This is a genomic window from Thaumasiovibrio clandestinus, from assembly GCF_047250365.1.
Lineage (GTDB): Bacteria > Pseudomonadota > Gammaproteobacteria > Enterobacterales > Vibrionaceae > Thaumasiovibrio.
In genome coordinates this window covers 57,672-115,342 of record NZ_JBLBVL010000005.1, presented here as the reverse complement: position 1 = coordinate 115,342, position 57,671 = coordinate 57,672, and the positions used below count along the sequence as shown (strand labels likewise).

At 44.0% G+C, this 57,671-nt stretch carries 49 protein-coding genes, 5 tRNA genes and 2 pseudogenes (2 of these 56 cut by a window edge); 23 read left to right on the top strand and 33 right to left on the bottom strand.

Going from position 1 to position 57,671, the window contains the following annotated elements:
* On the bottom strand, positions 1-1,137 hold the 5' end (the start) of the coding sequence (locus ACKLNH_RS09415) for a multidrug efflux RND transporter permease subunit (RefSeq protein ID WP_413111999.1). The gene continues 1,977 nt to the left of window position 1, outside the view; 1,137 of the gene's 3,114 nt are visible here — the first part of the coding sequence; the start codon lies at positions 1,135-1,137; the stop codon falls past the left edge of the window.
* 2 nt (positions 1,138-1,139) lie between these two features.
* Positions 1,140-2,225: an efflux RND transporter periplasmic adaptor subunit gene (locus tag ACKLNH_RS09410; RefSeq protein WP_413111998.1), complete on the bottom strand. Its 1,086-nt coding sequence runs from the start codon at positions 2,223-2,225 to the stop codon at positions 1,140-1,142.
* 316 nt (positions 2,226-2,541) lie between these two features.
* Here ACKLNH_RS09410 and ACKLNH_RS09405 point away from each other — a divergent pair.
* The 6 genes from ACKLNH_RS09405 to xthA all read left to right on the top strand — a co-directional run bounded on the left by ACKLNH_RS09405 (position 2,542) and on the right by xthA (position 4,230).
* A tRNA-Tyr gene (locus ACKLNH_RS09405) sits at positions 2,542-2,626 on the top strand.
* Between the two features lie 70 nt (positions 2,627-2,696).
* Positions 2,697-2,781: transfer RNA gene (locus ACKLNH_RS09400), tRNA-Tyr, on the top strand.
* 70 nt (positions 2,782-2,851) lie between these two features.
* Positions 2,852-2,936: transfer RNA gene (locus ACKLNH_RS09395), tRNA-Tyr, on the top strand.
* A gap of 69 nt (positions 2,937-3,005) precedes the next feature.
* Positions 3,006-3,090: transfer RNA gene (locus ACKLNH_RS09390), tRNA-Tyr, on the top strand.
* Between the two features lie 69 nt (positions 3,091-3,159).
* Positions 3,160-3,244: transfer RNA gene (locus tag ACKLNH_RS09385), tRNA-Tyr, on the top strand.
* 179 nt (positions 3,245-3,423) lie between these two features.
* The gene (gene xthA, locus ACKLNH_RS09380; protein WP_413111997.1) at positions 3,424-4,230 is read left to right on the top strand and encodes an exodeoxyribonuclease III; all 807 of its coding nucleotides are present in this window, start codon (positions 3,424-3,426) and stop codon (positions 4,228-4,230) included.
* Positions 4,231-4,288: 58 nt separating this feature from the next.
* Here xthA and ACKLNH_RS09375 read toward each other — a convergent pair whose 3' ends face one another.
* The 6 genes from ACKLNH_RS09375 to fabB all read right to left on the bottom strand — a co-directional run bounded on the left by ACKLNH_RS09375 (position 4,289) and on the right by fabB (position 13,157).
* A complete protein-coding gene (locus tag ACKLNH_RS09375; protein WP_413111996.1) occupies positions 4,289-8,206 on the bottom strand; it encodes a FimV/HubP family polar landmark protein in 3,918 nt (1,305 codons plus the stop codon).
* Between the two features lie 209 nt (positions 8,207-8,415).
* Positions 8,416-8,676, bottom strand: coding sequence for a hypothetical protein (locus tag ACKLNH_RS09370; protein WP_413111995.1), 261 nt, complete (start codon positions 8,674-8,676; stop codon positions 8,416-8,418).
* Positions 8,673-9,131: a DUF2778 domain-containing protein gene (locus ACKLNH_RS09365; protein ID WP_413111994.1), complete on the bottom strand. Its 459-nt coding sequence runs from the start codon at positions 9,129-9,131 to the stop codon at positions 8,673-8,675. Before ACKLNH_RS09365 ends, ACKLNH_RS09370 begins: the two co-directional genes overlap by 4 nt.
* A 298-nt stretch (positions 9,132-9,429) precedes the next feature.
* A complete protein-coding gene (locus tag ACKLNH_RS09360; protein WP_413111993.1) occupies positions 9,430-10,443 on the bottom strand; it encodes an aspartate-semialdehyde dehydrogenase in 1,014 nt (337 codons plus the stop codon).
* Positions 10,427-11,593 (bottom strand): 4-phosphoerythronate dehydrogenase, encoded by a 1,167-nt coding sequence (locus ACKLNH_RS09355; protein WP_413111992.1) that lies wholly within the window; start codon positions 11,591-11,593, stop codon positions 10,427-10,429. The genes ACKLNH_RS09360 and ACKLNH_RS09355 overlap by 17 nt, the downstream gene beginning before the upstream one ends.
* Before the next feature lie 349 nt (positions 11,594-11,942).
* A complete protein-coding gene (fabB, locus tag ACKLNH_RS09350) occupies positions 11,943-13,157 on the bottom strand; it encodes a beta-ketoacyl-ACP synthase I (RefSeq protein WP_413111991.1) in 1,215 nt (404 codons plus the stop codon).
* 175 nt (positions 13,158-13,332) lie between these two features.
* Here fabB and mnmC point away from each other — a divergent pair, with 175 nt between their 5' ends.
* Both mnmC and ACKLNH_RS09340 read left to right on the top strand, forming a co-directional pair.
* Positions 13,333-15,387 (top strand): bifunctional tRNA (5-methylaminomethyl-2-thiouridine)(34)-methyltransferase MnmC2/FAD-dependent 5-carboxymethylaminomethyl-2-thiouridine(34) oxidoreductase MnmC1, encoded by a 2,055-nt coding sequence (gene mnmC, locus ACKLNH_RS09345; RefSeq protein ID WP_413111990.1) that lies wholly within the window; start codon positions 13,333-13,335, stop codon positions 15,385-15,387.
* Between the two features lie 166 nt (positions 15,388-15,553).
* On the top strand, positions 15,554-15,901 hold the full coding sequence (locus ACKLNH_RS09340; RefSeq protein WP_413111989.1) for a RidA family protein: 348 nt from the start codon (positions 15,554-15,556) through the stop codon (positions 15,899-15,901).
* 121 nt (positions 15,902-16,022) lie between these two features.
* Here the strand turns inward: ACKLNH_RS09340 and galE are convergent, their stop codons facing one another.
* Positions 16,023-17,039, bottom strand: a complete 1,017-nt coding sequence (galE, locus tag ACKLNH_RS09335) for a UDP-glucose 4-epimerase GalE (RefSeq protein WP_413111988.1) — start codon at positions 17,037-17,039, stop codon at positions 16,023-16,025.
* A gap of 97 nt (positions 17,040-17,136) precedes the next feature.
* Complete coding sequence (locus ACKLNH_RS09330) at positions 17,137-18,498, bottom strand: MBL fold metallo-hydrolase (RefSeq protein WP_413111987.1); 1,362 nt, start codon at positions 18,496-18,498, stop codon at positions 17,137-17,139.
* A gap of 591 nt (positions 18,499-19,089) precedes the next feature.
* On the opposite strand from ACKLNH_RS09330, the gene ACKLNH_RS09325 reads away from it, so the two are divergent.
* Positions 19,090-19,245, top strand: a complete 156-nt coding sequence (locus tag ACKLNH_RS09325) for a hypothetical protein (RefSeq protein WP_413111986.1) — start codon at positions 19,090-19,092, stop codon at positions 19,243-19,245.
* Positions 19,246-19,308: 63 nt separating this feature from the next.
* On the opposite strand, the gene ACKLNH_RS09320 is transcribed toward ACKLNH_RS09325, so the two are convergent.
* The 3 genes from ACKLNH_RS09320 to ACKLNH_RS09310 all read right to left on the bottom strand — a co-directional run bounded on the left by ACKLNH_RS09320 (position 19,309) and on the right by ACKLNH_RS09310 (position 22,127).
* The gene (locus ACKLNH_RS09320) at positions 19,309-20,475 is read right to left on the bottom strand and encodes a nucleotide sugar dehydrogenase (protein ID WP_413111985.1); all 1,167 of its coding nucleotides are present in this window, start codon (positions 20,473-20,475) and stop codon (positions 19,309-19,311) included.
* 77 nt (positions 20,476-20,552) lie between these two features.
* Entirely contained in the window at positions 20,553-21,107 is a 555-nt protein-coding gene (locus ACKLNH_RS09315) for a sugar transferase (protein ID WP_413111984.1), read from the bottom strand.
* Positions 21,108-21,206: 99 nt separating this feature from the next.
* Complete coding sequence (locus ACKLNH_RS09310; RefSeq protein ID WP_413111983.1) at positions 21,207-22,127, bottom strand: NAD-dependent epimerase/dehydratase family protein; 921 nt, start codon at positions 22,125-22,127, stop codon at positions 21,207-21,209.
* Between the two features lie 131 nt (positions 22,128-22,258).
* Between ACKLNH_RS09310 and ACKLNH_RS09305 the strand changes: the two genes are divergently transcribed.
* Positions 22,259-24,130 carry a polysaccharide biosynthesis protein gene (locus ACKLNH_RS09305; RefSeq protein ID WP_413111982.1) on the top strand — a complete coding sequence of 624 codons (1,872 nt, stop codon included), beginning with the start codon at positions 22,259-22,261 and terminating at the stop codon, positions 24,128-24,130.
* Positions 24,131-24,240: 110 nt separating this feature from the next.
* Here the strand turns inward: ACKLNH_RS09305 and ACKLNH_RS09300 are convergent, their stop codons facing one another.
* From ACKLNH_RS09300 to ACKLNH_RS09245, 12 genes are all read right to left on the bottom strand, one after another.
* Positions 24,241-25,506: a glycosyltransferase gene (locus ACKLNH_RS09300; protein WP_413111981.1), complete on the bottom strand. Its 1,266-nt coding sequence runs from the start codon at positions 25,504-25,506 to the stop codon at positions 24,241-24,243.
* Entirely contained in the window at positions 25,487-27,688 is a 2,202-nt protein-coding gene (locus tag ACKLNH_RS09295) for a bifunctional glycosyltransferase/CDP-glycerol:glycerophosphate glycerophosphotransferase (RefSeq protein WP_413111980.1), read from the bottom strand. The genes ACKLNH_RS09300 and ACKLNH_RS09295 overlap by 20 nt, the downstream gene beginning before the upstream one ends.
* A 7-nt stretch (positions 27,689-27,695) precedes the next feature.
* On the bottom strand, positions 27,696-28,643 hold the full coding sequence (locus ACKLNH_RS09290; RefSeq protein WP_413111979.1) for a glycosyltransferase family 2 protein: 948 nt from the start codon (positions 28,641-28,643) through the stop codon (positions 27,696-27,698).
* A gap of 5 nt (positions 28,644-28,648) precedes the next feature.
* On the bottom strand, positions 28,649-29,392 hold the full coding sequence (locus tag ACKLNH_RS09285) for an ABC transporter ATP-binding protein (protein WP_413111978.1): 744 nt from the start codon (positions 29,390-29,392) through the stop codon (positions 28,649-28,651).
* Positions 29,389-30,159, bottom strand: a complete 771-nt coding sequence (locus ACKLNH_RS09280) for an ABC transporter permease (RefSeq protein WP_413111977.1) — start codon at positions 30,157-30,159, stop codon at positions 29,389-29,391. The genes ACKLNH_RS09285 and ACKLNH_RS09280 overlap by 4 nt, the downstream gene beginning before the upstream one ends.
* 8 nt (positions 30,160-30,167) lie before the next feature.
* Positions 30,168-30,563 carry an FAD synthase family protein gene (locus ACKLNH_RS09275; protein ID WP_413111976.1) on the bottom strand — a complete coding sequence of 132 codons (396 nt, stop codon included), beginning with the start codon at positions 30,561-30,563 and terminating at the stop codon, positions 30,168-30,170.
* A 3-nt stretch (positions 30,564-30,566) separates the two neighbouring features.
* On the bottom strand, positions 30,567-31,691 hold the full coding sequence (locus tag ACKLNH_RS09270; RefSeq protein ID WP_413111975.1) for a glycosyltransferase family 4 protein: 1,125 nt from the start codon (positions 31,689-31,691) through the stop codon (positions 30,567-30,569).
* Positions 31,688-32,746 carry a CDP-glycerol glycerophosphotransferase family protein gene (locus ACKLNH_RS09265; protein WP_413111974.1) on the bottom strand — a complete coding sequence of 353 codons (1,059 nt, stop codon included), beginning with the start codon at positions 32,744-32,746 and terminating at the stop codon, positions 31,688-31,690. Before ACKLNH_RS09265 ends, ACKLNH_RS09270 begins: the two co-directional genes overlap by 4 nt.
* 365 nt (positions 32,747-33,111) lie before the next feature.
* Entirely contained in the window at positions 33,112-34,008 is an 897-nt protein-coding gene (gene galU / locus ACKLNH_RS09260) for a UTP--glucose-1-phosphate uridylyltransferase GalU (RefSeq protein ID WP_413111973.1), read from the bottom strand.
* Positions 34,009-34,563: 555 nt separating this feature from the next.
* Positions 34,564-34,887 (bottom strand): nucleotidyltransferase family protein, encoded by a 324-nt coding sequence (locus ACKLNH_RS09255; RefSeq protein WP_413111972.1) that lies wholly within the window; start codon positions 34,885-34,887, stop codon positions 34,564-34,566.
* Complete coding sequence (locus ACKLNH_RS09250; protein WP_413111971.1) at positions 34,877-35,287, bottom strand: HI0074 family nucleotidyltransferase substrate-binding subunit; 411 nt, start codon at positions 35,285-35,287, stop codon at positions 34,877-34,879. The genes ACKLNH_RS09255 and ACKLNH_RS09250 overlap by 11 nt, the downstream gene beginning before the upstream one ends.
* 144 nt (positions 35,288-35,431) lie before the next feature.
* A complete protein-coding gene (locus tag ACKLNH_RS09245; protein WP_413111970.1) occupies positions 35,432-35,629 on the bottom strand; it encodes a hypothetical protein in 198 nt (65 codons plus the stop codon).
* 138 nt (positions 35,630-35,767) lie between these two features.
* Here ACKLNH_RS09245 and ACKLNH_RS09240 point away from each other — a divergent pair, with 138 nt between their 5' ends.
* The 3 genes from ACKLNH_RS09240 (at position 35,768) to ACKLNH_RS09230 (ending at position 38,505) form a co-directional block, all read left to right on the top strand.
* On the top strand, positions 35,768-35,953 hold the full coding sequence (locus ACKLNH_RS09240; protein ID WP_413111969.1) for a hypothetical protein: 186 nt from the start codon (positions 35,768-35,770) through the stop codon (positions 35,951-35,953).
* A 498-nt stretch (positions 35,954-36,451) separates the two neighbouring features.
* The gene (gene wecA / locus ACKLNH_RS09235) at positions 36,452-37,543 is read left to right on the top strand and encodes a UDP-N-acetylglucosamine--undecaprenyl-phosphate N-acetylglucosaminephosphotransferase (protein WP_413111968.1); all 1,092 of its coding nucleotides are present in this window, start codon (positions 36,452-36,454) and stop codon (positions 37,541-37,543) included.
* A 758-nt stretch (positions 37,544-38,301) separates the two neighbouring features.
* Complete coding sequence (locus ACKLNH_RS09230) at positions 38,302-38,505, top strand: hypothetical protein (RefSeq protein WP_413111967.1); 204 nt, start codon at positions 38,302-38,304, stop codon at positions 38,503-38,505.
* 207 nt (positions 38,506-38,712) lie between these two features.
* On the opposite strand, the gene ACKLNH_RS09225 is transcribed toward ACKLNH_RS09230, so the two are convergent.
* Positions 38,713-39,945: a hypothetical protein gene (locus ACKLNH_RS09225; protein ID WP_413111966.1), complete on the bottom strand. Its 1,233-nt coding sequence runs from the start codon at positions 39,943-39,945 to the stop codon at positions 38,713-38,715.
* Positions 39,946-40,155: 210 nt separating this feature from the next.
* Here ACKLNH_RS09225 and ACKLNH_RS09220 point away from each other — a divergent pair, with 210 nt between their 5' ends.
* Positions 40,156-40,380 carry a damage-inducible protein J gene (locus ACKLNH_RS09220; RefSeq protein ID WP_413111965.1) on the top strand — a complete coding sequence of 75 codons (225 nt, stop codon included), beginning with the start codon at positions 40,156-40,158 and terminating at the stop codon, positions 40,378-40,380.
* A pseudogene (locus ACKLNH_RS09215) lies at positions 40,377-40,500 on the top strand (type II toxin-antitoxin system RelE/ParE family toxin); the annotation flags it as partial. The gene ACKLNH_RS09220 and the pseudogene ACKLNH_RS09215, both read left to right, overlap by 4 nt.
* Before the next feature lie 40 nt (positions 40,501-40,540).
* Here ACKLNH_RS09215 and ACKLNH_RS09210 read toward each other — a convergent pair.
* From ACKLNH_RS09210 to ACKLNH_RS09200, 3 genes and pseudogenes are all read right to left on the bottom strand, one after another.
* Entirely contained in the window at positions 40,541-41,776 is a 1,236-nt protein-coding gene (locus ACKLNH_RS09210) for a type II toxin-antitoxin system HipA family toxin (RefSeq protein ID WP_413111964.1), read from the bottom strand.
* Positions 41,769-42,044, bottom strand: coding sequence for a helix-turn-helix domain-containing protein (locus ACKLNH_RS09205; protein ID WP_413111963.1), 276 nt, complete (start codon positions 42,042-42,044; stop codon positions 41,769-41,771). The genes ACKLNH_RS09210 and ACKLNH_RS09205 overlap by 8 nt, the downstream gene beginning before the upstream one ends.
* 260 nt (positions 42,045-42,304) lie before the next feature.
* Positions 42,305-42,613, bottom strand: a pseudogene (locus ACKLNH_RS09200) (transposase); the annotation flags it as partial.
* Positions 42,614-43,681: 1,068 nt separating this feature from the next.
* Here ACKLNH_RS09200 and ACKLNH_RS09195 point away from each other — a divergent pair.
* Together ACKLNH_RS09195 and ACKLNH_RS09190 are read left to right on the top strand one after the other, a co-directional pair.
* Positions 43,682-43,990 (top strand): transcriptional regulator, encoded by a 309-nt coding sequence (locus ACKLNH_RS09195; RefSeq protein WP_413111962.1) that lies wholly within the window; start codon positions 43,682-43,684, stop codon positions 43,988-43,990.
* 7 nt (positions 43,991-43,997) lie between these two features.
* Positions 43,998-45,239: a type II toxin-antitoxin system HipA family toxin gene (locus tag ACKLNH_RS09190; RefSeq protein WP_413111961.1), complete on the top strand. Its 1,242-nt coding sequence runs from the start codon at positions 43,998-44,000 to the stop codon at positions 45,237-45,239.
* A gap of 24 nt (positions 45,240-45,263) precedes the next feature.
* Here the strand turns inward: ACKLNH_RS09190 and ACKLNH_RS09185 are convergent, their stop codons facing one another.
* Positions 45,264-45,689 (bottom strand): hypothetical protein, encoded by a 426-nt coding sequence (locus ACKLNH_RS09185; protein ID WP_413111960.1) that lies wholly within the window; start codon positions 45,687-45,689, stop codon positions 45,264-45,266.
* Positions 45,690-46,002: 313 nt separating this feature from the next.
* On the opposite strand from ACKLNH_RS09185, the gene ACKLNH_RS09180 reads away from it, so the two are divergent.
* The 6 genes from ACKLNH_RS09180 (at position 46,003) to ACKLNH_RS09155 (ending at position 54,781) form a co-directional block, all read left to right on the top strand.
* A complete protein-coding gene (locus ACKLNH_RS09180) occupies positions 46,003-46,131 on the top strand; it encodes a hypothetical protein (RefSeq protein WP_413111959.1) in 129 nt (42 codons plus the stop codon).
* Positions 46,132-46,824: 693 nt separating this feature from the next.
* The gene (locus ACKLNH_RS09175) at positions 46,825-48,282 is read left to right on the top strand and encodes a hypothetical protein (RefSeq protein WP_413111958.1); all 1,458 of its coding nucleotides are present in this window, start codon (positions 46,825-46,827) and stop codon (positions 48,280-48,282) included.
* Complete coding sequence (locus ACKLNH_RS09170; protein WP_413111957.1) at positions 48,272-51,346, top strand: hypothetical protein; 3,075 nt, start codon at positions 48,272-48,274, stop codon at positions 51,344-51,346. The genes ACKLNH_RS09175 and ACKLNH_RS09170 overlap by 11 nt, the downstream gene beginning before the upstream one ends.
* 68 nt (positions 51,347-51,414) lie before the next feature.
* Positions 51,415-52,755 carry a hypothetical protein gene (locus tag ACKLNH_RS09165; protein WP_413111956.1) on the top strand — a complete coding sequence of 447 codons (1,341 nt, stop codon included), beginning with the start codon at positions 51,415-51,417 and terminating at the stop codon, positions 52,753-52,755.
* A 264-nt stretch (positions 52,756-53,019) separates the two neighbouring features.
* Positions 53,020-54,183: a tyrosine-type recombinase/integrase gene (locus ACKLNH_RS09160; protein WP_413111955.1), complete on the top strand. Its 1,164-nt coding sequence runs from the start codon at positions 53,020-53,022 to the stop codon at positions 54,181-54,183.
* The gene (locus ACKLNH_RS09155; protein ID WP_413111954.1) at positions 54,173-54,781 is read left to right on the top strand and encodes a hypothetical protein; all 609 of its coding nucleotides are present in this window, start codon (positions 54,173-54,175) and stop codon (positions 54,779-54,781) included. The genes ACKLNH_RS09160 and ACKLNH_RS09155 overlap by 11 nt, the downstream gene beginning before the upstream one ends.
* Before the next feature lie 178 nt (positions 54,782-54,959).
* Here ACKLNH_RS09155 and ACKLNH_RS09150 read toward each other — a convergent pair whose 3' ends face one another.
* The 3 genes from ACKLNH_RS09150 to wecA (ACKLNH_RS09140) all read right to left on the bottom strand — a co-directional run.
* The gene (locus ACKLNH_RS09150; RefSeq protein WP_413111953.1) at positions 54,960-55,754 is read right to left on the bottom strand and encodes a hypothetical protein; all 795 of its coding nucleotides are present in this window, start codon (positions 55,752-55,754) and stop codon (positions 54,960-54,962) included.
* A gap of 7 nt (positions 55,755-55,761) precedes the next feature.
* Entirely contained in the window at positions 55,762-56,559 is a 798-nt protein-coding gene (locus ACKLNH_RS09145) for a hypothetical protein (RefSeq protein WP_413111952.1), read from the bottom strand.
* Positions 56,560-56,707: 148 nt separating this feature from the next.
* A protein-coding gene (gene wecA / locus ACKLNH_RS09140) for a UDP-N-acetylglucosamine--undecaprenyl-phosphate N-acetylglucosaminephosphotransferase (RefSeq protein WP_413111951.1) crosses the window boundary here: on the bottom strand, positions 56,708-57,671 show its 3' portion. It continues 128 nt past the right edge of the window; the window shows 964 of its 1,092 coding nt (coding positions 129-1,092); the start codon falls outside the window, past its right edge — the gene reads right to left on this strand; its stop codon occupies positions 56,708-56,710.

The following is a 57,671-nucleotide window of genomic DNA, read 5'->3' as shown; positions in this document are numbered from 1 at the left end:
GCTGTAAGCCGCAATAAAGGCAGAGATCAACGAAACCGGCACCGTTACTGCAGGAATTAGCGTGGCACGCGCTTGGCCAATAAAGACATACAGCACCAAAACAACCAATCCACCCGTTATCATTAAGGTATTAAACACCTCGTCGATCGAGCGTTCAATATAGAGCGTGGCATCATAATCTACGTAAAGGTCTGTTCCTTCTGGCAAAAAGGGTTGCAGGTTTTCAACCTCTTGACGCACTAATGTTGACACCTCAAGCGGGTTCGCGTCACTTTGTGCGATAATACCAAGGCTTAAGTTAGAGATGCCGTTACTTTTAAACGTCGAATTCTCATTCTCTGCGCCAATGAAAACGCTAGCCACATCTTTCAAATAAATCGGTGAACCATCGTCAGCAAAACGAATAACTAAGTACTCGAAATCTTCTACCGTTGCATATAAACGCGCAGTCCGTACCGACATAACGGTTGTATCATTACGCACCTGTCCACCTGGCATCTCCAAGTTTTCGTTACGTAAAGCCGTAATAATGTCATTCGCGGTAACACGTCGACCCGCCATCAATTCAGGGCTGAGTTGAACATACATCACTTGATTGAGCGCGCCGCTGATCTGAATTGAACTAACACCATCAAGAAGACTAAAGCGATCTTCCAAAACACGATTGGTATAATCGGTTAACTGGGTTCGATCCATCTCTGATGAGGTTAAATTTATATACAGCGATGACTCGCCCGTGCCTCTAGATTTAGAGACAATAGGATCATCCGCCGCTTCTGGTAAACGTCGTTTTGCACGCTCTACCGCATCACGGACATCACTCACCCCTTCAATCAAATCCCAATCAACATTAAAAGACACCGTAATTCGCGACATACCATTACGGCTTGTCGATGTAATGGTGTCTATCCCGCTGATCCCCGTTAACTGATCTTCGACCACGGTGGTAATTTGACTTTCAATAACCGTGGCTGATGCGCCGCGATAAGTCGTGGAAATCGTCACCACAGGGTTGTCGACATCCGGAAACTCGCGTACAGACATACGATCGAAAGAGACAAAACCAAACACACACAACAGTAAACTCAGTACGATAGCGACGACGGGGCGTTTTACCGATACATCAGAAATCCACATAACTATTGACCTTTCTTCGGTGAAGCTAGCGCCGCATTAACATCATCCACACGGGCTCCATCGCGAATATTAACCAGTCCTTGCACAACAATCTTGTCGCCGATACTCACGCCATCTTCGACCATGACCTGATTACCCACTCGCCCGCCTAGTTTGACTTCAGTACGGTGAGCTGTGTTTTCATCATCGATAACGTAAACGTAACGACGCGTGCCGGAGTATTCCAACCCCTGCACAGGAATCACCGCCATCTCTTGCGGTGCAAATGCCATGTGCGCATTCATTAGCATACCGGGTTTCAGTTTATTCTCCGCATTCACAAATTCGATGCGAACACGAATATTTAATGAATCTTGCAAGACTCGTGAGTCAATCGCGGCAATCTCACCATAAAAATCTTCGTTGCCCCACGCTTGGCTTTGCGCAGTCACTTTGTCACCAAGCATAATTTGCGACAGGTATTGTTCTGGAACAGATAGATCGAGCTGCATTAAAGAGAGGTCGTCAAGAGTAAGTAACTGCTCACTATCTTTTACTAATTGACCTGCACTGATATCTAATAAGCCAATGGTGCCAGAGAACGGAGCTTTCACCGCGTGGTCATCAAAGCGTTTTTGGGCTGCATCTAAACGTGCTTTTGCAATGTCTACCGCCGATTGTTGCGCATCAACTTGGGTTTGAGTTACAGCACCGCGAGCCACCAGCTTGGCATATTCGGTCAATTTGCGCATTTCATCACGATGATAAGCGATGGCTTCATCAAGGCTCGCTTTGGATTGCAAGTTATCCAATTGCACCAATAGCTGCCCCGCTTCGACATTGCTGTTTTCTGAAACAGCGATGTGAGCAATTTTGCCACTCACTTCAGAAGCAACATTGATTGCTTTACGTGCTTGCAGATTGCCGACGAGCGTCAATGATTGGCTTAACGGCATCGATTGAATAACATCAGTGGTGACAAATACAGCACCAGCGCCACGGCCAGCGCCAGCAGGAAAAGAGGGCGGCGTTGTCTCCGATTGCTGTGCCCACCAGTATCCACCAGCGGCAAGTCCAATCACTAATACTGCTATCGTTGATTTTTTCATTGCTATAACTCTTAATTTGGATGACAACATACTATCAAATTGTCACAAGACTAACGTAAACAAATGTAAAGTATCGCAAAATATATTCTTACCTAAATCAATACGCTGTGTTACATTTCAACGACACCTTACCGTAGAATTTAACCCCTTCTCTGAGCTAGCATTTTTCGTCTCTACACCATTAATCCAACGGTCAATTGAACATATTTACCGCACTCGACCATTCAAAAGATGAAAAAACCAGCAGGCAACACACTTTTTGCAGGAAAAAGGTTTACAGGCAGAACGGGTTTGCTATTATGCGCTCCGCACTTGTGGAGGGGTTCCCGAGTGGCCAAAGGGATCAGACTGTAAATCTGACGGCTCCGCCTTCGAAGGTTCGAATCCTTCCCCCTCCACCATCTTTCGTGTTAATGTGATTTTTCTTACTAAGAAAACAGCACGCTAACGCAGACAATTAGTAACACTCGTGGAGGGGTTCCCGAGTGGCCAAAGGGATCAGACTGTAAATCTGACGGCTCCGCCTTCGAAGGTTCGAATCCTTCCCCCTCCACCATCTTTCGCATTAATGTGATTTTTCTTACTAAGAAAGTAGCACGCTAACGCAGACAATCAGTAACACTCGTGGAGGGGTTCCCGAGTGGCCAAAGGGATCAGACTGTAAATCTGACGGCTCCGCCTTCGAAGGTTCGAATCCTTCCCCCTCCACCATCTTTCGCATTAATGTGGTTTTCTTGCTAAGAAAACGGCACGTTAACGCAGACAATCAGTAACACTCGTGGAGGGGTTCCCGAGTGGCCAAAGGGATCAGACTGTAAATCTGACGGCTCCGCCTTCGAAGGTTCGAATCCTTCCCCCTCCACCATCTTTCGCATTAACGTGGTTTTCTTACTAAGAAAATAGCACGCTAACGCAGACAATCAGTAACACTCGTGGAGGGGTTCCCGAGTGGCCAAAGGGATCAGACTGTAAATCTGACGGCTCCGCCTTCGAAGGTTCGAATCCTTCCCCCTCCACCATCTTTTAAAAGCCAGCATTATGCTGGCTTTTTTCGTTTCTAGCGCTCATCACTTTCTGCCGTCCTTCTTGATTTATCTCATCGGTTAGCCCATTGCAATCACCTTCCCTACCTAATGCGGTCACATCGGCGATTTGTTACTATTACTGCATAACCTAGCCTTCAAGGAAACAATAAGAAATGAAAGTAATATCATTCAATATCAATGGAATAAGAGCACGACTGCATCAGTTACAGGCGCTTATTGAAAAACACCAACCCGATGTCATTGGTTTACAAGAGATAAAAGTACATGATGACGCGTTTCCCTTGGCCGATGTCGAAGCCATGGGATACAAAGTTTATCATCATGGTCAAAAAGCACACTACGGGGTTGCTCTACTCTGTAAACGTGAGCCTGTTAGCGTTCAAAAAGGCTTTCCAACCGATGATTTAGAGGCACAACGCCGTATGATCATGGCCACATTTGAAAACGATGCGGGTGAAAAAGTCACCGTGCTAAATGGCTATTTCCCACAAGGTGACAATATTAGCCACGAGATAAAATTCCCCGCTAAAGAGCGCTTTTATGCCGATTTAATGACTTACCTTAACACTCACCACAATAGCGATGAGCAGCTGATTGTTATGGGGGATATTAATATTAGCCCTGAAGATAAAGATATCGGCATTGGCGAGCCAAACCGTAAACGGTGGTTAAAGACAGGCAAATGCTCTTTCCAACCGATTGAGCGAGAATGGCTAGCAACGTTATTAAATTGGGGGCTAGAAGATACGTTCCGCCTACAACACCCCGACGTGATAGATCAATACTCTTGGTTTGACTATCGCTCGAAAGGCTTTCCTGACAACCGGGGGCTGCGCATTGATGTTATTTTAGCGACGCCATCGTTAGCAGCAAAAACCACTGAGGCTGGCATCGACTATGAGTTGCGTGGCATTGAAAAACCATCTGACCATGCGCCTATCTGGACAACATTCCGTTAAACAAAAAAAGCACTGCTTATGATAAAGCAGTGCTTTTTAACCGTTAATGCCTTTATTGCTACTTTTTCAAGCTATTCAATAGAGAGGTGACTTCATCATGACGCGCTCCAGTCAATGAAGGTAGCACGTCTTCTAGCAAAGCGATCGCACCTTGCGGATCGTTCATCTCAATGTAAGCTTTCGCCAAATCAACTTGGCTGTCCACTTCGCTGCCAATATCAACATCACTGCCTTCGATGTCTGCCAGCAAATCAGGGAATTCGTCTAAACCAACATCTAGGTCCATTGGCACTGAATTCAAATCAATTCTTTCTGCATCAGGGTCGTCATGCATCAGCTCATCAATGCTAATATAGTCCGTTGCTGCTGTTTGTGAGTGCGGTGGTAGAGCTTCAGTCGACAAATCATTAATGGAATCAAATTGCTGTAACTCTGCCTCTACGAATCCCGGTTGATGACTCCAATCTTCCGGTTCTAGTTCTGGCTCAGGCGTAGCAGCCGCTTGCCAAATCTCGGTCTCATCTTCATCCATCAACAGCGCATCGTCAGGCAATAGTAGCTCATCATCCGTTAGCATCGCCTTATCTTCTCCATTGGCTTCATCAGCCGCCAATGAATGTTGCTGTGCGTGTAACGTTTCATCAAGCAATACGTGATCGATATCGGGTTGATCGGTATCGGTTAGCAATGCATCCATATCTAAGCCAGCCGTATCTACATGACTTTCATCTAGAATACTGTACGCGATTGGTGCAACCTGTGCTGATGTTTGTGTCTCGACACTTTTCTGCTGTTGTGCTTGATAGTCGGCTTGGCCTTCATCTAACTCTTGCTGCTCTTCTAAAGCGGCGGCAAACGCATCATCCTCATTAAATTCTGGAATATCATCAACATCGATTGTTTCTTTAAATGCAAACGTTAACGGCAAACCTTCTGTTGCAGCGCGTTCAACGTCACCATTCTCCACATCAGCGTCTTGGGCACTACCTTGAGGTTGTGAATCATTTTCACTGTTAGTCTGTGCGTCTTGATCGTGATTAGAATCCAAAGATTCCTCTGAGACTCCAAATTCGGCCTCCACCTCTCGCCGCGCCTCTTCTTCACCAAATTCCGGCAACGCATCAAACGAAATTGGTTGGGAAAGTGACTCCGCCAAAGCAATGTCTAGTGCTTCACGATCCGTATCAGACAAATCAAGTAGTTCATCAGCATCAAGCTCATTTAACGCCTCTTCTACCGTTTGCCCTTCAAAATCAAACTGGGATTTCGCCACAAAGTCCGACTCACTATCAACTGGATGTGATACTGCTTCATCTAGCGGCGTGCTTTGTGCTGACTCGGTATCGAGCGATGTCACTTGATTTGAATCTTGGCCTAGCAATGTCTCTAGTTGCTGAGAATTCGTCCCTAAGGCAGCCTGAGCTTGAGCGTCGAACTCTGCTAACATCTCTTCACTCGCGGCCTGTTCTGCCGCCAGCGCTTCCTGATCGAGTAATGACTCATCCACTTGCGTCGGTTGTTCAGCGTGTTCCGATTCATCAACACTGCAAACTGATAACTCACCTAGTAAGGCATCAATGTCTGCTAACTCCGCTTCAAGCTCTTGCGGCGCTTCGCCATTAAATCGGCTATCCTCGATGTTATTCAGTTCATCAGGTGAATAAAGCTCTTCGAGTTCCGGCGCTTCCTCTGCCCTGTTAACCTCATCCGGCAACAACTCATCTAACAATGCATCACTGTTACTGAGATCGAGTAAGGTCTCTTCTTCGGCGTTCTCTTTATCAGCACTGCCGTCTTCATCAGCCAACAGCTCATCTAATAGTGCATCACTATCGCTAAGATCTGGCAATAACTCTTCTTCGCCACTGTCGCTCTCGTCAGCAAGCAACTCATCTAACAAGGCATCACTATCGCTAAGATCTGGCAATAACTCTTCTTCGCCACTGTCGCTCTCGTCAGCAAGCAACTCATCTAACAAGGCATCACTATCGCTAAGATCTGGCAATAACTCTTCTTCGCCACTGTCGCTCTCGTCAGCAAGCAACTCATCTAGCAATGCATCACTGTTGCTCAGATCGAGTAAAGTCTCTTCTTCGGCGTTCTCTTTATCAGCACTGTCGTCTTCATCAGCCAACAGCTCATCTAATAGTGCATCACTATCGCTAAGATCTGGCAATAACTCTTCTTCGCCACTATCGTCCTCGTCAGCAAGCAACTCATCTAACAAGGCATCACTGTTGCTCAGATCGAGTAAGGTCTCTTCTTCGGCGTCCTCTTTATCAGCACTGTCGTCTTCATCAGCCAACAGCTCATCTAATAGTGCATCGCTATCGTTAAGATCTGGCAAAGACTCTTTATCAGCACTGCCGTCCTCATCTGCCAACAGCTCATCTAATAGTGCATCACTTTCGCTAAGACCTGGCAAAGGCTCTTCTTCGCCACTATCGTCCTCGTCAGCGAGTAGAGTGTCGCTCTCAACTGAGTCTGCATTATCTAAGTTACCTAACAACTCATCTAAAACGGATTGATCGATGAGATTGTCATCACTATCAGATGCTAGATTGAAATCATCAACGACCATCTCGTCCTGATCAACGTTAAACTCTTGCCCCCACAGCGACGTAGACGCCCCATCCGGTGAAGTTTGCTGCTCAGAAGAGAGGAATTGACTATCAAAGTCATCCAGAGCCCGCTCCATATCTTCAAGACCCAGCGCAGGTTCATCAGAATTGACAGAAAATAAATCTCTGTGATTCGATGACATTAACTCGTCATCCTCTTCGTTATCTGCCTCGTTTGGTAGATCACCACCAAACAAGATATCGTCTTCTGTTAACGCCAAATCAGGAATATCGTCAATATCGATATCCTCTTCCTCCGCTGCTTCTCTAGGCTGTTGCAGCGCTTTCACCACATCGTCACTCTCTTCTCGACGACGACTCAAGAAGAAGAAAAGCAATCCTCCTATCAACCCACTAGGAATAAGTATTGCCGCAACAAGTGCCAGTGGGCTTTGAGACATACGATCCAATAAACCGACCGACGCGACCGGCGCACTCTCGATAGCTTGCGCTTGACGTTCTTTTTCAATAAAGCGCAAAATCTCGTCGCGAATAAATTCGTCGTCATTCACCTGATCTTGTAAAGCCGACAACTCAAGCTGCATCTCTGACATACGCACTCTAAGTTGATGATTTGTCTCCAACAACCGAATCATCTGCTGCTCTGTTAACGCCAGTTCATTATTCAGCCCTTCATTTAGCGCCGGGCGCGGCGGGATGCCGCCTTGGTTAGATGGTGACGTTTCGTCTTTCTCACTTGCTTGTGTATCCGCAACTATCGGCTTAGTTGCTGACGATACGGCCTTGTCTTCTGTTGCTAGTGCAACATTCGGGGCGGTGGTAACGGCGGCTACGGGTATATCAGCAGGCGTCGGTAATGGTGTATTTACCACTGCAGTGGGCAGTGTTCCAGTTTGTGTCGGTGTTAAAGACGTAGCGCTTCGCTGATTGGCTGCTGATTGGCGCTTTAATGCACTGAGTCTCGCTTCGTCTCGTTTCAAGCGTAACGCGACATCATCGGAGTTCTCTTGACGAATTTGTTCCAGTGTCGGCATTTTCAAAATACTGCCAGGCTGTAACGTATGAAGATTATTCTCTTCAAAAGCGTGCGTATTGAGGCGGTGTATGGCTGATAGCACCTGATAAACCGACACGTTATCGTCACGACGATACTGGGTGGCTATCGACCATAAGGTCTCGTTATTGCCTGTTGGGCCATACAAATTAGGCGGTATTTGCGATGATGGTAACGCAGGAACCACAGAAGAAGGTGTCGTTGCCACAGCGTCTCTTGGTCCAAGAATACGTACCGTATTCGCTGACACGTTAGAAGCAAAGAAAAAGAAAACGCTTAAGCAAAAAATCAACGTACCTGTTGCGGTATAACGTTTCCATAATGAGAAAAAATAAGACACTGCCGATAGTCCTCTGGGACAAGGTTATTACATGAATGATTACTATATCGGAAAGCGACCATAAAACTGTAGTTTTTGATTAAAAAACTGCGGAACAGAAAAGAAAACAGCGACTTCCATCGCGAAACATGAGCAATATGTCGATGAGTCAGATAGAAGCCCAAAAAATTCGCCTTTTGCAGGGTAATGAGAATCACAAATGTAATACACTATGAAAATGCTTTGGCTCTATTTAGCACTTTCTCGATAGCTAATGTCAGGATAGAAAAAAAAATAAAAGATCCGATGAATACAATGTAAAGCATAATGTCATACAGCTCTTCATTGGTGTTAACGCCTATGTATTGACTGAATACACTGATGTGATGTTCACTAATATAAGGCGGAATAATGGGATAATGGAACCAACAATACGTCCATATCAGTGCAAGTACCGCACTAATGATGAAGTAAACAGAGATTTTCTTCATGTTACAATTACTCTACCATAACTTTCTAGTCCAACACCCGGGATTAACGTCGTTGAGGTGCTCTTTAGCAAACTACGTAATGTTATAAAATCCTTATGGCTTTCTAGCACGATACAGCCCTTGCTGACACCTAGCCGACCTTGGGGGTGTAATCGAAATTGTCCTCGGCTAATTGCTGCGCACATCACTTCATCATCTATGTTAGTGTCAACACCATACAGGGCAAACCATTGATCTTTACCGTTAAAGTAATCTTTGAGACGCCCTAGGCGGCCGCCTGACTGCCTGTCAAATATATAATAAGTGCCTGCAGGTATGGGGCCCAGATTTACAAGGCATTGTGCCACTTTTTTGTTTCGGTAGTCGTCATCACCTGAGAAGGCATTGAATGCGTGACTACCAACCTTAACGACAGACATCGCTTTCCCATTTAATGCAAACTTTAGCTCTAGCATTCTTTTACTCCTGTAAATTAGGCAGTATAAGAAGGTAGAGTGTTTGCTGAACACTGTGAAGATAAACTCTAAACTGTGCGATTGAAGACAAACTCTACAGAAAGTGCTTAACGTGCTTAATCATATTAATGGGTATAGCCTCACAAAGCGGCGACTAAAGGAGCATTGTGAATAATCACTACCGATAGCAGCAGATATTCCGGTATGCCCAGCCCAACGCCGCCAGCGCTTAATCGCATAACAAAAACGCCCCACATGGGTAGCCATGTGGGGCATTATCTTTTTCTATTGCTGAGGATTACAAGTAATCGCGGATCAGCACTTCGGCAATCTGAACACTGTTTGTCGCTGCGCCTTTACGTACGTTGTCTGCTACAACCCACATGTTTAGCCCATACGGGTGGCTAATATCTTCACGTACTCGCGCAACCATGACATGATCTTTGCCCGTCGCATCGCTCACTTGCGTCGGATAATCCTCACCTTGGAACAGTTCGATACTCTCACCGTTCTCTAACAAGGAAAGGGCTTCTTCAATATGTACGGGCTGATGTGTTTCAACATGTACCGCCTCAGCGTGACCATAAAACACCGGAACACGCACACAAGTCGGGTTAACGCGAATGCTATCATCAGCAAAAATCTTCTGCGTTTCCCACACCATTTTCATCTCTTCTTTGGTGTAGCCATTATCAAGAAATTCATCGATGTGCGGCAAACAGTTAAAGGCAATCTGTTTACTGTACGCTTTATTTTCTGCTGGCATGCCATTTAGCAACTTAGCCGTTTGCCCTGCCAGCTCATCAATGCCTGACTTACCTGTACCCGAGACAGATTGGTACGTTGATACGTTGATGCGATCAATACCATAAGCATCGTGGATGGGTTTTAATGCCACGAGCATCTGAATGGTTGAACAGTTCGGGTTGGCGATAATATTGCGGTTACGGAACTCTGCAACAGCCTCAGGGTTAACTTCTGGCACCACTAATGGAATGTCATAGTCATAACGGAACTGCGAGGTGTTATCAATCACTACTACCCCTTCGTCCGCTGCAATCGGTGCCCAGTGAGCCGATGTCGCTGCACCAGCTGAGAAGAAGGCAATATGTACTTGGCTCCAATCAAAGTCATTGACGTCTTGAACACGAATAAACTTATTTCTAAACTTTAATGATTTTCCGGCGCTGCGCTCACTCGCTAACAGGTAAAGATTACGAACTGGAAACTCGCGTGCTTCTAGCACTTCAATCAATGCTTCACCAACTGCTCCGGTTGCACCCAGAATGGCAATATCAAATTCCTGGCTCATCCAAGACACCCTCAATTGTAAAACCTAAATTAGCCAGCGACTCTACCCCAAAACATGGGTCACCCGCTACTGTTATTGCACTGTATTCGCGTCGATCCCAGTAGTTTTTACGCAGTTTGTCAAACACGCTGCCCATTTGGGTACGATCACACCCACCCAGCGCACGGCGAAACTCGCTGTCGTCGCGTCGAACGTCATACACTAACTGCACCAAGCTTTGCAGGTTGGCCTGAGTTAACGGCTGCGCCAGTTGTACTGCAGGGATAAATGCTCTCGGTAGCAACTGGTTAGGATCAGCACGCAAATCATTGCCAATGAACGTAGAGAATGCATTAAAGACCATGGTCGTTCCGCGTGCTTTCCCCTCTAAACCATAGCCTGCAATATGCGGTGTCGCAAAAGCCAAGCGTGGCAAGAGGTCAAGGTCAACAATCGGCTCTTGTTCAAACACATCCAAAATGGCACTTAACATTGGGTCGGCCTCGAGAGCGTGCTTTAAGGCGTGATTATCTACCACTGGCCCACGCGCAGCATTAATGAGAATGGTGCCCGGCTTTAGCGCAGCAAGGCGTTGCTTATTGATCAAATGATGGGTCGCATGCTCACCACTCATCGTTAACGGCGTATGCAGAGACACCACATCACTTTGCGCGATCAACGTATCGATATCGGTATACTCACCGTCGTCACCTTGCTGGGCTAATAGTGGGTCACAAAGGATGGTTTTTATACCTAAGCTGCGTAGACAATGATTAAGGTAACGACCGACATTGCCGACGCCAACGATGCCTACCGTACGTTCAAAAATAGAAAAGCCCTGTTGCTGTGCTAACACTAATAAGGTACTGATTACATACTCAGCCACACCGACCTTATTGCACCCCGCCGCACCATAAAAGGTCACTCCCCTCTCTGCTAACAAAGGCTGATCAACATGATCGGTACCGGCCGTCGCCGTACCGACAAATCGTAGCTTATTGGCCTTAGCTAGGAGCGCCTTATCTACTTTTGTGACCGAACGAATCATCAATGCGTCAATATCAACCAAATCATCAGCCGTTAGTGTTCGGCCGGGCTTGGAAATCACATCGCCCAGCTGCGCAAACAGTGCTGCGGCATAAGGCATGTTTTCATCTATAAGGATTTTCATACAGCTCTCAGAGTAGAAATAAGAGGGAATCAGTGCAACGTGTGCGCCATTATATCAACTGTTTTGGCTGTCAGCATCGTTCGAGGACATAAAGAGTGGCATAAGCCTATGAGGCAGTTAAGTTCTAGAAACGAAAAAACCCGGCCATCATGCCGGGTAAAAATTCCAGGGAAAAAACGTTATCATCCATGATGTGGTTCACCCCGAAGATAACGTGCGTCTGTATTTATAAGCGAAGCAAATCCATACTTACTTCGCTAGACCTGGAAAACCGTTATGTGGGGCTACCACGACCCCACGCTTAACAGGCGATGAGTCGCCGTTACTTAGTGTCAACTAAAATGAAGTATTAACCTTCATATTTTTTAATCAGTAGCGAGGCATTGGTACCACCAAAGCCAAAACTATTGCTCATGACAGTTTTCAGCTCAACGTCACGTCGCTCGGTAACAATATCTAAACCTTCAGCTTGTTCATCAAGGTTGTCGATGTTAATACTTGGCGCAATAAAGTTATGCTCCAGCATTAGCGTCGAATAGATCGCCTCATGAACACCGGCTGCACCCAAGGCGTGCCCTGTCATTGCTTTTGTCGCAGATATCGCTGGGCTCTGATCGCCAAACGTCTCTTTGATAGCACCTAACTCTTTAACATCACCAACGGGTGTTGATGTGCCGTGAGTATTAATATAATCAATTTTATCGTCGACATCTTGCATCGCCATTTTCATACAGCGAACGGCACCTTCTCCTGACGGAGCAACCATGTCATAGCCATCGGACGTTGCACCATAACCCACGACTTCACCGTAAATTTTGGCTCCACGCGCTAACGCATGCTCAAGTTCTTCAATGACCATAATGCCGCCACCACCAGAGATAACGAACCCATCGCGGTCTGCATCGTAAGTTCGAGATGCGGCTTGCGGGTTATCATTGTACTTAGAAGACAACGCACCCATCGCATCAAACATGATCGTTTGCGTCCAGTCGAGTTCCTCACCGCCACCAGCAAAGATCACATCTTGTTTGCCGAGCTGAATCAGTTCTAACGCATGGCCAATACAGTGTGCCGACGTTGCACATGCTGAGCTCATGGTGTAGTTCACACCTTTAATTTTAAACGGCGTCGCCAAACACGCTGATACCGTTGATGACATCGTACGCGGTACCATGTACGGCCCAACGCGTCGAACGCCACGCTCCAACATCGTATCGATCGCAATCTTGGTGTTTACCGCAGACGCGCCGCCTGATCCCGCCACTAAGCCAGTACGGATATTAGACACTTGATCTTCTGTTAGTCCCGAATCTTCAATGGCCTGCTCCATCGACAAATAGGCAAACCCTGCCGCATCGCCCATGAATCGAAATTTCTTGCGATCAATATGATCAGCCGGATTCAGTTTTAGATCACCCCATACATTACTGCGGAGCTTCATTTCCGCAAACTGTTCAGAGAAGTTGATCCCAGACTGACCTGTTTTCAGCGATTCCAGTACCTCTTTCACGTTGTTACCGATACTGGATACGATTCCCATGCCTGTGATGACAGCTCTTTTCATGATAATTCCCTAATTTCAACAACGTTGTGCATAATAGCGAGTTTATAGAAAGGAAGTGGTCAGCTTTCCACCCTTAGAGAGAAAACAATTCACGGCATCAATCGCACTTCTGTGCTGTGCTGCCATAAACGTTCTGCTATTATCCGCACATTTGGTTCTCCCACAGGCATACTCTATGGCGCATTCTGACTCTCAATCGCGAACTCCTTTATCTCGTATTACTCACGCGACCCTCGACTGGAACGATGCTGGTACGCCCGTATCCGACGCATTTGATGATGTTTATTTTTCCAACCAGAATGGATTGGAAGAGACGCGCTATGTCTTTTTAAAGCAAAACCATCTACCGGAGCGTTGGTTGTCATTTGACGAAAAACGTTTTGTTATCGCAGAAACGGGGTTTGGTACTGGGCTGAATTTTCTGGCTGTTTGGCAATGGTTTAAACAGTTTCGCCAAGCCAACCCAGACGCGAAGCTGCAACAGCTGCATTTCATCAGTTTTGAAAAATTTCCTGTCACCCTCGACGACTTAAAACAAGCCCACCAGTCATGGCCAGAGCTTGCAGAGCTGGCCGCCGAGTTACAGGCACACTACCCGCCAGCCATTGCAGATTGTCATCGCCTCGTTCTTGAGGATGGCCTTATCACCTTAGATCTGTGGTTTGGTGATATCCAAGATTGCTTACCTCAGGTATGGACCGGCGAGCACGGCATTGTCGACTGCTGGTTCCTCGACGGCTTTGCGCCCAGCAAAAATGAAGCCATGTGGAGCCAAGACGTGTTTAACGCCATGGTGCGCCTTGCCCGCGTTGGTTGCACCACCGCCACCTTCACCGCTGCAGGGTTTGTGCGCCGTGGCCTGATTGAGGCCGGCTTTGAGATGAAAAAGGTCAAAGGGTTTGGCACCAAACGTGATATGTTGGCAGGCCATGTTCCGACTCGTTGCGCCTCCGCGTCCTACCAGCCTTGGTACGCCACCGAGCCAGAACAGCCTATACCAGCAAATCGAAACATCGCCGTTATTGGTGGTGGGATTGCCGCTGCCACTACCGTCGCTGCACTCGCGCGTCGAGGCGAGAACGTCACACTTTTTTGTCAAGATGAAGCGCTGGCGCAAGGCGCATCAGGTAACCGCCAAGGTGCTGTCTATCCTCTGCTTAACAACCAATTTGATGCCACCTCGCGTTTCTTCTCGACCGGGTTTATCTATGCGCGTCAATTGGCCGACCAAGTTAATCAGACCCAGCCGTTTGCCCATGATTGGTGTGGTGTTACCCAGCTACGCTACAACGATGAGGCAGAAGCAAAACTAACCCGCCTACTTGATGGGCAATTTGACCCACAACTGGTGCAAGGATTCACGCCAGAGGAGGCGAACCGCCAACTTGGATTAGATGTCGATGTCGCCGCTATTCACTACCCGCTCGGCGGTTGGGTTTGTCCTGAGCAAATGACCCAATCTATGCTGTATTACGCCCAACACATGTCTGCTCACGTCCTAATCAAAACCAGCACCCATGTTCAGCAACTCGTGCAAACCGCGCAAGGTTGGCAGCTAACTGTTAATGATGACGTCGAAGAGACCCTGTTTAGCCATGTTGTTATCGCTACGGGGCACAACATTGAGCAATTTGCGCAAACACGCGCCTTGCCCGCGTTTCCAGTACGTGGTCAAGTTAGCCACATACCAAGTAACGCGACCTTAAATCAACTCAACACTGTGCTCTGCTACGATGGCTATCTAACCCCAGCCAACGATGGCATGCACTGTTTAGGTGCCAGTTATGCGCGTAATGATGACTCATTGCACTTTGATGAGCGTCAACAAGAAGAGAACTTGCAGCGTTTGAGCCGCAGTTTACCTCAAGCAACCTGGTTAGACAGTGTTGATATAAAAGCACAACAAGCGCGCGTTGGCATACGCAGCGCCACACGTGACCACCTGCCATTTTGCGGCCCAGTTTGCGATGTTGAAACGCTAAAGACCACCTATGCCGAACTGCATAAACAGGTAGGTCATGCTGATACTGCACCGCGTGTGCCACTCTATTCCGGCTTATATTGCATGCTGGGGTTAGGGTCGCGAGGACTAAGCTCTGCGCCTTTATTGGGCGAAGTTATCGCATCACAAATCTGTGGCGACCCGCTTCCATTACCGCAAACCGTATTAGATGCTCTGCACCCAGGCAGAATGTGGGTAAGGAAGCTACTTAAGGGGAAAGCGATATAGTGGCGGTAAATTAGGTGCAATAAATGCGCAAGTGAACACGTGCTAAGTCGTGTAAAAGGGACAATAAGCAATTTTACTGGATTGAGCTCACGACCGGAAAATTGGATCGCGAGCTCACCCATCAGCGACTGGTAGTAATCTACCCGACAACAAAAAAGAGTCAATTATGATTGAACGTCAAGAAACCAAACAACGTATGAGCCGCATTGTTAAACACAACGGCACTATCTATCTTTGTGGCCAAGTTTGCGCGGATGCCACACAAGACATTACTCACCAAACCCAAACTATGCTGGATAAAGTAGACTCGCTTCTGTTGCAAGCGGGCAGCGATCGCGAGCACATGCTATCTGCGACCATTTACATCAAAGATATGGCAGACTTTGCTGCGATGAACGCGGTTTGGGACGCTTGGGTTCCGGAAGGTCACGCGCCGGCACGTGCATGTGTTCAAGCCAGCATGGCCCGTGAAGCGTTATTGGTTGAGATATCTGTTGTTGCTGCTGAGAAGTAAGCAATAACGTCGCGGTAGCCGCCGATAAGGCGCTACCGCAACGTTAATTTAAATGCGGCGCTAATTTAAAGGTGACATCGTGATTGGGTCGCCTTAGTTGCCTATTACTCTGAGTAGCCGATCACTCTGGGTAGCCATTTGGATTCTGACTTTGCCAGCGCCACGTGTCGACCATCATCTCAACTAATCCACGTGAAGCCGTCCACTTAAGTTCTTGTGCTGCTAAGGCTGGGTCTGCATAACATTCCGCAATATCACCAGGGCGGCGAGGCGCGATAGCATAAGGAACTGGCACATCCGCTGCCGCTTCAAAGGCCTGCACCATCTCTAGCACTGAATAGCCATTCCCCGTCCCTAAGTTATAGGTAAAGACCCCTTTGTCGCTGGCAATGCGCTGCAAGGCCTTTAAATGCCCTTCTGCCAAGTCGACAACATGAATATAGTCGCGCACGCCGGTGCCATCTTGGGTTGGGTAGTCATCACCAAAAACTGACAGCTTTGCTAGCTTGCCAATCGCTACCTGCGAAATATAGGGCAATAAATTGTTCGGTATTCCGTTTGGATCTTCGCCAATTAATCCCGACTCATGCGCGCCAACGGGATTAAAGTAACGCAAAATCACCACCGCAAAGCGCGGGTCTGACGCCACGACATCACGCAAGATCTGCTCGACCATCAATTTAGACGTACCGTAAGGGTTAGTGGTACCACCAACAGGAAAATCTTCCCGAATTGGTACCGATGCTGGATCGCCATACACGGTTGCTGAAGAGCTAAATACCAATTTAAACACCCCGGCACGCTGCATCTCTTCTACCAGTGTTGCAGAACCCGTTACATTGTTCTGATAGTAAGCCAAGGGTTTTGCTACCGATTCCCCGACGGCTTTTAAGCCCGCAAAGTGAATAACCGCATCAATATCATGCTCTGCAAAAATCTGTCGAAGTACGGCACGATCAAGAATGTCCCCTTCGATAAAAGCAGGCTCTCGCCCAGTGATTTGGGTTACTCGCTGCAATGAACACTCAGACGCATTGGACAAGTTGTCCAAAACGACAACATTGGTGTCCTGTTCTAACAGTTGCAAAACTGTGTGTGAGCCAATATACCCGGCCCCACCTGTTACTAAAATCGTCATCACCTAACCTTAAATAACGCGTTGCTTTAAAGGCAACTCAAACTGTACCTACTGAATGTTAGTCTTTTTGTGTAGGCATCTCTAGCTAATTTAACACTCACATCCCTTTAACACTCTCACACCCCAACTCAACACTCAGTCCGGAAAAAGCATGTTGCAGCCGACTAGCTAAACCGCGTTGTGCATGCTCTTCACCGTGTACCAAGCGCACTTTGCCGGGCAATTGCGTCATGTTACCGACAAATTTTACCAAATCATCCGCATCTGCATGTGCTGAATAACCACCCAGTGTATGCACTGCCGCATTAACTGCGATTTGTTCGCCGTCTATCTCGACCTGCTCACAGCCTGACTGCAACTGCGCTCCGAGCGTGCCCCGCGCCTGATAGCCCGCTAGCACCACATCGGTTTCACGAACTGGCAGCAATGCTTTTAAATAATTCATAATACGCCCACCTGTACACATGCCACTGGACGCGATCACAATCACTGGCTCATTGGTAGACAACAAGCGCTGTACCAATGTTAGATGCTGCTCGTGAGAAGCGATACGCGCCAAACTTTCGAATGCCATGGGTTGACGGTGTGCGTCTAGGCGTTCTTTGGCTTCTTTGCTCCATAAGCGCTGATATTGTTGATATTGACTCGTCACTTTATCCGCCAATGGCGAATCGACCACAATCGGTAGCTCATGCCAACGCCCATTTAAGGGGGTTGACGCGATAATATTTTCCAAGTCAAACAGGATCTCTTGCGTTCTACCAACACTAAACGCTGGAATTAAAATCGCCCCGCCATTTTCGAGTGAACGCTCGACCATCTGACGTAGCACCTGCTCGCGCTCCGCCGCTTGATCGTGCGTTTTATCGCCATAGGTTGACTCTAACACTAATAAGTCTGCGCAAGGTATCACTGCCGGATCGGGCAGCAGCGATGAGTTGTAGCGACCAACATCGCCACTAAACACAACCCGCTGCCCACTGCCCAGCTCAACTTCAATAATGCTCGAGCCAAGAATATGCCCGGCTGGTTGAAAGCGAAACTTAACCGGCGGGCCAATAACCTGCGCCAGCTGCACCCAACAGCCATAAGGAATGGGGCGAATTCGCGCTCGCACCACATCCAAAAAGCGCGCTCGTTGGTGGCGATTTAGCCCTAATTGAATCTTTAAACCATCATCAAGCATAATAGGAATAAGTTGCGCCGTCGCTTCGCTCGCATAAATTGGCCCATAGTAGCCAGCGGCCAACAGCCAAGGAATGCGTCCTATATGATCGATATGCGCATGTGTAATAAGAAGGGCTTGTAACGATTTAACATCAAAGTCGACATCTAGCGAATGAGGGCGCTCTTCCCCTTGATAGATACCGCAATCAACCAAAATCCGGCACTGCCCGTCAACCAGCTCGTGGCACGATCCTGTCACCCCGTCTGATGCACCATGATGAATAACGTTCATCCATAATTTCCGCTATAAATATTCAAACAACGTTAATTATTGACCGCTAATGAACATTATATGAGTAGTTTATTCAGCAGCTCGGCGCAGTTCACACAATTATGTTCAAAAAATTGACGCCTAGCCCAAAAGTGTCAAAAAGTAGTGCCTTTAAAGAAAACAACAATCAACCTTGCGCAACAGTATATACTGCGTAGCTATATCAAACGCGCAAGAAAATGAATACCTGTCTAGTCATAATCCGCGGACTATATAAAACACACATTGACTTGTGCGTCATTTCTTTGACGACAAAGTCGCCCATTACTTAAATAAACATTGCTCATTTAATTACAAAAAGAATAATAACACCCCGATCCAAATTACCGCATAAATATATAAACCTAGACAAGATCATTACCAACGCGCTGCCTAATAACCGAGTTAACACATAATAAACCTCACAGGCATAGTGCAACACCGTAATTAATGAGAATATAAAGAAAGATGACTAACCTCTTGTTTCTGACAAACTTAGCTGTTCTTTATCCATATAGTGGACAATACTTAACATAGCAACAAGTTAGTTAAGTCGCACGGTAAGGAGATGTTATGAACAGACACAAAGTGCAATGCGCAATGTATATTGACACTCTGTTAGACGCTATATTCCTGCGTGGTATAAAGTTTGCGCTATATCTTGATAAACTAGAAACCTACGATAAAACCGCAAAACAAGAGCGTAGGCAGGGTCGGTTCGCCAATTAGTCACGCAGTTTCAGCTAGAAACTGCTTACTTATCTGTACCTAAAATATACCTATAACCAAGAATTAATCCGTTCCAAATAGATCGCGAGTAAATACTTTATCAGAGACATCGTTCAATTCATCCACCATGCGATTAGAAACAATCACATCAGCTTGTGCCTTAAACTCATTAAAGTCAGTAACGACGCGTGAATTAAAGAACAACGCATCTTTAATGACAGGCTCATAAACGATAACCTCGACTCCTTTCGCTTTTATCCTCTTCATGACCCCTTGAATACTCGATGAACGAAAGTTATCTGAATTGGCCTTCATTACCAAACGATAAATGCCCACAACCTTAGGCTGCCTTTTCAATATGGAATAGGCAATAAAGTCCTTACGTGTTTTATTTGCTTCGACAATGGCATTGATTAAGTTGTTTGGCACATAATCATAGTTGGCTAGCAACTGCTTTGTGTCCTTAGGTAGACAATAGCCACCATAACCAAAAGACGGATTATTATAATGACAACCAATACGCGGATCTAAGCCAACGCCTTCTATGATTTGACGTGAACATAAGCCATGTGTCGCAGCGTACGTATCTAATTCGTTGAAATAGGCAACACGCATGGCCAAATAGGTATTGGAAAAAAGCTTCACCGCTTCAGCTTCAGTTGAATGAGTATAGAGAATCGGCACCTCTTTTTTACACGCACCTTCAAGCAATAGCTGCGCAAAGCGCTCTGCCCTTTCGCTTTTCTCGCCCACAATAATACGCGATGGATAGAGGTTATCGTATAACGCTTTACCTTCACGCAAGAACTCAGGTGAAAAGAGAATATTGTCGCAGCACAATCCCGTACTGATTCTCTCGGTAAAGCCGACTGGAACCGTAGATTTAATCACCATTAACGCTTTAGGGTTAACCGCGATGACCTCTTTTATCACCGATTCTACAGAATCAGTATTGAAGAAATTTGTGACAGGATCATAATCAGTAGGTGTTGCAATAATCACCAACTCCGCGGCCTCATACGCCGCCTTCGCATCCAATGTTGCTGTTAGTGTCAATGCACCGCGCTGCAAGTACTCCTCAATATCGGCATCAATAATCGGTGAGACGCGATCATTAATTTGTCGTACCTTTTCTTCCACGACATCGACGGCAATCACGTCATGATGCTGGGCCAGCAAAATGGCATTTGAAAGCCCAACATACCCTGTTCCTGCAACAGCTATTTTCATCTCACAATCCCTATATCAACGAGCCTATAGCAAGCGTAGCAGGGATAAATGAAAAAAATGTCTCAACCGCGATGTAATTATCGTTTAATACGATCTCCAGATCCTTTGCCAACCACGGTTTGCAAGATATAACGAAAATAAGCACTTAGGCTTAACTCATCTAACATCTTCTTTTCTAAGCTCACGAGTACCTTTGGCGTCGACATGTCCACTTTCTCAACCTGCCCTAGTCCTGTAATACCCGGTAGTACATCGAAAATACCATTCTCTTGGCGCAAATTGACTAGCTCATTCTGATTAAACAAGCATGGGCGCGGTCCAACTAAGCTCATTTCACCTTTCAGGACATTGATGAGTTGGGGTAACTCATCGAGCTTACTCTTTCGTAAAAAGGCCCCAAAGCGGGTGACTGACTGATGATCGGCAAGATGCGTAGCAACCGATTGTGTCTCAAGTGCCATGGTTCGAAACTTCACCAAAATAAACGGTTGTTGATGTTTGCCTACGCGTTGTTGCAAAAACAGTGGTGAACCCGTATCGAAAAGGCCAATGAGATAAACCAACAACAATATCGGCGCTAAAAGTACCAAACCTAGCAACGCAAGGACAATATCAATAATTCTATACAACACACTAAACTTCTTTATTCCAGAGTAAATGAGCCCTGCTAATTAGCAGGGAAATGCGACAATAAATGTTACCATGAATAGCCAGCCTAGATCATGCTAGTCCTAGACAGTTGTCGCGTGGATCCCTTCTTCAAACTTATAAGGTGGGACCCAGCCTAAATCACTCTTTGCTTTCGAAATATCAACAACAAGCGAACCGCATATCCGCATAGCGATTGAGCGTTTACCTAATAACGAACAAAGCCACCGGATCCCCCTCTCTGGTATGGGTAGCAGAAAAGCGTGCTTACGATAGGATTTCGCCAAACATTGGCATAGCTCGGCCGTCGAAACATCGTGGTCGTCTGAAATTAGAAAAGTCTGATTGGCAGCTCGAGGATGATTAATGCAACACCAAATAAAATCAACCAAATTACCAATGTACACAAGGCTACGTAAATTATTGACCATACCAAACGGCAATGGAATGCCTCGTTTAACCGAAGTACATAGCTTTTTGAAGTTTGCTTTAACACCTGGGCCATAAACAAGTGGTGGGCGAATAATTGTCACATCAATCCGGTGATGTCGTGCAAACTCAAGTAGTGTCAACTCAGCTTGATACTTACTTAACCCATAAGGATCTGTCGGCGGTACCGTTACCGATTCAGTAAAACGATCACCTAATTCAGTATATTCACCATTCACTTTAATACTACTTAGAAACACAAACCGCTTAACACCCGCAGCTTCAGCTTGCCTTAACAAACAGAGTGTCGCATCAGTATTAATTTTCTGATAATCAGCCAGACTGAGCCCATGCGTCATGTTATGTACCAACGCCGCACAGTGAACAACAATATCAGTACCTTGCAGTGACTGTGTTACATCAAATGGTTGGGAAAAATCCAAAGACAAAAATGCTTTAGTGTCCGGTAACACACTCCTAGCCGTGCCCAGAACGAAGACATCTTGCTTGGCAGCCAAAAAACGCATTAACGCAGATCCAACAAACCCGCTAGCTCCAGTAACGACTACATTCAACTATTTTATCCTCATCTAACATCGGCACACGTCACGACTTGCTTAAATCGTAAACACTTAACAGCCACTTGTGATTACAACTAACCCTAAATCGCGTACACTAACCGCGATGTATCAAACAGAATTCTAACATGAAAGCACTAATCAAACCGTTTTTTCAATCCAAGCGAAAGACCAAAAGAGTAGTAACAATTGTCTACGATATAATTGCTATTCTCACATCACTTTACATCGCAATGAGTTTACGTCTCAGTGATTGGGTTATAGATATTGGTGTACGCGAAACCGCCAGCTTCTTAGTCACCTTGTCTGTCTCGCTATTTACTTTTGTAAAGCTAGGCATGTACCGTGCGGTACTGCGTTACATGACCTTACCAGCAATGGGTAACATTCTTTTTGCTGTTATGCTTTCTGCTTTGGGTCTCGCTTTGTCGGGCTTTTTCTTTCAGACTTTTATTCCCCGCAGTGTCCCTATCATTTACTCAAGCATCGCTATGCTACTTCTTGGTGGACCAAGGATTCTAATACGAACCCTCTACTACCATTATCACCGCCGTAAAAAACCCAATGTCTTCATTTATGGTGCGGGCGCAACGGGGCGAGAATTAGCTTACTCATTGATCAATGGGAAAGAGTATCATCCCGTAGTTATCCTCGATGACGATATTACAAAAGCAAAACAGATTATTAATGGCTTACGCGTTCACCATAGTAGCGAGTTCGAAGCACTTTCCGCCCTATACAACCCAGTTAAAGTACTAATTGCTATTAACAATATAAAAGGTAAACAACGTTTAGAGCTCGTCAATCGATTGTCAGAACTCCCGATTGAAATCCAATCAGTGCCCTCCGTAGAAGATATTGCCGCAGGTAAAGCTTCTATCACAGAAATAAAAGACTTAGATGTGGCCGACCTATTAGGAAGAAGCCCAGTAGAGCCAGACCATAGTCTAATGGAACAAAACATCGCTGATAAAACGGTGCTTGTTACTGGCGCAGGAGGCTCTATTGGTTCAGAGTTATGTCGTCAAATCATCCGCCTAGCGCCAAAAAGACTGGTTCTATTTGAGCTAAATGAATATAACCTTTACAAAATTGACCAAGAAGTTCGCCAGTACATCACGAAAAATAAGTTCAACATCACGTTAGTCAGTTCGCTGGGAAGTGTGCAAAATCAATCTCGTCTCGAGCATTTAATGTGTGCACATAAAGTCAATACGGTTTTCCATGCAGCGGCATACAAGCACGTACCAATTGTCGAAGACAATATCATTGAAGGCATTCGCAATAATGTTTTTGGTACACTCAATACCGCTAGAGCAGCTATAAACTGTAACGTTGAACATTTCACACTGGTATCAACAGACAAAGCCGTTCGACCAACCAATATAATGGGTGCATCAAAAAGAATGGCTGAGTTAGTACTACAGGCACTAGCAGACAAAAGCCACGAGACAATTTTTACCATGGTTCGGTTTGGTAACGTACTGGGGTCATCAGGCTCAGTGGTGCCACTTTTCAAAAAACAGATAAAAGAAGGCGGACCAGTTACTGTCACTCATCCAGATATCACACGTTACTTCATGCTCATCCCTGAGGCCGCGCAGCTAGTTATTCAAGCGAGTGCTATTGCCAGCAACGGTCAAGTTTTCGTGCTGGATATGGGAGAACCCGTAAAAATCATCGAATTAGCGAAACGAATGATTCACCTGTTGGGCTTTGAAGATAATGAGTCAACACAAAATAACGGTAATAAAAATGTTATTAACATTGAATACACGGGACTACGCCCTGGTGAAAAGCTGTACGAAGAATTGCTCATTGGAGAAAACGTCGAAGGCACTTGCCACTCTAAAATAATGACAGCATTAGAGAAAAAACTAACATGGCAAGAAATGGAGCAAATCATGCGGGAACTTGATCAACATTGCCGCGAACATGATTACGAGGCGATAAAGCAGCTACTTTTAGACACGCCAACAGGCTATGCGCCGACAGTATAGTTAACCTGAGCAGAGGGGAGCAAAATATTAGCGCCCCTCTCTCATCTAGAGTAATCTCGAGATCAAATTAGTTTTCAAAAATTCCTATTGTATGCTCAACTCCGAAGCGATTACTTTATCTTTTGATAAACATATCGCGCCAATTTCTGTAGCTTATATTTTCGAATGAGTTCTCTTAGTTTACTCTCAATACTGTTTCTTGATTTATTTGCATATGCTCGATCAAACAATAGTCCTGACACAACCAAGTCCATATAATGAATTTCTATTTCAGAAAGATTAAGCAGCTTATTTTTTCCTTTCAAAGATGATGCTTCATCTATGAGATTTTTCCACTCAAAAATAAATTTATTGAGTGAAAAATCTTTTACAATTTCAACGGCATTATTTGAATACTCTAGGCGTTTCGACTCATTACCCATTAGTTCATCGAGTGCCTTCGAAAATTTATCGCAATCTTTAAGGTGGGAGTCCACAAGAAGACCATTATACTTATTACGAACAAGCTGGTTCACACCCTCACAATTAGAATATGCAACAACTGGAACACCGACAGACATAGCTTCACCGACAACTAAACCGAAACCCTCAAAAGCAGAAGGAAATGCAAAGATATCTGCGGAAGCAAGAACTTCTTCAACATTATCAATAGCATCATTTACGTAAACTTGTGAAACTAAGTCAAGATCTTTTACGAGCGATTCAACCTTATTTTTTCCGCCAAACCAATCACCTCCATATAGATGCAGTTCCCAATTAGGGTACTTCTTTGCAACCAAAGAGAATGCTCGAACCAGCACATCCTGTTGTTTTTGTTCTAAGTGATAACGAGCAACATTTACAATAATATTTTTTTCTTTATCTCTAACATCTGACTTGTAGCTAGATTCCAATATAGGGTTAGAAATAGCACGAACCTTTTCTTCTAAAGGATATGCATGGGCAAAACTTTGAAATATCACATGATTCAAGTCTGCTGAGTTTCGAATAGCGTTCAAAAAATCAACATTATTATACAATGATCTCGCAATCTCTTTGTCTGAATTATGTTCAGATATAATTACTGGATATGGCGTTCCAATACATGCCCGGGATACTTTATATAAAGAGCGATTTGAACCCATTGCGATAACTACATCAGGGTCTATAGACTCAATAAGTGTACGTAACTTAGTTAGATTCTTCGGCGTGAATGGTTTAAAAGATTGAAAGAAAACGCGAGTATCTTTTGGTAATACATACTGATTAACAGGGTCGGGAACATCCTCAGTAATAATACTAAAACTATAATCACTAGGAAAGTTTTCGGTCATATATTGAACGAGCTTCTCTATCCCACCTTTCTGCCAATACTGGCTATATATTATTACTTTCATTTGCACAATACTCCATGGATTCTAAAACACGTATAGCACTTTTACCGTCAGCACCAAATTTACTGAATTTTTTCTTAACATAACGATACTGTTCATCAATAGTATATTCATCTTTCAATACACTACCAATTCTATCAAAAAGTTCATCAAAACTTTGAATAGAGAAACTATGCGGAATAAACTCAGTTGCTGTATAATTAAATCCACGATTGGATTTATAACGATCAATATCTGGAGTGTACAGTAAAACAGGCTTATCTTGCATCATAAAATCAAGATACAAACTTGAGTAATCTGTAATTAAAGCATTAACCTCTCGCATAACTATATTAACATCTGGATAATCATTCAAATAAATAACATTATCCGAAATAAACATGTTACCAGCATCATCGCGCATCATATTTGAGTGAGCCCGAATCCCTAACACTGCATTATGCGCTCGAAATAATTCATCTAACTGGACAAGTTGTTGATAATTGATAAAAGTTGACATTTCGTGTTTAAAACGCCACGTAGGTGCATATAAGAATAATCTCTTGCCATTTAAACGCGAGCGTAAAGACAATGTGTCTTTTTTGTAATCTTCCGGTAAAGACTCTTCCTTGATCACCAAAAAATCATGACGAGGTAAGCCCGTTAACTTAACCATTTGGGGCGAGTCCGGAAAGAAACTACGCTCCATTACAACTTTATCATCATCTGAGTTAGCAATCGTAAAATTATAACGTTGACATTCTAATGACCAATGATTTTCCAGCCCTGGAGAAACAGCTAAACCAACTTTCTTTATTGGTATACCATGCCAAAGTTGTATTATTTTACGGGACTTAATGTTGCTCAATTTACGATATCCAAATATAGCATGCAAGCTATACCCCGTGTATATTTTACCTGCACGCATCATAGCGAGCATTCCCTTTAAGGAATGCAGTGGATAAAATACGACATTATTAACCAAGTCAGGTTCGACAGCTTTATTACTATTTAAAATAACAACTTTTTTTATTGCATTATCATGTTTAACCGATTCAAATATAGCTCTAGGATTATCCACTGTATGACTAGGATGTCGAGCCCATGTTGTAAACAACCATTCATTATCATTTTTTGAAACTACACGATCAATAAATGGCATTGAACGTTCCATTGAACCAAGAATTATCTTCCTAAACATTAAAATTAGAAATGACTTATGTTTATTTTTAGATTTGAACTTCATCTTTTTTCTGAAAAAGTCAAATTCCTGATTATATTCCCTTTGTTTACTTTCAGGAATTTGAGAATAAAGGTCATTAACAAACTCTTCGAAAATTTCCTGAATTTTATTTACGTCTGTTGAAGAATACAAGTCCTTGGTGCTAACTAGTGTATTTAGAAAATTAACAGTATTCGCTTTAGAGCAACGCGGAGAATTTGAGCCCCACTTATTCAGCAAAGATATAAACTCAGTTGTAACAAAAGGTTTAATAGACTCTATTATGGAATTAAAGAAATATGGTAGCCGTTCGATGTCTCTTCGAACATTACCCGTCTGAACAGAAAATCTTTTATTATAGTGATAATGCGTCGAGCTGATACAAACAATTTTATTACATTGTTTAGCTATATATGTCATTATCTCTGCATCTTCCAAGAAGATTGCTTTGAACCTAACCTGATCAAACAGATTTATTTTATACAATTTATTCCAAACTTGAGGAGTTAAATATGGGAGACCGTCATTTAAATCTATACGGTATGAGCAATGCTCACCTGAAATGATTCCATCAGGAGATCCAGTAATGTAGTTACGGTCATTAAATATGTACCGAACTGCACATTGTGATATGTCCGCATCATTCTCTAATGATGCATAAAGCAATCGTTCAATAAAATTAGGCTCAAAATAGTCATCTGCATCTAAAAATGAAATGTAAGTTCCTGTAGCAAAAGAAATTCCATTATTTCTAGTTTCTCCTTGGCCACAGTTTCTATCATTTTTAAAAACTTTTACTCTGCTGTCAATAGTCGCTAGTTCTTGCAACTTTAAATATGTAGCATCAGTACTACAGTCATCAATACAGATAACTTCGACGTTTTTATACGTCTGAGTGGTCACGGACCTTATGGTCCATTCAATTGTATGCTCTGCATTATAGCAGGGAATAATTATACTAACTAATGAATTTGCATTCCCCATAAAATCATCACCTTAAAAATATTTTCATTATATAAAGAACTCTAACCAATAAATACTTTACAATAATACTCAATTTAAAATAACAGTTGACTCCATATGTCCTGCAAACCTGTAAAAACCCAGAAATAATCTCATTTCTTGTTGTACTATTAAATCTGTTTTTTTGCCTAAATAGTATATTAAATACATGTTCAATAAAGACTTTGTCAATCTTACGTCTTGTTTTCCCTCTGGCATCAAAGTCTAGCGTTGAAAATAACTTATACACCAAATCGTATTGGAATATAACATCTACATGGTTGTTACTTTTAGAGTTTAAAACGCTTCCAATCCTTTGACGATACCAGTAACCGACAAATGGAAGAGTAGAAATTGATTTAGCCATCAGTATCGCTTGGTAGTTAAATGATATATCTTCATAATAACCGCGTTCAAATCTCAGCCCTTCACGAAGATAGAACTCTCTTTTATAAGCTTTATTCCAACAAACTTGAAAATTATCAAAAAGACATATTTTATCTTCAATAGTATTGATCAGCAAACTTTCGTTATTACTTAATATATTTTTATTTTTATTTTCTTTTACTTCAGCCTCGGACCAGAAACGTACAAAGTCATAAATTATAAGTTCACTGTCTAACTGTGATATACCACTTAGCAAGCCTGGTGAAAGTTTATCATCCCCATCAACAAATATAATGTAATCACCTTGGGCATGCTCTACACCTTTGTTTCTAGCATTTCCTGGCCCTAAACTAAGTTCTAGGTAATGAACCTTAAATCCATACTTTAAAGACAGTTTATTTAATAACTCAGAAGTGCCATCTTTTGAATTATCATCAACAACAATAACTTCAAAATTAGTAAAAGTTTGATTATATAAAGAGTCAATACACTCGGCAATTTCATTATACACGTTAAACGTTGGAATAATTATTGAAAACTTAATAGTCACACTGATCACCCATACTTATTTAAAACGCGCTCTACTGAGTCGTCAATTACAACCTGCCCTTTCTCAAGATAAACGGCTCGATTACACATCTTTCTTATATCGCTATCAGAGTGAGAAACGATAATAATCAATCTTGATTCTGTGATAATCTCTTCCATTCGTTTTAAGCACTTCTGTCTAAAATACTTATCGCCCACGCTCAAAACTTCATCTATAATCAATATATCACTTCTAAACGAAGTGGCGATAGAAAACGCCAAACGAGAAACCATGCCACTCGAGTATGTTTCTACTGGCTTGCTGATGGACTCTCCTAGCTCAGAGAACTCTATGATGCCATCTATTTCAGCCTCTATTTCTTGCTTGTTCTTTCCTAGCAATGCTCCGGCAAGATAAATGTTATCCATGCCGCTTAGCTCTTGACTAAAAAACGAGTTTAACGTCAACAAAGCACCGATTTCCACGGAAGAGTAAAACTTACCTGAGGTAGGAGCCAATACACCAGATAAAACTTTACATAATGTAGACTTACCAGCACCATTTCTGCCAACAATGCCAACAATGTCGCCCTCATAAAACGACAGCGACACATTATTCAATGCAGAGCGGCGAAATGAGTTTGATTCATTAATTACTTTTTCACGTTCATGCTTTGACAAGAAAAGTTTTTTAATTGAGTAACTTTTAGCCTGAGAGTACTCTAATGATACATTTTCTAGCTTAACTACGGTTTTTCTATCAGGCATCATACATTCCTAATAATTTGAGTTCTCAAAGATTTAGATAGATATAGCAACCCCATGAAAATCAATGATGCCCCCCCCAAAATAATAAAATTAGTCACAATGTTAACAGTTTCAGGGTAAATTAATGCTCGATTAAAAAGATCTACTAATTGGGCTAAGGGGTTAATATCAATAAGCCAATGATACCGCTCTGGCACTCGTTCTATCGAGTAGATAATGGGTGTAATATAAAATAGCATCCGCAAGCCAAAGCCAACTAAAAAAGCTGTATCTCTAACAAAGACATTAAGCATCGCCAAAGCTAAAGACATACTACTAATAACAGCGATCGTAGCAATAAATGTAATTACTAATGCAAAAACATTTGGAACATATCCCATAAGTAGCAAGATAAATTGCAACAAAGCATAACCAAAAACAAAAAGGTATGTTTGACCAAAGACTTCCGATATTGGCAAGATAGGAAGAGGCATTTTCACTTGAGTGACAATACCTTTATATCGCTTAAATGACGTTGTTGCAGAGCTTAACGATGTACTCCACCACTTCCATAAAGTCACACCTATCGCAATCATTAAAATACGATCAGGGCCTGAGTCTCCAAAAATGACACCAACGACGTAACTATATAATGCAATAAGCATTAGTGGTTCAATAAACCACCATAAATACCCTAAAACAGTCCCTCTTACATTCGCTTTTTGCTTCAGATGAGCCAGTGTATAGAGAACATACAAATTGCGTGATAATTCACGAGATTTTATGACCATTATTTTACTTACTCTGCATATTCTCGTACAGTTTTAATGATTTCTGTTGTAGAAATATCAGCAGTCCGCGGTAGATAAACGACCTTGCAAATATCAGAAAACTCATCAAACTTTCCTTCCCAGTCATCCCCCATCACTAAGACGTCAGCCTTGTGTGTTAGGATGTACTCTCTTTTAAGCTCTAACGACTCTTCGAAAAACACCTCATTCACGCAATGAATAGCACTCACTATTTGCGCACGGCTATTCTCATTGTAAACAGGGTAACGTTGTTTTTTTGAGAAATTCAATGCGTCAGTTGACACACCTACTATAAGGTGCTCACCAAACTCCTTGGCTCTTTCCAAAATATTAACGTGTCCGATATGAAACACATCAAACGTTCCAAATGTAATTACTCGCATGGCTTACTCACTGAGGTCTGTCAAATGACGGTTATAAATTTTTGTATAGCTATCAACAACATGTTTATCGGTAAACGCTTCCTCGACCCGTTCTCTCCCCCAAGCTCCTAGCTCAGCGCAATACTCACGGTCGAGCAATCGCCTAATGGCTTTTTTTAAAGCACTTGCATCACAAACTGGGACAAGTATACCATTTCTCCCATTCTGAATAAACTCGCGGCACCCACCAATATCAGTCGTGATCACCGCACGTCGACACGCATTAGCTTCAATCAATATTCTTGGTAACCCTTCACCATAACGCGTAGGCAAAACCACCGCATCGTTGCTAGCGATAACTTGACACATCCCCTCATTAACTTGCCCAAGCCAACGGATATGGCCGTCGCGATGCCAAGTCTCAATTTCGTGCAATGGAATAGATTCATTGCTGTCGTCATCAATAATACCAGCAACATTTAGTTCAATATCCTCGCCTTCTGCCTTCAACTCTTTTACGGTTTCAAGCAACTCTCGCAAGCCTTTACCTTCTAGCAAACGCGCCGCAAACAGAAGCTTAAGTGGCTGTTTTTCTGTTGTGATAGGTGAAGCTTGATACTCAGCAAGATTTACGCCAGAACCAGGTACCGTCACCGCGTCACTTGCTTTGCAGATGCTTTTGTCTAAAAATAACTGCTTATCTTGACTGTTCTCAAAAATAAATACCGCTTTCGTATTTAAACCAACAATTCGATAAAAGAACATTACAACAGTAGCAACAGAACGACTCAACAGGGTTGTTTGGCTAAACATCGACCCTAAACCTGGGATAGTGATAAGGATGGGCGTTTTCGTTAGCAACGCAATAAGCCCAAACATGAGGTTAGGCTTAATTGTGACAGAATGGATAATCGTTGGCTTAACTTTTCTATATATAAATATGGCCTGGGTCAATGTTCTCAAATTGTCAAACAACCCTTTCGAGGAGCGTGTTAATGACATCTCATGCATGTTTTCTTCATTCGCGTCCGTTGGCTTAGACATACATAAATGCGTTTCCATACTCGACGTCATCGATGAATGCACCCTAGACTTCCAATGTAAGTCGTAATACCAACCCACGTTAATGGCGAACAACAATCGATTCATAACAACCTCTTAATTTCTTCAACGGTACGCGCTCTGCCGCTCCCAACTGACACCGCTGAATATAACTGTTCAAACGGTTTTCCATTCAAAAGCGCATCAATATTCAAAATCAATTGACTCCCCGTAACACTTTGTTTATCTAGCATAGAAATATAGTCTTCATAAATCCCTCTTTCTGTCGCATAGCCTTGAATTTTTGCACAGGAAAAAACAACAGGCCTATTTAATACAGAAAAGTCAAAAGCGATACTGGAATAGTCGGTAATGAGCAAATCATAATCACCTAACACCTTATTAATATCTTCGCAATCGAGTAAAGAGACACCCTTGAGATCGGAGATCTCCTTTCGAAGGGAGCCATTTAGTGGGTGGATAGAAACATCAATATTAACTTGATTTTGATGACAGTAAGCAAGTAAACCAGAGGTCAATACCTCATAAACCCACTGCCTTGCCTCATTTATATTTCCATGCCATGTCGGTGCATATAATATTCTCTGCTGCGCACCTACACATCGACTCTTACTGCTTGCCCATATAACGTCATGCCGTGGAAGACCTGTCACCTTTACCCTATCAATGGGGAGACCAAACGCTTGCGACAAGCACAGTTGATTTTTCTTATCGGCAGCGATAACAAGGCTGTATTTTGAAAGCCTCATTTTTAGAATAAACATGAATAGTTTGTTTAATCTTGTTAATCTGTTGGGAAAAGGTGATGCCTCATTGGAATCCAACAACAGCTTCTTAATTGGAATTCCATGCCATAACTGAACTTTCAGTGCTCCGGATAGCGCAAAGCTCGCACCATCGTTCATTCCTGTTGTGAGCACAGCGACCGCGGCTCGAGATTGATAGTAAAGGCCTTTTAGGCTGTAGCAATAATAGTTTTCACCTAACGCTGTTGCTTTTTTGCTCTTGTTAATCCAGATAGGGCGAATGGTAGTATCTTTGTTTTCAACAAGATATTCGTATACATAGCAAGCATTATCTTTGTAGCCATAAACATTGCCAAAAATCCAAACTTGTTGGCTTTTAGGTACAAATTTAAGCAATAATCCCACTGGGTACGTTAATATCGCTTTTGATAACTGAAAACAAAAGCGCCAATATTTATTGTGAAAAAGACCTAACATATTAATAATAAATTAAATTGGCATGGAACATAACAAATATATACATCAATATGCTTAACGCCAGAAAATTCCCTGTTGATTAAAAATCAACAGGGATCATAGCATATGAAGGACAAATATGATATATGTTAATTTTTTATTAAATACACTAATCAATACTAAGATCTATGAATAAGTATAGAGTGTGATAGATATAACGGCGCTACGTGTATCAAGTGGTGACCAACAGCAGCCACCACTCTATATCTCTAACGTTAAAGTTAGAAGGGCTTAACTACTAGATTCTACTTATTCTCTAAGCCTTTTAAATAGGAGGCGAACTCTGTTCCTAACCCTTCATGACGCAAACCATATTCAACAAATGCCTTTAGGTAACCAAGCTTATCACCACAGTCATGTGACTTACCTGTCATGTGAAATGCTTCTACTGTCTCGTCGCGCATTAGCATATCAATTGCATCTGTAAGCTGTATTTCATCCCCAGCACCAGGAGGGGTTGCAGACAACTTATCCCAGATAGCTGAGGATAAAACATAACGACCGACTACTGCAAGATTTGAAGGGGCCTCTTCAATCGACGGTTTTTCAACCATTGCCGTCATAACATGTGACTGTCCACCTGATAATTGTTCACCAGCGCAATCAACGACACCATACTTAGATACCTCTTGCAGAGGTACGGGCTCAACCATAATTTGACTTGTTTGCGTTTGCTCAAAACGATCTAACATTGCCGCTAAGTTTTCACAACGTTGGTTGGCAGTATACTCATCAAGAATTACGTCTGGTAATACAACAGCAAATGGCGAATCGCCTACCAACGGTTTAGCGCATAATACTGCATGCCCTAGCCCTTTGGCATGACTTTGCCGGACGTGCATAATCGTCACATCTTTTGGACAAATAGATTGCACCTCATCAAGCAACTGGCGCTTCACACGTTGCTCCAGCGTCGCTTCAAGCTCATACGATGTGTCAAAGTGGTTCTCAATCGCATTTTTTGAGGAATGCGTGACCAAAACAATTTCCTTGATCCCTGCCGCTACACATTCATTGACAATATACTGGATAAGTGGTTTATCAACTAATGGCAACATTTCTTTAGGGATTGCTTTAGTTGCTGGAAGCATGCGCGTACCCAAGCCTGCCACTGGAATGACGGCTTTCGTGATCTTTCTCATAGTAATCCTAATTTAAAAACAACAACCATGTAGCAAATCTGTATGAATATATTTAATAAAACTCAATCAGTGACGAGGGAAAAATATCCATCACAGAAGTAAAATTTCTTATCTTAAAATTTGTCACTATTTGTCTCCTATAGTAACTTCTACTGCGCTATTTGTCAGCCGAGACATGCTCTAATCCCACAACGCTTTCCATGTATTGCATATCACTTTTTGATAACGAGCTCCATAACTGAGGAAAGTGGAAAAATCCTGACATACCTCGCTTATTAACATGCTCTAGGATTTATCCGCATTAACGCATCGAAAACCTATAGTTCAGGAAAATGTGGGAACAAAAAGTAAGCTTACAAACTAGATGAGGAAGACGGGAGTGCCTTAAACAGCCGCATCTAGGCAAAAAGAGTTAACCGTTGTACAAGGAAGGTTTGGTGATCACGCAACTTTTTGTGATCACCCAAACATGACTTGAGGTGTGTGACAGTCAGGCAACAGCGCCTTACCGCTGCCCACGGATATATCAAGCCGTTAAGTAACAATTCACACTGATTACTTAAGCTTTATTCCATACGTTTCAATATGGTCAAGCAGTTCACGCGATGTGATCCTATGCTTCACCAATAAATCAACCTTAAATGGAAGTGACGATTGCTCTAAGCTGTCTATCAACTCTGCGACAACACTTAATGAGATATCGTTACCTTCGATGGCAATATCGATGTCAGAGTTATCTTTATAGGTTCCTAACGCTCTAGAGCCGAAAATCCATGCGTGGGTGACTAAATCGTGGCTTAGGACAATTCCCTCAATCAGCTGATACTGATGTGGCTTAAGACCTACAGACGCAGGTTTGTCTAAACAACTATTGCCCACATTTTGCCTCTAAATATTGAGTTATCTGCTCGATCACAGGTGAAAACGACTCTAAGATTAGCGTTTGAGCTTCAAGGACATTTTCTTCATCATAGGTGTGAGACAGCAAATTGCGCTTAATTAATGCCTCTAACATAATCTCACATTGCTCTGACGACAAGTGCTTCGCTTCTAACGCGGTTCGAAAAACACTTCTTGGAGAAGCGACATCAAAACCATCAAATTCCAGCAAGTCTTTTAGCGTCTTCCATGTCAACTCAAAAGAAAAATCAAAAGTTTGCACCAGCCCAGCCAGCTCTAACTCGTTATAGCTATCTTGAGCGCATGCTCTTTTAAGCCTTTGTTGCGCTTTTATTAAGTTCTGCAGTCGCTGCTTCCAACGGTCTGGATTTGAGTCCATATTAGCTGCCTAGGGGTAAAGTCCGAATTACGTTCAATGTTGGCTCTTAACTTACCTAATCATTAACGAATTGTCATGTCTTCATTATGACGCTTGTTCATGAACACAGCGCCAATAATGCCATCATATTTCGCTTTGCATTAATCAACCAATCTTCAGCAGTGAATTCATCATCATGGGCCAAATGCAAACGACAGAGTGCGAACCCATGCTCAACATCTGTTGCGATGCAAGCAAGAAGCCGTGACTCTTCTTGCCAATTCTTATCGTTTCGTGTGCCAGTGCGGATTGATCAAAACCAACTTCCACCGTGGCATATTCAATATTGAGAACTTGCTCCATCGATGAGAATAATCAGTAAAATCCTGACATAACCACCTTAAAACGCACTAAAATTCATCCGTTTCGTTAGTATTGATCTGAGGCATAACTCAAATCAAATCGTTATGCCGCGTCGTCATGAGCCTTGGAGTGATATACATGAATCTATCAAAATCAGTCTCGCTAAAGCATCAACAGCCAGGAACACCGCTCGGCTCAGGCTTAAGAGTGTATTGGAAGAAAGTCGTCAATTGGCTCAAACAGCTCGACGAGTACGACAGACAAGCCAAAGCCATGCGCCGCGAAGATCGCTTAAATTCGCATAATGAACAGTGCAATAAATAGTGATACCAACCCATTAAATTAGTGTTGATCCATTCTTATGCATGGCATTTAGAGCAAAGTATTGCGCAGTGATTCCTGTATCACGGATGCCAGCGCCACTTTGTTCATGCTCCCTAACAATACGTTGTTAGATTTGCTACGACCACTAGACTCCAAGACTGGCAAAGACGACTGTGTGAGGAAACACGCCTAGCGAGTGCCGGCGTTGGATTGAAATGTCTATTGAAACATTCTCACGCGACGTATCTGAACCGATATTTTAGTCATTACGTTAAAAAATCCCCCATGCTAAAGGTTAATTACTCATCCTTAATTAAAACTTTTATATCAAACACATGCATGTGATGCATAACAAAATCTTGCAATAAATATGTCGCTTTTCAGCATAATTGACAATGATGCTACGGTTGCTAGCACAGCTATTATGTCTATTATTAGTTACAGCTATGATTGATATAGCCCACAATAAGAATATACCTAAGTAGGCTCGGCGATATTATGGATGATACGCTCTTCTTGGAATTTACAATGCTGTTCATTATGGCGTGGACAGTACTCTATGTGTGCCGAAAAGGCGCTAAGCTCGTAGGTTTAGTAGACAAACCCGATGGGCGCAAACACCACGATGGAGCAACCCCTTTAGTGGGTGGGTTATCTGTAGGCTTAACCGTTAGCGCGCTCGCGCTTTACCATAGTAGCAAATACCCCCAGACGCTGGTCTACGTTTTCTGTGTTACCGTTCTACTGGTCGTTGGTGTGCTCGATGACCGTTTTGATATTAGCTTTAAAGTGCGTTTGCTTGTTCAAGCTGCCCTATCGCTGATCATGTTTAGCGTTGCCGACATTGAGTTGCACTATCTCGGTAACCTATTCGGCTTAGGTGGGATTGAACTGGGTTGGGTTGGATCGATTCTCACCATTGTTGCGGTTATTGGCGCCATTAACGCGTTCAATATGGTGGATGGTATCGATGGTTTGCTGGGCGGGTTGTCGATCGTAACGTTCTTTTCGCTGAGCGTTGCGTTATGGCTGTCTGGGGATACGGTATTAGTTTATGCTTGCTTCGCGTTTATCGTCGCTATGTTGCCATATGTACTGTTTAACCTCGCCATCTTTGGGAAAAAGCGCAAGGTGTTTATGGGTGATGCGGGATCGATGATGATAGGCTTTTCCATCGTTTGGTTACTGCTGTCATCGACACAAACAGCCGCACACAGTGTCGCCCCCATCACCGTCGTATGGTTTATTGCAATCCCTCTATGCGACATGGCCTCAATTATGATGCGCCGCTTAAAGCGTGGTGAGTCGCCATTTAAACCCGATCGAGAGCATCTGCACCATATCTTTTTGCGTCTGAACTTAAGCTCGCGCCAAACCTTGGCGGCGATTTGTTCTATTGCGCTCATCGGCTCAAGCTTTGGCCTAGCTGGTCAGGTGTTAGGGCTGCCAGAGTCTTTCATGTTCAGTGCGTTTATCGCCTTTTTTTGCGCTTACCACTACACGTTAAGTCATATCTGGGTACTCACGAAGCGACTACGTATACGCCAAGCAAAACGGCGTAGAGCAATCCAAAAGCAAAATGCCGCCTAGCTCTGGCGCGATCTTGCGACGCCACCATTGCACAATAGCGTTCATCTCAAAATAGCAAACCCCCTTCTCGGTATATCTATCTGGATACCATCACAGAGACAATCAAAAAGACAATCACAAAGACAATAGAGGCTTTCGATTTACGCCACTAACTTTCAACCCACCCTATAAAAAAGACCGGGCTTTTACCGAACTTTGATAAGGTGAATGTGAACGATGCGCACAAGAAATGTCGCAATGATTATGATGCGCTCATCGATGCACAATCGTTGTTATTACCGCTGACGCATAAAGAATAAAAGAAGGCCAGTCTCGACTTATCCCAGATCATCATTGCGACAGCGATAGCGACACCGTCAATGGTGATTGTATGAACAACCAAATCTGCTAAACTGATGTTTAGTCAGTTAGAACCCATGCAACGCCCATTGGAGGGATTAACATGCTCAGCCATCGCGCTCAAGTGACCATCGCCATCGCTATCACCGCCGTTGCCGTTATGATTATTCTTGCTATGTAGCCATGCCTGAGTGGTAACGCCAAAGGGCTTCTTTTCCTTCGAGCGGCACGCCAAGGGTTCCAGCCTATTCACGCTTTTGGGCAACACCCTAACTAGCCCTTAACTATCATAATCTTATATCAACACTCCCCGACCCCATGAGACACTTTTTGGTCTTAAAAAGGACGATTGAGACGCGAGCGGTGCTGATTTTACTGAGATGAACGCCTGCATGTTGTGCGTGTTTTGAGCAGCGTTTTTGGTGGCGCTCGCTAACATTTTGCTGTCATTGGCGGTTAATCACCGGCCTCTCCACTTTACATTTTTGTGGATAACAGCAGCCCCCCTCTCTTTTCGTCATTTGGTTGAACGGCAAAGTACTTATCAAGTCGGTGGTTATTCTGGTTTAGGTAAGAACGGTGTTGGAGTGAAGGCAGATCAGTATTTACCATTTGCATGGTAGGACATAGGTCTCGATGTAACGGAAGGGGATGCCATCCCCAGTCTATTCATCGTTAACGTTGGTGCATTACTAAATACAAACAAGAAGTTGGCCATGTTGAAGGCGTTGTCCATTACATTGGTCTTGGTCATATATCCTCAATTGCTATCGCAAATTCAGCTGATATCACCGTTCGCATCAGCGATGGTTTACGCCTGTTTTGCTAAGCTAGAAAGGCGCGAAGCCATCAAACTCCTTATCAAAGAAATCGACAAACTCTTCATTCATCGCCAGTTGTTGAATAAGATCAATAGCACTCAACGAGTTGTGTCGTTCAAGTCGCGCTTTCAGCGCTTCGTTCATCGCTTTTACCGTTCTTACCTGTGCAATAACCCCACGTAAGTCTTCCACCTCCGATTGCAGTGAATATCGATACTTCTCAATCGTGCGTTCACGCTCTTTTTTGTTCCCACCACCAAAACGTCGCCAAACCGTACTTTCGATAGCGTCGCCCATTTTCATCTCGTTATAATCACGATCAATACAACTCAAACGTCCATTTAGCACAACAACCAAGGCATCCATGGATGACGCGTCTAGGTTTAACTCGACATCGGGTAACCATTTTTGGCTTAGGCTCAGCAGCGTAAAGGCGTCGCCCTCTTTCTTTGCTTTTGAGAGCACTTGCATCAGTGACTTCTTCTCTTGTCGACGAGTAGGATCACGCTCTTTATCGGGATGAAATAAAGAGGCCAACCGCTTATACAATTTATTTAGCCCACTACGACTAAAAAGTTGCGCGACCACCTCAGAGGGTACCTCATTCTTCTGATGGTGAAATGACTCACCGCTGTCATCTTCATCCCAAGCAAATTGAGTCTCTTCATCATCACCCTCCCAGCACTGCTCTGAGCGTACTCGACTCTGCTGGACTAACTGCTCCAACAAGCTTTGGGCAACGTCATGATCAAGAATGGATGCCTTGATTTGCTCATCAGTGACGTTAATATCATCACCAAACATGTCTTCGAGCATGTCTCGAAAACGTTCAATATCAACCTCATCAGGCTCCACATCGGGGGGGGGTGGCAAGCTGCTCTTAATGGCATGCGTCAGCTCCTGACGCATGGCTACAGTGTCATGCGCTTGAAATGGATTGGACTCTAAGGTTTGCAACTCTTCCTCTATCCACCGCAAAAGCTCTTCATGCTTAGCGCCTTTAATGGTTTTACGCGGCACAAAACCTATCAAATGCGTGATTAGCTCTGCTGTGATATCACAAATTTCTCTTTCACTACTCAACACCTCATGCTTGAAATAGGTGCAGAACTTTGACAGCTTTAGCTCATAACGTTGATTACGCTGTTCAGCCTTCTCAATTTTGTGCCAAAGCTTGGTAAAAGCTTGCCATTCTTTAGATTGCGTTTCGCTCGCTGATTGATGGACAACAGAGAGTTTCATAGATCCCCTATAATGAAGTTTGGATATATATCAATAAAATACAGTACCATACATAGAACACAATAGTGAGGTGGGTCTTTGATCATCGCATAAGCTGATTTAAGTAGACTTAAGGCTGTTCTTCCATAAAGTCCTCTTAACTATTTTAGCAATATAACGCTTGTTAATTGCTCTTGTCTGACGCCAGTGCGCACATTAATTTAGCAACTCATGGACACTAGAATTCAATTTCGTGTTGATGAAGAAATTAAACGCTTAGCTCAGCAAATGGCCGAGAGCCAAGGGCGCACACTTAGCGACGCTTGGTTAACTGAACAAGTAAACCTAGCATTTGAGAAGTTTGACTCAGGAAAAGCTTCATTTGTTGACCATGACTCAGCAAAAGCACGAATGTCTGAACGAAAAGCAAAGATTCGTAGCCAAGGTCAACAATGATTTTATGGGAAGAAGAATCGCTAAATGATCGTGAGAAGATCTTTGAGTTTCTTTGCGGCAGACAAAACTTCCGAAATCATCGAAGCTAAAGTAGAAAATTTACTTGAGCAACCACTAATCATCGCCTAAAAAGCCATAGCGAATTTGATTCATCCTACGCTTACAGCGCCTTAAATTTTTCTACCATATCCTTATCAATCTCCTTGATTAGATTAGGTGACAAGCCCAGATGTTTGGCCTCATGACTAAACGAGCGTGTTGTTTCAAATATTTCCTCAGCCATAACCATAATTGCTTTCTTTGAAGACAACCCCGACTGAGCTGCTAACTGGTCTAGTGCGCTCTTTGGCGTTCGGCCATTACCACCAAATGCCGTCATATGCTCTTTGTAAGGATTAGGGCTGTAAACAATGTCGTAGAAAGGCGATAGCGTCCAGTTATCGGCGTCACTGGCAAGGAAACTGAAGTTCTTACTGTGATCATCTTGGTTAACCGTCAGAAAATTAAACAGGCAGCGCTTAATGAGCTTCTGAGACTCAGTGACACTACACATGATGCGCGTAGCTTTAACTAAATCCACGTAGTCCAAAGATGGCTCTCGAAACGGTGCGTCTAACAACCCACACGCAGAAATCATATGGATTCGGCCGCCTTGCTCGGTGCAATCAAATCGTTCCTGCTCTAGCCAAAATCGTCCATTACCCGCATCAATTAAATCAAAGTCAGGAACCTCAATGCCGACATTACGGGCCATCTGCATGTAGCAATATTCAACTAATGACTCAGAGTGCTTCAAGTCAAACTTTTCAGATGTCAGCTTTACGATAAGCTTTGTTCCTAGTGCGTCATTTAATGTTGAATATTGCCCATTCGATAGACGCGTGACGTTCATTTTGGGTCTAGCACCACCCGATCCACCTGTATTCATCAAGTGCTCAAGCAAAGCAGACTCGGTGCCTTCAAACTCCGCGATTGCTGCTCGGCCAAGAGTAATGATATCAATCGACTCCTTGGACTCATCAAGTAAATCTAATTCAGGCTCATAGCTCAACGCACCCATACATCTGTCACCTAAGTAAGCCAAACGCTCTAGGGCAGTAACTTCCTTTGGGTTATGACCGTTCTGTCTAAATACACGATCCATGAGATAAAGACCCCAACCATCAGGGAGACTATCTCCAAAAACCCCATGAATGCCGTAATGCGGCTCTTTAGGCGCAACTTGCAGGCTTGTATCAGCCTTTAAATTGAACGGAGCCAGAGAGGTTGAGTGAGCGCCTAAATAAGCTTCATCAAATTGAAAGAAGCTTTGCTTACTATTTTCAACGAGCTTGCCGACAAGTACCTTTTCACCTGTGCTAAGCGTTCGTTTTACTTTTAGGGCTGACTTAAGCATGTCGAAGCACATCCTCTATTGATTTAAATTCAGGCTCAGACGACTTTGTCAGCTCTTTCACTCTTTTCAAGTCACCGACTGTTTCATAAAGCATGAGAAATTGACGCAATGAGATGTTGCCAGATGACTCAAATTTTCGGATCGTCGCGTAAGGCACGCCAGAGAGATCGGCCATCTTCTGAACACTGAGTTTATCTTTTTTCCGAGCGGACTTGATAAACTCTTTGAGCTCCATCTGCAAATCATAAGCGGTATAAAGAGATAACATACATGCCTCGAAAATTGCTACTATGGTATCGATTATAACAGCAATTGTGATTTTATTGCCACTATAGTGACAATAAATGAGTTCTTTGGCATTATTTGCTATCATAATGGCAGAATAGAAACAAGGCTGACACCTTTCAGGTATACGCGCTTTCCGCAGCACAAGAAGAAATCAATATACCAACAACAGGCAATATTAATTGAATACGTCAGGTCGAGCATCTGTCGGTGCGGATTAGTTTATGGGTTACCTGACTATCAATATGCTGCGCCAATACGCGGTGTAACAAGAGGTTTCGCTTTTGGGGACTTGATGGCTTCATGACACGAGCGCGTATCATATGCGCCGTCTCCTGATATAGACTTTATCTTTCGATGCGTCTGTTTTAAGAGACCTAGTAGTGCTTCTCCATCTGTTACATTGGATAGTTGAAAGTTCGCCACAAATGATTTGATGTATGTCCGCATGAACAGTCAAGTGGAGTTTACGCCAGACACGACGCTTCTCTGCGCCATGCTTCTTGGTTTTCATTCGCCTTCACCGAAGACTTTCAAGCCTGTTGCGTCGATAGGTCACTCATTCCAGTGATACTCACATTAACAAGCACTGATACACCCTCATTTATTGCATCCCACAATACAGGAGCAAAGGTTTTAAGCGTTTTGTGTCCTCAGATTGTCATTAACGTACACATGTAGGCTTTATGGTAGCAACTAGCTAGAGTTAGTTTGTTTATCAGTGGTTGTTCAGGCAGTACGGTTTATACGAATTTAGTCGGGGGTCTAATTTTGTTCTAAAAAAGTAGATTGTTTTTCCAGTATGGTTTGGCGTGGAATCATAACAAGAAATAACTGTAGTAAATCCCCCAAGCCCCTTTATTCTGGAGGTTGTGAACTACTCGTGAGTAAAGACACGAGCTTCCAATATAACGGACAGAGCCGCTAACTCTTCTTTTTTACCGCTTAGTTGGATACCGCTAGCCGCAAGGGGCTGGTCTGCCGTCCTACGCCCTATTTGTGTTAGTTTGGATCATACGGGCCCATAACAATCTGCCCTACTCAAAGGTATACCGTTGATGTTCTCCACCCTAGCTGTGACAATTTGGATCATACGGGGCAATAACAACTTGCTCTAGTCAAGATAAGCCGTTGATGTTCTACACCCTAGCTCTGTCAATTTGGATCATACGGGGCTATAACAACTTGTTTTGCGGGGTTCGAAAAATGGTCACACTTCCTTTGAGCAAGCATTAATTAACCCCTATCTAGCTTTTAGTTATGTAACAGGCTGCCTGATCGTTTAAATACTGTAAGATTCTACCGGACTGAAGACACATGCACGCAATTATAGGAAGACTTAGTAATCATTTAGTTAATGTGCAAAAAAATTTTTTTGATGGCTATTAGTGCTGGACTCTAGGTGGTAAAGCTTGAAAAATATGACTCTGTGGTCAACGTGCCGATAACTACCGATATTGACGTCAAAATGAAACTGGGAGTTCACATTAGCATTCATTGATGAAAACATAGTTACATTTTGTACTTTCATGCTCTTTGCTATCTTCAAATCATTGACCAATCTGCGAAAATGAAACTATAATTTCACATATACTGAATTAGTGAAATTATAGTCTCATTATGAGCAATCAAACTAAACGCGGAGCAGTTGTGTTTCCGAAGAACATGAAAATTCTGCACAATTTGGGCGAAAACATAACGCTGGCCATGAAGCGCCGCAGAATAAACCAGGACATGATGCACAAGAGGACAGGCATTTCCAAGCCGACACTGCGAAAGATAGCTAAAGGTGATCCGTCAGTATCTATTGGTCACTATGTTAATGTACTGGCGGTGCTTGGCCTCTTAACGGATCTTGGCAAGGTAGCACTCGATGATGAGCTTGGGCGAAAGCTTCAAGATATAGAACTATTAAAAAGAAAACGGTAGGGGCCACATGGAAATCTACGTCTACGCTGATTGGCTCGAGTCCGAGGAATCGATGTTCGTCGGTACGTTTCGCTCCACTGTGGTACGTGGAAAGGAGTATTTCAGTTTTAGTTACGATGATGCCTGGCTCGCTTCCAAATACGTACACCAAATCGATCCGACCCTTAAGCTTTACGTGGGAGAGCAGCACGGAGAAGATGACAAAAACTTCAAAGTCTTTCTGGACTCATGCCCTGATCGCTGGGGTCGGTTGCTGATGCAACGCAGGGAAGCGGTCATCGCTCGCAACGAAAAGCGCAGAGCCAGAAAACTGTTTGAAACTGACTACTTGTTGGGAGTACATGACTCGTATCGTATGGGAGCCCTACGTTTCCGTACGAAGCATGACGGACCGTTCCTTGATGATAATCAGGACTTGGCTGCACCCGCGATGACATCGTTACCAGAGCTACAACAAGCAGCAAAGGGCGTGGAGAATAAACCAGACTTCGAGAACCCAGATTATCTCAGATGGCTAAACATGCTTATCTCACCCGGTTCATCGCTTGGCGGTGCGCGCCCCAAGGCCTCTGTGAGGGATGTTGACAGCACACTCTGGATAGCAAAATTTCCAAGCCGTTATGATGACTACGACATAGGGCTGTGGGAATACGTTGTTTACCAAATGGCTCTGGATGCAGGTATCAACATGGCTGAGTCCAAGGTGCAAGCCATTGGCTCGCATCATCATATCTTTCTTACTAAACGATTTGACCGTAAAGATAATGGCAACAGGCTTCATTTCACATCGGCTATGACTCAACTTGAGTACTTTGATGGTAATGATGATGGGGCAAGTTATTTAGAACTGGCGGAGTTCTTAATCCAGCACGGGTCAAACACGCAAGAAGACCTAGAGCAGCTTTGGACACGAATGTTATTCAATATTATGGTTTCAAATAGTGATGACCATCTGCGCAATCATGGATTCATTTTTGATACGACCGGCTGGCAGTTATCACCGGCGTATGACATCAACCCCACCCCGAATGCCACAGGTTTACACCTAAACATTGATGACGTGAGCAATGCTCTTGAGGTTGAACTAGCCTTTGAGGTCGCAGAGTATTTTCAGCTAGAAGCAAAGAAAGCTGATGGCATCTATCAACGAGTGGTCGCCGCCGTTTCACGATGGGAAGAACTGGCAGAAGAAGCAGGGATAGAGAAAGGAGATCGTGATCTAATGCGGGACTGCTTTCTTGTCCCATAAGCCCATCCGATATGCAGCATGATGTCACTCAGTCCAGTGATACTCAACATCAACAAGCATTGATACACCCTCCTTCATTGCATCCCACAATACAGGAGCAAAGGTTTTAAGCGTATCTAGGTTAGAATTTTGATCGTTGCTCATGTGTGGGTTTCTATCCAACTCGAGCCAGCGCTCTACGGTGTATACCTCCGCCCCCTGATAGAGCCACTCATTTACCTTTTCTTTGAACGACTCTTCTGTGCCGGTTTTGATATATACATGGCGACCTTCACCTGTTGCATGGTAGTCAATCACCATAACCTTGAACACGTCGCATGACGTTTCAGTGGATCCTTCAACCAATAAACCGCGCTCTTTAGGGTCAAAGGTAGTCAGTTCGTCAGCATGTGCAGTATGAGGTGTCATCCCTTTAAGCAACTCTTTTTCTGACAACGGTTTTTTACTCATAGCCTGCTTCTCGATTCAAAAATGCCATTAGGTCATTTATAGCACAATGCGTTAAACGCCGTAAGATAAGGCTCGTATTGAGAAACGCCATAAAAATGAAATGAGCTCCTCACTTCCCCGAACGGTTGATTTAAAGGGAAAGATGACAAACAGTGCGGTATTTTGACAAAAGACACTGTGCTACGACTGTTAGTACTGCGCATGATGCCATGCTCGGTCACTCTCAACGAAATTGGCTTGGTGTGATACCAACAATACTTGCTTGCTGACTTATTCAGCAGTATGGTTAATACATCAAAGAAGGAAAATGTGTATGAACTTTATCTATGCTATCAGTGGCATTGCCATCGCTATTGGCCTTTTCACTCTGTATGCACCAAACATTGAAAAATGGTGCGATAAGCAGCTAGAGAAAAAAGCATTTAAAAAGTACGACAAGTAATAACGCATCGCGTTTTTATCGACATTGACTCCCTTCCTCAGCGAAAGCAGGGGGGATCGCTCATCACTTCAAACACGACTGACCGCGCAATCGTTTTATATTCCTATGGTGTTTAACTCCAAAACGAACTTAGCCTTCTTGGTTTTTACTAGTTTGGCGCAGCTCACGTCGCCAACGATAACCACAGCATGATTATTAACTCGCTGCGTGCTGAATTTATATAAGACGCCCTGGCAACGACTTTTTATCTTTGCATGGATAGCCTTCAGTTGCTTTTAATTATTCGCTCTTTGTGCAATGCCTAGCTTAGGCCCGAATTCAACTTCAAAACGCGCAGTGTTTAGTGGGAATTGTTCATACCTTTCGGCTGTTTTTATGTGGGCTGGTTCACATTTGCCGAACAAATAACAACCAACTCTTCTCTTTCTCTTGACCTCTCACATCCTCCCCTGCTTTTATCTAAAATGTTAATAATTTAAGCACCTTACATTGAAAAACACTTGACTCAGACACGATGATAAGAGGCGGTTCTTGGGCTATATTGCGAACGAAAAAAGAAAAAACCGAAACAAACAAAGCGGTGGCCCTTACCCTGAAGCCAAGCTCACGGTCACTTCCCTTGCCCGCATTTTCAAAAATTTAAATCACCATCGACTCCCGATTAAAACGCGAGAAAAATTCTTTTTTGTGTTCATGTATCTATGGCTCACGGGAGAGCTGGCTTCATTAAGAAAGCAAGACAATAGTGCTAAAATTTCAAACTACACTCTACCTGATCTTTTCCGCCAACAAGCATACAAAACGTGTCAAAAGAATGCGTTTCGAACCGTCATGTACGGAGCCACCTCTTGGGTTGAATACGCTGTCGCCTATCCAGTAGAGGGTTGCACCGTCTATTTGTGGCAACCGGTCCCCTCTCGGCTCAATCCTTTTTTTCAGCGGTTTATTTCCAAACAAGGCTATGACCGTTGCTTTTTAAGCCAGAAAGAAAAAGTCAAACTCAAAACCATGATTGAGAAACGTTGGAAACAACACGGGTTGGACAAGTTGGAGCATTCCGTAGGCAGAAAAGATAATCTCATTAACTATTTCAATATATGCGTTCAAAACGACAATAGCCTTTCCGCACTCCCTCGACATGTGCTTTCTCATCAGCATCATCGGGTTCATCACAACCATGCACGATATTACCAACAAGAAGGCAGTGACCAAATACGAGCGAAAATATTTCAGGCCCATGAACACTACCTTGAGCGCTTAATTTTTGAAATAAGAGCGTTAAATTTTGAAGATAAATTTGCCATAGAAAGGCTGACAAAAAAACGATCAGAAAAAGAGCGCGTCTACTTGGTGGATACCACATTAATACAAAACGTCCCGGCACCACTCAACGCTAACAGTATTGAACAGCTCGAATATCGCGAAGGTGAATCCAAGCCAAGTTCTGCGCAGACATCGCTCATCATCGGAAGCCAGCGTGGCGTTGAAGTGGTGATCTTAGCGAGCTTCTTTCGTCAATTGGAGAACGACATCCATTCACGCTCCATACTGATTGAGAAAGATCGCTCTCTCGAGGCATTCCTCTCTTATTATAATCTTTGCACCTATCATCTCACCTTGTGTTTTTTAATCTGTACTGGCGTACGCCCCACCCACCATATCAGTATTAAAACTGGGCGTTACTTCCCAGGGAAAAAAGCTAGCGTGAGCGATAAAGGGCATTATCGTGAGATCTTCATCAGTGAATACCTTGCTGAGCAAATTCATCAACATCAGCAATTACAACAACGGTTAACGACGCAGTTACCCGCACAAGCTTTTCATTTAAAGCAAGACGTATTGTGGTATCTGATGGATGACAATAAAAAAGCGCAATGTGTCTCAGCCGGCTTATTGAGCCAGTTTTTACAACAACGAGGGGCGACCTTTGAACCCTACTCGATCCGGCATACTTTTGCTCAATTCGCTCTCGAACATATTTCCCCCATTTCTTTGAGTAACTCTCAACTCGATAGGCTGATGGGGCACGCGAACGTCGGTGAAAATATCGGCAATGATCATGTCTTCCCCCTGCATCGCCAACAGCTTGTTCAACACGTCAATTGTATTGCATCGAACTTCACCTTACAAAAGGTGTGTTATGTCAGATAATGCACAGCGCACCGTTTCCTCGATCAGTCACAAAGACGATAAAGCCGACCTCAAGAGCTCTTCTCCTATATTGAGTGCGCTCTCTTCCCACGACATTGTTCATTACGCACAGCAAAACCATGCGTTGACACCTTCAGAAGAAGCCATAGCGTGGGTATTACACCATTGGCCAAAAAATCAAGAAGCTCGCCGTCACATCACAGAGGCCACAGTTAGTCATATCAGACAACAATGGAGACACCAACCGGCAAAGCTCAAAGCGAATTACCAAAACGCCCTAACCGCTATTTTATTGTACCTCTACCATGCGCTTGGATGGGAAGTACCGAAAAAAGAAGAGAAGAAGCTGATCGATCACGACGCCAAGCTGTTTAAAAACATAACGGCTCATGCGCACGCTGCCTATCGCCTTCTTCAAGGATACAACGCGTCATTAGAGATCCTCTTTAAAAAAAGCGACCCACTTAGCCAAGAGCAGGTCGCCTTAATGGTTGCACTAGAAGTTGCCCCTTTACCTCTCGACTATCTCCATCAAATACTCACGTCGCCAGATTGCATCGAAATCGTAGATGGCCATCTCTATCTGCGTCTGATACACACTCAAGACCATCAACATAAAGGTCGCAAAGGCAAAGAAGCAGAAAAACCATCGTTTACTCGCTATCACTTACCGCTTTTGGTTTATCGCGCTTTAACCACATTCTATGAACAAAAGGCGACCACGCTTTCTCATGCCTCGATGGGACTCAATCCGCTCAGAGATCGGCTTCATGCCTTCACTAGTCAACTGATCACTGGCGCTGAGCCATTCCCAATGGTGAATTCATCTACTCAACCTTGTTCCAAGACACAATTGCATTTTCTCTTTCAAGCGGTTTGGTACTATCGCGACGATGTGGTGCCGACACTCTTAAAAGACATCGCTTACCCGACCAGACACGTCGCCTATGAACTGCACCCTCCCCGCATTCTCAACCAAGAAAAACAACTCGATGCCATCTATACACAAACCTGGGATGACAAGTGGTATGAAAAAATCGCGCCCAACCAAAAAGAACAATGGCCTCACCAGAAGCTACTCAATGACTATAAAAAGAACAGAATAAAACCAATCAACTACGACGTCACACGCTGGCAAAGGCACAATGTCTTGCCTCAACTCGCGGCACTATTTGTAAGAAACCTGATTTTATACGGTGGTGAGCGAGTTCAAGTGCTTAGCGACAATACACTGACTCAATACTCAGGGTTAGCGAAGATACTTAAATCATCCCCATTGAGCTTTGAAGCGAGCCAAAATCATGATGAACTCATGGCTTGGGCACATCGCACGTATGCAAAGCTCACCACGCCCAGTTCACAACAAAAACTCCATCGCTTCTTTAAGTTTTTAACGACGCAAGATTTAACCGATCACATTAATTTAGACGAACTGCACAACCCCATCATGCCTATCCATGTGGATGCAAACTTCATCTCTATTGACGCGTTGCATCAGATTGTTCATGCCTTACTCAGTCATCAAAAAGGACACTTCTTTCAACGTTTATTCAGCGCGTCCGCGGTCATTCTTGCGTATTTTGGCAAACTCAGACGCGGTGAGATCCTTCGGCTGCGAATTAAAGACATCTGGGCCGCGAAGAACGTAGATCCGCATCATAGCCAAGATGACAATCAATATTTTACGCTACATATTACGCAGACAAAGGAAGGAAAACCCAAAAGCAAACAATCACGATGGGTGCACATATACCTTCCCCCTGAATTTGCGACACTTATCCGCATGTGCATAACCATCAAGCCAAGATTGTCGGCTCGTGGGGGGATTATCAGCCGATCCCCACAAATGCCACTTATTGGTTTCGAAAATGAAAGTACGACGTCACGGCAGCTGCATTATTTGTTACCCGCCACCAAAGCGATTAAAGCCATTTGTGGTGAAGATGTCCGCTTCCATCACTTGAGACATTCTGGTGCCTTTGTCTACCTCCTTCAAAGCCTGCACTTCATCAACTTTACCGTTGATACCGACATGGGATTACCCGCCAAATTGCAAGCCTTGATGACCCAAGACGTATTGCAAGCGCAATTCCAGCATTGGTTAGAAGAGCAAGACAGACTTAACCTCAATGATAATGTGTTGTTTGAAGAGATCACTCGGGAGATTGGGCACAAACACTACGCCACAACACGTAAGCACTATGTCCATGGCATTGATTGGCTTTATCCGTTTTATCGAAAAGATGGGAATCAAAAAGAAGAGAAACATTACACCCGCGCCAAGCTGTGCTGGCTATTGGGATTAAAACAAGGATCGAACGACCTCTCTCGGCGTATCGCGAAGTTAGACGCACAGTATGCGCAGCTTTCAACAGAAGAAAAAAAGCAATGGTCACTGCACCTCTCCGAAGAAGCCCTTCGCAATCACTTATTTCCTCAACAGCCCCGAACCAAACCGACTGCTGTGCCAACGTCGCACTTAACTACCCTACTAACGGAGCTATGGGATAACACGCTAAGAGAAAATCAACCGGATTGTCACCCTTTTCCTAATGTTCAACACAGCTTACTTAAAACGCTGTTTTGTCAGCAATTCAATCACGATAAAGACCAGTTTAACTTTTCCGACATCAGCACGATTTGGGCGTATTCCAACAAGCATAAACCTGAGATTTCGCGTAAAAAATGGGAGAAAGAGATACGTAGAGTGAGAAGTATGGAACTGGTCGACAACGATGGGCAGCCATACATTCTAGTCAAGATGTCGACAAATCAAAAGGACGGAGCCCTATTTCGAGATGCCTTTAAAGTCCCCGAACTTCAGTTTTTTCACGCGACCTTTAAACTCATGGTGAACAGAAAAACAGACCCAACCCGGCAAAAAACCAACATACGCGAATGCTTTGCCGATGAAAAAGACACGATCCTTGTTACGAAGAAACGCGGAGGAAGTACAGAATTTCATATCATACTCTCCCCTCAAGATAACATTACACTCGCACCAAAAACGATGCATTATATCTATGAGTACCTGACCTATTTTCAGACCCATACACATAACTAGAATGACATGGAGTAACCAAACTCCGCTCAGTGTCTCTGACTACGTCATCAACCGAGAAAGGAATCTGAATGAAGAAGAAATCCGTCGAATTACATATAAACAGAAGTGCTGTCGAAAGCTTAAAGCGCATTCAAGCCCAACTCATCAACAAGAGCAGTGATTTTTGCGCGAGCTTTTGTTTTGATTTTAATAACAACCAATGCAAAGTGGTTGGGGGGCATGCGCCTGAATACTCCTTTGTCGCACTCGATTTAAGTGACGACATCAAAACGCGCAAGACCCTACGATCATTCTCACTGTCGGGTGATGTGTTTGAAAACTGGCTTCGAGCGGCTATCGACCTCCAATGGCTTACAAATGACGAATTTATCACACTCCACATTGACGGTCATTTGAAGGACTCCAATCACTCTATCGTTATCTACGATACCAAAGCGGTCTCTCTTCTTGATGAGCAAGACGATACCAATGCCATATTAGCTCGTGCTTGTCGCCGTCAAATTAAGACGCATGACCCTCTTGACGCGCACATGCATTTTATTGATTCAGACACTCAGCGTGACTATCAAAAGGTCACCAAATCAACCTGTCAAAATCTTATCCATGAGATAGAACCGCATTTACCCTTCCAAATGATTGAGTTTAATCCAGAAACGAAAGAACTCAAAATCATGCGCGACAATCAAATCGACACCAGCAAGACAAATCTTAAAATCGAACTCGGGCATTCGTTCATTTCCTCTGAGTCAGGTGTCGATTTGCTTAGCCACGTTATCAGGAACACCACAGATAAAGACATCCAGCTCCGTCAAGAAAACGATCGGCTTATCATCAAAACCTCAGAGCAATGCTCAGCACTGTCTCTCAAGGGGCTTAATGAGTTTAAACAAAAAGTGGCCAATTCGCTTAACGTCCTTTCCACTTTTACTGTCAACATCTATCCGTTCAAGAATGAAGTTCGAACTTTGCGTAATTACCTTGATGTTCGTTCTCAAGACATTGCGTATTTTGTGATTCAAAACGAGGACTCGTTCTTAGTGGCAAACGTTGAAAATGAGACCCATACCAAACCTATTTTGGTGTCTAACTTAGCCATGAAAAGCAACGAGCAGCTTATTGTGCAGTTTCATTTAAAATCGTTTATCGATCTGAAAATCCCCAATATCACCGAAATGAAAAAGATGAAAGTCAGCATCTATAAAAACAACCGCCTCGAAACGTATATGGGGTTCTTTGACGAGGCGAAAAAGCATATCCCGGCGCAATCCCTCTCTGTCGAACTGATTAAAAATACGCAAAAAATCCGAGAGCTCAACCGCATGCTAGAGGATTACCACAAAGATACCGGATTGGTTAAACAGAAAAAAACAGGAGAAAACCACAGCTTGGATTTTGAGTCGATGTTTTAAACGCGAAGTACTACGAAGATAACGGCGCAGAAAAATACACACAAGTACTGGACAAAAAAACAGCATAGGATATAGTAAATGGTGTAATTATAACCAATAGGCGGAAATATCCACTTATTGGAAAATAGACAAGCAGTTGGGATAGGAAGGCGGCAACCTCCCTACCCCGTACCGGCTGCGAGGACGTTTAAACCAACCCCAGCCGATGGCTCGATTCTAGCGAATTCCATCGGATAGGGACAGATCTATTTGATGGAGGCTATCATGGCTCAACTTCGCGTGCGCCCCAATGGGCGACTTCAGTTTGATTTACATCTCTATGGCCGTCGTTTTCGTGAAGGCACGAAAACCCTCGCCACCCCGAAAAACTTGGCCAGTGCCAAAGCAACACTGAAAAAGATGAATGCCGAAATTGATTTGGGCACCTTTCAATACCGTGATTACTTCCCGCATAGCAAGAAAGTCGCGCAGTTCGAAGCGCTACAACGCGCCAAAGAGCCTGATCGTTTGTACCCGTTTTTTGATACGTTCGCCAACACGTGGTTCGAGCGCAAAAAAGGCGCATGGAAAAGCAGTTACCAAGGGGTGGTATGGAATAACCTCGAGCGTTATTTGATCCCGCACTTTGGCAATACACTGGTCTCAGAGGTTTCGCTGTCTCAAGTGGAATATTTCCGCCAATCACTGCAAGCACAACGCAAACCCAACGGCGAAAGAAAACTCTCCAATCGGCGCATCAATAATCTGTTGTGGCCACTTGTCGCTATTATCAGTTTGGCGGCTGAAGAATATAAATTTGATTACCCACTGCGACGTTATCGCTCTTTAAAAGAAGAAAAAGCTGAATCACAGCCAATGACCAAAGAAGAGGTCGACCGTTTTCTCACCCATTGCGATGACGAGTGGAAAGATTATTTTTTGTTGCGGTTTTTAACGGGGATGCGTAGCTGTGAAGTGCATGGTTTGCATTGGGAGCACATCGATTTTGACTATCGACTGATCCGTATTCGGCAAAACTTTGTCAACGGGGAAGTGTGTGATGTGAAGACGCCTAAATCGCGTCGTGAACTGAAGATGAATGACATGTTGTATGCATTACTGCAACGCCAATGGGCAAAAAGAACCGATAGCCCATTTGTTTTTCCTTCAAGTACAGGCAATGGGCTGAGTACCCAATACATCAGTAAGCACGTTTGGCATCCGATGCTTAAAAAGGCAGGACTAAAGCCGCGACGCGCGTATGAAACCCGACATACCTCAGCCGTGCTGCATATTAGCGCCCATGAAAACCCCTTGTACATTTCTCATATGCTCGGCCATAGCGACACAAAATTGCTATTCGATGTCTATGCGCCGTATGTGGCAAATGCCTCTCGCCAAGATGGAATAGCCTTTGAAGCGTTGATGGGAGGCAGCCATGAAGATTAACCACTTTAGTCAACCTCACCACTTTTTTGAAAGCCAACATAATCTTGATTCTCTAGCCGCATTTGCGCTTGGTGCGCAGCACCATTCTATCCAAACACTTTTGTGTCAAGACGGCGCGATACCGACCAGCTTACAGTGCCAGTATGAGCTGGAATCCGCAGCCAAGTACTACTGGGACAAAGCGCAATATAATCCGCGATTGATGCTCTCAGTCTTGCGTTATAGCAAAGCACTTCTAGAGTCTCGCGATACCATGTTTGAAGATATCTCTCTTCACCTCGCCTATCCAGAGCTGCCGCTTATCAAATATTACGCTGCGCTATTAAAGGCGAAAAATGAGATAGACAGAGATCAAATATGGTGTCGACACCTTACTTACTGCCGCGCTCTATGTCTCGCGTTGTATGAACACTCACGTGCACCTAATGCAGAGCTATCTTATAACGCGAATGCTGTCATGCTTAATAACGCCAAAGATAAGCAGTGCTTTTATTTTACTGGCAACGCCGCTCCGCAGTGTTTTCATCTTAAAGCATGGCGCTACTTTTTACTCCCAATGCCTTGGGAGGCGACGAATAGAGAAGCTAGCCGTTTATAGGTCAGCGTTCATTCTAGAGCCAGATCTTAACGATTTAAGTGATCGCTGACGGTGCTGCGCTCATACAAGCACTGATATCTAGTCAGGTAGATAATCCCGCCCACCCTACATCTTCAGGAATGCCCTTAACGCCTAACAGCGAAAAGGGCAATTGAATCTACAATGGATTTCTCTATCGTTACGACAAGTTCGCCTTATCTATAATTACCGTGAAGCCACCACGATGAGGCTGGTCCTCGCTCATGTAGAAAAAGCTCACTTCGCCATCGGTATGAATAAAGGCGTCCTGATGTGGCATCACGGTCTGCACTTTATTCACCTGTGCACTAGGGTCAAAGTAACGCGCGCCCAACCCTTGCACCGAATAGCCTTGGCTATCGACGGTCTCGCCTTGAAGTTGCACACGATAGGTCATCGCGGGTGACACGTAATAGGTCTTGAGCTCAGCGTTGGGTTGCCCCAGAGTATGATAAGCCGGGTCAACAAACAGCGTATCATCAGTCGGTGGCACCGAGCCTGTCACGCGCGCCGTGATGCGTTTAATTAGCAAGGGCTCTGCTGCGCCCATTCGGCCAAGGCCAATGGTCATATGGCCCTCACGAACAGCATCGAAGTAGACTGGGTGGTTCAACTCCATGGTAAATTGACTACCTTGGCTGACCTCTGTACCCAGCGCTATCTCTTGCGTCTTTAGCTCAGCGGTGATCGTTTGTCTTTGGGTTAACGGTGAAGCCAATTCGATATTGAGCGATAGTTCCGTCGGCGAATCAATCGCCACATGCCCGAAATCAAAGTAGATCTTTTCAATATCTGCCCATTGTGTGGACTCATAACCAAGCGTTAGTGGAGTAGGAAACGTCACCGTTGATTCCAGTGGCGTAAGATCGCTTTCATCCTCCTCAGTGTGATCAGATTGGCAGCCCGTTAACATCGCGATCAATAACCATACACCGATCGTTCGTTGGTAAGTCATAAGCGCCTCACTCGTCCAGATTCACACGTTTTAGACTCACCGTGTAACCGCCGGTATTTTCATCTGTCTCACTGACATAGAAAAAGCGCAACTCGCCTTCCGAGTGAATATAGGTCGGCTGATCTGGGATCATGTTTTTTACCACGTTGGCACGTGCGCGCGGATCGTTGTATTGCACACTCACTCCCGCCAACTTGCGATTTTGACCATCCGAGGCATTGCCTGACACTGTCGCGACATACGTCACTTGAGGCTCAACCGGCCATGACATCGCGGCCCCATCCACACTGCCTAACGCATGTTGCGTCGCATCCACAAACACCGTTTGCCCGTCCAGCACACGTACACCACAAAAGGTCGCGGTGAGACTATTGAGTTCGACATGCTCCATTGAGCCACTGCGCCCAAGACCAAGCAATATCTCGCCGTCTTCCAACTTTTCGAAGTACTGGGGTAAGTTAAGGTTCATATGAAAAGACTGCCCTGGATAAAGCGATCCGCCTGTACCGCCTGACCAGCCTTCTAGGCGCCCCCAAATCGACTGCCGCTCAGTGATAGGCTGATTGAGCTCACCAGTGACACGAAATGAGCGCGGGTTGTCGACCTTATCAACATCAAAGTCGAAAAACAGATGATGAATGTCGTCCCACACACTGGATTGATAATCAATCACCAACGGCGTGGGATAATGGATTGTTTTGGAGAACCACTCCGAGCCATCTGTTTCGCCATCAAAACAGCCTTGTGCAAGTACCGGCGTCGATACCCATAGGAAAACAGGAATAACAGCTTCAATTAATTTCATTGAAATAATCCTTCATTAAATCGTGGATGAAAAAAGCCGCTTCCGACAAAGAAACGGCATACTCCGCGCAAATAGAAAAGCCACCCTCTTAGTTAAGAGGATGGCTCATTATCTACGCGAATCTATTCTGGGCTAGACGAGTCTATAACTAAGCGATATCTCGCTCTAGTGACTCACGGCGACGCAGCGCCAAACGCTCACGGATGCGCTTAGTCAGTACCCAAACATGGCTTAGGGTGTAATGGTAAGCGGCAAATAACAGAACAAATGCGCCAAACATAAAATATTCCGGCAGATCTAGTAACTGCCCAAGCAGGCCAAATCCTGAACACATTAAAGCAATCGAACAAATTGCGGCGAGGGTTTGACGAGAACTCAAGTTCAAACGCAAAAAGATATGGTGCAAATGATCACGGTCTGGTTTAAATGGCGAATCACCGCGTTTTATACGGCGCATCATAATAGATGCCATATCGCACAAAGGAATGGCAATAAACCACACCACTGTAATTGGCTCTAAGCTGTGTACTGCTGTTTGCGTAGAGGACAACAGCAACCATACGACAGAAAAACCAATCACCATCGACCCTGCATCACCCATAAATACTTTGCGCTTCTTACCGAAGATAGCGAGGTTGAATAATACATACGGTAACATCGCGACCACAAATACCATGCAAGCGTAAACCAGCACGGTATCGCCAGATAGCCATAACGCGATACTTAACGAGAAGAACGTCACCATCGACAAGCCACCGAGCAGGCCATCGATACCATCAACCATATTAAACGCATTGATTGCACCAATAACCGCAACAATGGTTACCACGGCGCCAAGCCAGCCTAACTCAATGCCGCCAAAACCGAACAGGTTGCCTAGATAGTGCAATTCAATCTCTGCCAAGTTAATCATGATTAATGATAACAGGGCCTGTACCACCAAGCGCGACTTAAAGCTAATATCAAAACGGTCATCCAGCACGCCAACAATCAATAAAATGGCGACACAAAAAACATAGACCAATGTTTGCGGGTATTGAGCGCTATGGTAAAGCGCAAAGGCAATCACCGTTAACCCTACTGATAATCCTCCGACTAAAGGGATCGCCCCA

Coding starts and splice junctions, on each gene's coding strand:
- ACKLNH_RS09410 (WP_413111998.1), bottom strand. CDS start 2,225: ATGAAAAAATCAACGATAGCAGTATTAGTGATTGGACTTGCCGCTGGT.
- xthA (WP_413111997.1), top strand. CDS start 3,424: ATGAAAGTAATATCATTCAATATCAATGGAATAAGAGCACGACTGCAT.
- ACKLNH_RS09370 (WP_413111995.1), bottom strand. CDS start 8,676: ATGAAGAAAATCTCTGTTTACTTCATCATTAGTGCGGTACTTGCACTG.
- ACKLNH_RS09365 (WP_413111994.1), bottom strand. CDS start 9,131: ATGCTAGAGCTAAAGTTTGCATTAAATGGGAAAGCGATGTCTGTCGTT.
- ACKLNH_RS09360 (WP_413111993.1), bottom strand. CDS start 10,443: ATGAGCCAGGAATTTGATATTGCCATTCTGGGTGCAACCGGAGCAGTT.
- ACKLNH_RS09355 (WP_413111992.1), bottom strand. CDS start 11,593: ATGAAAATCCTTATAGATGAAAACATGCCTTATGCCGCAGCACTGTTT.
- fabB (WP_413111991.1), bottom strand. CDS start 13,157: ATGAAAAGAGCTGTCATCACAGGCATGGGAATCGTATCCAGTATCGGT.
- mnmC (WP_413111990.1), top strand. CDS start 13,333: ATGGCGCATTCTGACTCTCAATCGCGAACTCCTTTATCTCGTATTACT.
- ACKLNH_RS09340 (WP_413111989.1), top strand. CDS start 15,554: ATGATTGAACGTCAAGAAACCAAACAACGTATGAGCCGCATTGTTAAA.
- galE (WP_413111988.1), bottom strand. CDS start 17,039: ATGACGATTTTAGTAACAGGTGGGGCCGGGTATATTGGCTCACACACA.
- ACKLNH_RS09330 (WP_413111987.1), bottom strand. CDS start 18,498: ATGAACGTTATTCATCATGGTGCATCAGACGGGGTGACAGGATCGTGC.
- ACKLNH_RS09325 (WP_413111986.1), top strand. CDS start 19,090: ATGAACAGACACAAAGTGCAATGCGCAATGTATATTGACACTCTGTTA.
- ACKLNH_RS09320 (WP_413111985.1), bottom strand. CDS start 20,475: ATGAAAATAGCTGTTGCAGGAACAGGGTATGTTGGGCTTTCAAATGCC.
- ACKLNH_RS09305 (WP_413111982.1), top strand. CDS start 22,259: ATGAAAGCACTAATCAAACCGTTTTTTCAATCCAAGCGAAAGACCAAA.
- ACKLNH_RS09300 (WP_413111981.1), bottom strand. CDS start 25,506: ATGAAAGTAATAATATATAGCCAGTATTGGCAGAAAGGTGGGATAGAG.
- ACKLNH_RS09295 (WP_413111980.1), bottom strand. CDS start 27,688: ATGGGGAATGCAAATTCATTAGTTAGTATAATTATTCCCTGCTATAAT.
- ACKLNH_RS09285 (WP_413111978.1), bottom strand. CDS start 29,392: ATGATGCCTGATAGAAAAACCGTAGTTAAGCTAGAAAATGTATCATTA.
- ACKLNH_RS09280 (WP_413111977.1), bottom strand. CDS start 30,159: ATGGTCATAAAATCTCGTGAATTATCACGCAATTTGTATGTTCTCTAT.
- ACKLNH_RS09275 (WP_413111976.1), bottom strand. CDS start 30,563: ATGCGAGTAATTACATTTGGAACGTTTGATGTGTTTCATATCGGACAC.
- ACKLNH_RS09270 (WP_413111975.1), bottom strand. CDS start 31,691: ATGAATCGATTGTTGTTCGCCATTAACGTGGGTTGGTATTACGACTTA.
- galU (WP_413111973.1), bottom strand. CDS start 34,008: ATGAGAAAGATCACGAAAGCCGTCATTCCAGTGGCAGGCTTGGGTACG.
- ACKLNH_RS09250 (WP_413111971.1), bottom strand. CDS start 35,287: ATGGACTCAAATCCAGACCGTTGGAAGCAGCGACTGCAGAACTTAATA.
- ACKLNH_RS09245 (WP_413111970.1), bottom strand. CDS start 35,629: ATGGAGCAAGTTCTCAATATTGAATATGCCACGGTGGAAGTTGGTTTT.
- ACKLNH_RS09240 (WP_413111969.1), top strand. CDS start 35,768: ATGAATCTATCAAAATCAGTCTCGCTAAAGCATCAACAGCCAGGAACA.
- wecA (WP_413111968.1), top strand. CDS start 36,452: ATGGATGATACGCTCTTCTTGGAATTTACAATGCTGTTCATTATGGCG.
- ACKLNH_RS09225 (WP_413111966.1), bottom strand. CDS start 39,945: ATGAAACTCTCTGTTGTCCATCAATCAGCGAGCGAAACGCAATCTAAA.
- ACKLNH_RS09220 (WP_413111965.1), top strand. CDS start 40,156: ATGGACACTAGAATTCAATTTCGTGTTGATGAAGAAATTAAACGCTTA.
- ACKLNH_RS09210 (WP_413111964.1), bottom strand. CDS start 41,776: ATGCTTAAGTCAGCCCTAAAAGTAAAACGAACGCTTAGCACAGGTGAA.
- ACKLNH_RS09205 (WP_413111963.1), bottom strand. CDS start 42,044: ATGTTATCTCTTTATACCGCTTATGATTTGCAGATGGAGCTCAAAGAG.
- ACKLNH_RS09195 (WP_413111962.1), top strand. CDS start 43,682: ATGAGCAATCAAACTAAACGCGGAGCAGTTGTGTTTCCGAAGAACATG.
- ACKLNH_RS09190 (WP_413111961.1), top strand. CDS start 43,998: ATGGAAATCTACGTCTACGCTGATTGGCTCGAGTCCGAGGAATCGATG.
- ACKLNH_RS09185 (WP_413111960.1), bottom strand. CDS start 45,689: ATGAGTAAAAAACCGTTGTCAGAAAAAGAGTTGCTTAAAGGGATGACA.
- ACKLNH_RS09180 (WP_413111959.1), top strand. CDS start 46,003: ATGAACTTTATCTATGCTATCAGTGGCATTGCCATCGCTATTGGCCTT.
- ACKLNH_RS09175 (WP_413111958.1), top strand. CDS start 46,825: ATGTATCTATGGCTCACGGGAGAGCTGGCTTCATTAAGAAAGCAAGAC.
- ACKLNH_RS09170 (WP_413111957.1), top strand. CDS start 48,272: ATGTCAGATAATGCACAGCGCACCGTTTCCTCGATCAGTCACAAAGAC.
- ACKLNH_RS09165 (WP_413111956.1), top strand. CDS start 51,415: ATGAAGAAGAAATCCGTCGAATTACATATAAACAGAAGTGCTGTCGAA.
- ACKLNH_RS09160 (WP_413111955.1), top strand. CDS start 53,020: ATGGCTCAACTTCGCGTGCGCCCCAATGGGCGACTTCAGTTTGATTTA.
- ACKLNH_RS09155 (WP_413111954.1), top strand. CDS start 54,173: ATGAAGATTAACCACTTTAGTCAACCTCACCACTTTTTTGAAAGCCAA.
- ACKLNH_RS09150 (WP_413111953.1), bottom strand. CDS start 55,754: ATGACTTACCAACGAACGATCGGTGTATGGTTATTGATCGCGATGTTA.
- ACKLNH_RS09145 (WP_413111952.1), bottom strand. CDS start 56,559: ATGAAATTAATTGAAGCTGTTATTCCTGTTTTCCTATGGGTATCGACG.